Source organism: Mycobacterium angelicum (assembly GCF_002086155.1).
Taxonomy (GTDB): Bacteria; Actinomycetota; Actinomycetes; order Mycobacteriales; family Mycobacteriaceae; genus Mycobacterium; species Mycobacterium angelicum.
This window is the reverse complement of sequence record NZ_MVHE01000031.1, coordinates 1-57,671: the sequence shown is the minus strand read 5'-3', so window position 1 is coordinate 57,671 and position 57,671 is coordinate 1. Positions and strand designations below refer to the sequence as shown.

Sequence of the window (57,671 nt, the reverse complement as noted above, 5' to 3'; positions counted from 1 at the left end):
CGCCCCCCGCCAACTCCACCAACAGCCGACTGCGCGAGGCCACCACCAACGCCGCGTCGCGCAGGGACAACACTCCGGCCACACATGCGGCGGCTATCTCGCCCTGCGAATGCCCCACCACCGCATCGGCTTTCACCCCCACCGATTCCCACAACCGCGCCAACGAGACCATCACCGCCCACAACACCGGCTGCACCACGTCCACCCGATCCAACCCGGGCGCCCCCGTGGTGCCCCGAATCACCTCTAGCAGCGACCATTGCACAAACTCAGCCAGCGCCTCGTCGCACAACCGCATCTGCTCAGCGAAAACCGCTGAGGTATCAAGTAGTTCGGCGCCCATGCCCAGCCATTGACTGCCCTGGCCCGGAAAGACCAGCACCGTCTTGCCCACCGGGCGGGCGCGGCCGGTCACCACGTTCGAACCCGGCGATCCGGCTGCCAGCCCGGCCAGGCCCGCCAGCAATTCGGTCCGGCCCGCGCCCACTACCACCGCGCGGTGCTCGAAGGCAGAGCGCCCCGCCAGCGACAGCCCCACATCCACCGGCGACAAATCCTCGTCGGCCCGCAAGAAATCGGCCAGCCGCTGCGCCTGCCCGGCCAGCGCCTGCGCCGACTTGGCCGAAACCACCCAGGGCACCGCCGGCATGGCAGGGCTCCGAACCTCTGGCAAGTCAATCAGCGGGGTCCCCTGCTCGACGACCACGTGCACATTCGTGCCGCCCATCCCGAACGACGACACCCCGGCCCGGCGCGGCCGACCGTCCGGTACCGGCCACGAAGCCAGCGCGTCGTTCACCCGCAGGCCGTAGCCGTCGAGGTCGATGCCGGGGTTGGCGCTGGCGTAGTTCAGGCTGGCCGGCAGCTCGCCGTTTTCGACGGCCAGGATCGTCTTGAGCAGGCCCACGATGCCCGCGGCTCCGCCGAGGTGGCCGATGTTGGTCTTGACCGAGCCGACGGCCAGCGGGCGATCGCGCCCAACGAAGAAGCGGCCCAACGCGGTTGCCTCGATGGGGTCGCCGATCGGCGTGCCGGTTCCGTGCAGTTCGACGTAGTCGACGTCCGTTACGTCGAGGCCCGATCGGCAGTAGGCGCGCCGCAATACGTTCAGCTGGCCGGCGACCGAGGGGACGGTCAGTCCGGCCTCGCCCCGGCCGTCATTGCCGACTGCGCTGCCCCGGATGACGGCGTGGACGTGATTTCGGTCGGCGATGGCCGCGGACAACGGCTTGAGCAAGAGCATTGCGCCGCCGTCGCCGCGCACGTACCCGTCGGCGCGCTCGTCGAACGTGTAGGTGCGTCCGGAGTGCGAAAGCCCGCCGAATTGCGCTTCGAGGGCGGCTGTTTCGGCGGCCAGGTTGAGCTGCACCCCGCCGGCTACGGCTAACGACGACTCACCGGTGCGCAGGCTTTCGCATGCGAGGTGGACCGCGACCAACGACGACGATTGACCGCAGTCGATGCTGAGGCTGGGGCCGAGCATGCCGAAGGTGAACGAGATCCGGTTGGCGATCAGCCCCCGGCTCACGCCGGTGAACGAATGGTGGTCCACCTCGTCGGTGTTGCGCAGCGTCAGCACCGCGTAGTCGTCGTTCATCGCGCCGATGAAGACGCCGACCTGATCGCCGTCCACCTGTTCCGGCGCCAGCGCGGCGGTTTCGAGAAGTTCCCAGGTGAGCTCCAGGGCGAGGCGCTGCCGAGGATCCATCGAACGGGCCTCGCGCGGTGAGAGGTTGAAGAAGCCGGCATCGAAATCGGCCACACTGTCGACGAATTCGGCACGCAGCGCAGCCGACTCGGGGCTCGTCACATCCAGTCCGTCGCGCAGCAGGTGCCAGAACTCGCGCGGGTTTGCCGCACCGGGAAGCCGGCACGCCAAACCGACTACTGCAATGTCGCTCACTCGTTGAGCCATGCGCCTGTCCGCCGTTCGCAGTTAACGTAGATAGTCGGCGAGCTGATCGCCGAAGAGTTTCACCGATTCCGTGTTCAGCATCTCTTCGTGGGTGCATTCGACGGAGTGCTCGGTGACGTTGCCGGCGACGTATGCCTGCCAGGTCGGCTGCAGCATCGAGCCGTCGGGCCGCTTCTCCGAGAAGATGAGCATGTCGCCGTCGAAGACGTCCGGAATGTGCTGGGACTGCAGGCGAATGCTGGTATTGAGGTTCTTGACCAAGATCTTCACGATGTTCTTGGGCGGGAGCGGGAAGTCCGGCGCGCCGTACTCCTCGAACAACGCCTCGACCTGTTCGTAGGTGAGCGGCTCGCCCTGCTCGTCGCAGGGAATGCGATTCATTTCCAGGAAACGGCCCAGGACATAGCTTTCGGCCACCGGATCGGACTCGGCGATCGCCTTTTCCGGGCCGTCCGCGTCGAAGGTGAGAATCGGGTCCAGCACCACCAGGCGCCGGACTTCGCGTCCTCGCCGGCGCAACTCGATGGCGAGTTGGTGCGCGACGATTGCCCCGAACGACCAGCCGATGAGATTGTAGGGGCCTTCGGCGTCGAGTTCCTGGATCGTGTCGGCGTAGTACTGCGCCATCTCCCGCACGGATGTCGGGGCGGATTCCCCTTCGGGTGGCAATTGGAAGCCGATGATCGAGCTGTCCACATACGCCGACAGGTTGCGGTAGGGCCAGCTCAGCCCGCCGCCCGGCGGCAGGCAGAACAGCGGAAGCCCGTCACCCTGCTTGAGCACCTCGATGGGAATGACCGCAACCGAACTGTCGGCCGAACCCAGCCGTTGGCTCAGGCTCGCGACCGTCGGCGCCTCGAACATGATGCGCACCGAGAGGTCGGCACTCAATCCCTTGTTAATCGCTGCGATCGCGCGGATCGCCAGCAGGGAATCGCCGCCCAGGTCGAAGAACGAGTCGTCGGCGCCAACCCGGTCGAGCCCGAGCACCTGCGCGTAGATACCGGCGATGACTTCCTCGACGGCGTTGGCGGGTGCGCGGTAATTGTCGTCGTCGCCGTATTGCGGGACCGGTAGCGCGCGGATGTCCAGTTTTCCGTTGAGGGTCAAGGGCAGTTCGTCCAGTGCGACGACGGCGGCGGGCACCATGTATTGCGGCAGCCGGTCGGCCAGCAGGCTGCGTAGCTTGGTGACGTCCGCGGTGCCGGTGATGTAGCCGACCAGGCGCTTGTCGCCCGGGCGGTCCTCGCGGGCGACGACCGCCGCCTGCTCGACACCGTCCAGTTGTGACAGCGCTGCGGCCACTTCACCGGGCTCGATGCGGTAGCCGCGGATCTTCACCTGCCCGTCGGCGCGACCCACGTACACCAGCTGCTCATCGGCGCCCCAGCGGACCAGGTCGCCGGTGCGGTACATGCGCGCACCCGGCTCACCGAATGGGCATGCCACGAACCGTGATCCGGTCAGCGCCCCGCGTCGCCAGTAACCACAGCCCACTCCGGCGCCGGCGACGTAGAGCTCGCCGACCACACCCGGGGGTACTGGACGCAGCCAGCCGTCGAGCACGAACAGCGCCGCACCCGATACCGGCGCACCGATCGGAGCCACCCCGGAACCGGCCACCAGCGGGGCGCTCATCGACGTGTACCACGTCTCGGTCGGCCCGTAGGCGTTGATCATCACCCGTCCGGGCGCCCACTGGTCCACCAGCTCGGGCGGGCAGGCCTCACCGGCGACCACCAATGCCGTCGACTCCAGCCCTGTGGGCGACAAACCCATTGCGGCCGAAGGGGTTTGCGACAACACGTCGACACGCTCCCGGACCAGCAGGTCGTGCAACTCGACCGGGGAACGGGTGATGGCCTCGGGAACCACGACCAGTCTGCCGCCGCGCAACAGCGCGTTGCAGATCTCCCATACCGAAACGTCGAAGCCGTACGAGTGCCACTGGCTGACCGTCTGGCCGGTCGTGGGCGCGAAAGAGGCTGGCGCAGTGAATAGTTGGGTGATGTTGCGATGGCTGATTCCGACACCTTTGGGGACGCCGGTAGTGCCCGACGTGTACAGGATGTAAGCCAGATTGTCAGCGGCCGGGTATGGCAGTCCGGTGCTGGGCCGGCCTCCGACGGCCGGATCGTCGACGTCGATCACCGCCAGGTTGTGCCCGGCTAGCTGTCCGGCCAGGGCGGCGGTGGTCAGTGCAGCCACCGGTGCGGCGTCATCGACGAGGAAGGCGATTCGGGTGTCGGGGTGGTTGGGGTCGATGGGCAGGTAGGCGGCCCCGGTCTTGAGGACGGCGGTAATGGCCACGATGGCTTGCGCGGAACGTTCCAGCAGCAGGGCCACCACCGTGCCGGGCCGCGCACCGTGGGAGACCAACACATGCGCCAATCGGTTTGCGGCCTCGTCGAGTTCGCGGTAGGTCCAGGACTGGCCCGCATAGGTCAGCGCCGGCGCATCCGGGGTGCGCAGCACCTGGGCGCCGAATAGTTCCGGTATCGACACCGCCGCGACGGGCGCACTGAGCACCGCGCGATGACCCATCTCGTCCAGCCTCGCCCGCTCGGCGTCATCGAGCAGATCCACCGCCGACAACCGCTGGCTGGGGTCGGCAGTCAGCAGCAACAGCATGTGCTCTAACCGCGCGAGCAGCTTTTCAATGCTGGACGCGTCGAACACGTCGGTACGGAACTCCACCGCACCGCCGATGCCGGCAGCCTCGCCGGTTTCGGTGAACTGCTCGACCAACGAGAACACCAAATCCATGCGCGCACTGTGGGTGTGGACGGGCTCGGGAGTCACCTCGACGCCGTTCAGCGTGCGCCCCGCCAGGTTCCCGTGCTGGCGGGCGAAGTTCTGCCAGGCCAGCAGCACCTGAATCAACGGATGATGGGTCAGCGACCGCACCGGATTGAGTTTGTCCACCAACACTTCGAACGGCACATCCTGATGCTCGAAGGCCGCCAGGCTTTGCGTCCGCACCTGGGCGAGCAAGTCCGCGAAACTCAGTTCACCGTCGACTTGAACCCGCAGCACCAGCGTGTTGACGAAGAACCCGACCAGGGCATCCAGGGCCGGATCGTCACGGCCGGCCGCGGCGAACCCGACCGCCACGTCACTGGTGGCGCACAGCTTCGACAACAACGCCGTCAGCGCGGCCTGTACCACCATGAAGCTGGTCGCGTCGTGCTCGCGGGCAACCCGCGCGATCTGGGCCTGCAACTGGGCCGGCCAGTCCACCTCGACACTGGCGCCGCGGTGGTCGGCCACCCGCGGGTACGGCCGATCCGTCGGCAGCTCCAGGCGCTCCGGCATACCCGCCAACGCCTTTACCCAATAGGCGATTTGAGCCCCGGCACCACTGTCGCTATCGGCAAGCTCTCCCAGGTTCGCCCGCTGCCACAGCGCGTAATCCACGTACTGCACCGCAAGCGGCGCCCAACCCGGCTCGCCACCGGCGCAACGACTGGCATAGGCCACACCCAGATCGCCCATCAGCGGCGCCAGCGACCACCCGTCAGCGGCAATATGGTGGACCACCAAGGCCAACAGATGCTCGTCGTCGGCAACCCGGAAAAGCTTCGCGCGCAACGGAATGTCGGCCGACAAATCGAATTCGTATCGCGCCAGATCCGCCATGGCCTCGTCGAGCGCAGCTTCCGGCCATGCCGCCGCATCGACGATCTGCCACCCGAAATCGAGCCCCTCGGCGGGCAACACCACCTGGGAGGCAATTCCGTCGGCAGACACGATCACGGTGCGCAAGCTCTCATGACGGCTCACGACATCCGAGATGGCTGCCCCCAGCGCATCGGCATCGAGCCCGCCACGCAGCCGCAACACCCAGGCCATGTTGTAGATCGGCGAAGGACCTTCCAGCTGGTCCAGGAACCACAGCCGGCTCTGCGCATACGACAACGGAATCGCCGCCGGACGCGGCCCGGCCACCAGCGGCACCCGCGCGCCCGTTCCGCCGCCCACGGATTCGGCCAGCCCGGCCACCGTCGGCGATTCGAACAGCACCCGCACCGACAGGTCGGAATCCAGTGCCTTGTTCACCGCCGCGATCAACCGCATCGCCGACAGCGAGTCGCCGCCGAGATCGAAGAACGATTCGTCGATGCCCACCCGGTCCAGGCCCAGCATCTGAGCGTAGACGGCGGCCACCGCCTCCTCGACGGCGTTGGTGGGTGCCTTGTACCGATCCACCGCGCCGAACTCGGGTGCCGGCAACGCCCGCACGTCCAGCTTGCCGTTGATCGTCAGCGGCAACTTGTCGACTCGGACCACGGCCGCGGGCACCATGTACACCGGCAACCGCTCGGCCAGCACCCCGCGAACCTCCGCGGCGTCCACGTCGCCCACCACATAACCGACCAGGAGCTTGTCTTCGCCACTGTCGCGACGCGCGATCACCGCCGCCTGCTGCACCCCGGCCACGGCCGCCAGTGCGGCCTGCACCTCACCGAGTTCGATGCGGTACCCGCGGATCTTGACCTGCTCGTCCGCGCGGCCCATGTACACCAGCTGCCCGTCGGCATTCCATCGCACCAGATCTCCACTGCGGTACATGCGTCCGCCGGGCACCTCGAACGGGCATGCCACAAACCGCGATGACGTCAATCCCGGCCGCCGCCAATAGCCGCAGCCCACCCCGCGACCGGCCACGTACAACTCGCCGACCACGCCCACCGGCACCGGACGCAACCACGCGTCCAACACGAAGAAGGCCGCACCCGACAACGGCACCCCGATCGGGCTGACACCGCTGTGGGTGTCCGGCTCGAGGATCTCCCGGAACGATGCGTGCACCGTCGTCTCGGTGATGCCGTACATGTTGATCAGCTGTGGGCGCGTGGGGTGGTTTTGCAGCCACGGTTGGAGACGTTGCGGCTCAAGGGCTTCCCCGCCCCACACCACCGCGTCGAGCTCCAGTTGACGACCCAGCTCTGGTTGTGCGGCGTCGGCGGCGATCAGGTTGTAGAACGCCGACGGGGTTTGGGTCAGTACGTTCACCTTTTCGGCGACCAGCAGCGCAAGTAGGTCCGCCGACGACCGCGTTGTCGCCTCGGGGATCACCACCAGTCGCCCGCCGTGCAGGAACGCGCCCCAGATTTCGAACACCGAGACGTCGAAGCCATACGAATGGCAATGCGGCCAAACGGTTCCCGGCCACGCCGGGATCATGTCCCAATCCCGGCAGTCGAACAGGTCGGTGACGTTCTGGTGGCTGATCGCCACGCCCTTGGGGACGCCGGTGGTGCCCGAGGTGTACAGGATGTAGGCGATGTTGTCAGCGGCCGGATACGGCAGGCTGGTGCTGGGCTGGGCGTCGATGGCCGGATCGTCGACATCGATGACCGTCAGGTTGCGGCCCTGCAGGCGCCCGGCCAGCGCGGCGGTGCTCAGCACGGCCACCGGCGCGGCATCGCCGACCACGAACGCGATGCGGCTGTCGGGGTGGTTGGGGTCGATCGGCAGGTAAGCCGCTCCGGTCTTGAGCACCGCCAGGATCGCGGCGACCGACTGGTAGGTGCGGTCCAGCAGCAGCGCCACCACGTCGCCCGAGCGCACCCCGGCAGCAACCAGCTTGTGCGCCAACCGGTTTGTCGCCTCGTCGAGTTCGCGGTAGGTCCACGACCGGCCCTCGTACACTATCGCCGTCGCCTCGGGCGTGCGTGCGGCGTGACCGGCGAACAGCGCCGGAAGCGACGCCGACGGCACCACCGGCTGACGCAACATCTCCCGGTTGCCCCAGCGGTGCAGCTCGGCGTGCTCGAGCGCGCCTAGGACATCGGTCGAGCACAGCGGGCGCTCGGGGTTGGCCGTCATGGCCGCCAGCACCCGGACGAACCGCTCGGCCATCCGCTGCACGATCACAGAGTCGAACACGTCGGTGCGGAACTCGACGCGCAGCCCCACTTCCCGGCCCGGCACGGCCTGCACCGTGAGCGGGTAGTGGGTGCGTTCGCGGCTGGCGCCCTCGGCGATCGACAGATCGCCGACGGACAGCGTCGCCACATCGTCGATGGGATAGTTCTCGTAGACGAACAGCGAGTCGAACAACGCTTCCTGACCGGTGATGCGCTGAATCTCGCTGAGCGCCAGATGCTGATGCTCCACGGTCTCGCTGTGAGCGCCGCTGAGTTGGTCCAGCAGGTCAACAGTGTTGGTGAACAGTTCGATTCGAGCCCTAACCGGGACGGTGTTGATCAGCAGCCCGACCATGGATTCGGCGCTCTCGATCTCGGCCGGGCGGCTGGCCGCCGTGGTGCCGAATGCGACATCGTGGTGTCCGGTCAATGACATCAGCACCTGCGCCCAGCCCGCTTGCAGCACGGTGTTCACCGTGGTGCGGCAGGAGCGGGCGAGCGCGGTCACCGCGTCGGTGGTGTCGGCGGGTATGCGGAACCATTCGACGCCGCGGTTGCCCAGGCCCAACCGATCCGGCGGGCCCACCAGTGTGGGGGCGTCGAAGCCGGCGAACACCGCGGCCCACGCCGCGCGGGCCGCGTCGAGGTCGCGGTCGGCCAGCCAGGAGACGAACTTTCGGTAGGGAACGGGCTTGGGCAGCGATTCGCCCGCATAGCCGGCGAAGATCTCGTGCATCAGAACCGGCACCGACCAGCCGTCCAGCACGATGTGGTGGTTGGTGAGCACAAACCGGTGTTGTTGCGGCCCGGTACGGATCAAGGCGGCCCGCAGCGGTAGCTCGCCGGCGATGTCGCACACCGCCGCACGCTCGGCGGCACTGAGCTCCTGAACCTGCCTGGCCTGTTCGGCGGCATCGATGCCGTCGGCCAACTCCACGTATCGCCAAGGCATTTCGGGATCGCGCAGGATGACCTGCAGGGGTTGATCGGCCTGTTGCCAGAAGAAGCGGGCCGCCAGGTGTGGATGCCGGCTCAGCACCTGTTGCATGGCGCCGCGCAGCCGGTCCGCATCGAGCGGTCCACTGATGGTGAGGTCGAGCTGTACCGCATACGGGTCGTCCTGATCGGCGTCGCTGTGTCCGGCGCTGGCGGCGTGGAAGAGCAGCCCCTGCTGCAGCGGCGTCAACGGCAACACATCGACGATCGGGTACTGCCGTTCGATCTCGTCGAGCTGCCGCTGGCTCACCCGGGCCGGCACCACATCGGACGGCGTCAAACCACCGCCGCCCCGGCCGACGTGCGCGCAGATGCCCCGCAGTGCCTCGAACCACAGCCGGCTCACCCGCTCGATCTGGTCCCGATCGAGTTTGCCTGCGGCCCAGGTCCATTCGGCGTGCAGTTGTGGCCCGTCGCCGGTGTCGATGGCGACGGCATTGAGGTCCACCGTGTGCATCAGCGGCATCGGCGAACCGGCGTTGCTGTTGTCGGCGAACGAGGAATGCCACGGGCCGATACGCCAGGTGTCGTCGGTGGCCGGTGTCTGAGTCGTCTGGACGCCCATGCGCCCCAGGTAGTTGAACCCGATCGCCGGATCGCCACAGGTGAGGCCGACCTCGTCGTTGAGGTAGCGCAGCAACCCGTAGGTCAGTCCATCGGGAAGGGCCCGCAGCTGCTCTTTGGCGTCCTTGACCGTCGCTCCCAGTGCTGCGTCGCCGGCGGCGACCTGCTGCCAGGAAAGTGCACCCGCGGACAGCGCCACCGGGTACTTGGTGGTGAACCACCCCACGGTGTGCGACAGGTCGATGCCGGGCACCAGTTCCTCGTTGCGCCCGTGGCCCTCCACGTCGATGCCGATCGGCATCGCACCGGTACCCAGGAATTCCGCCCACGCCAGCCGGAAGGCGATCAGCAGGATGTCCTGCACCCCAGCGTGAAACGCCGAGGGCACCTCGCCCAGCAGCATGCGGGTGGTGTCGACGTCCAGGTCTGTCGACATGTAGGAGGCGGTCGCGAAGGTATCCGCTGCCGGGTCCACCGCCGGCAGTGCAGCCGGCGCCGATGCCGCCTGCTTCCAGGCGCCGGCCTGGCCGATGACCGCGTCGTGCCGGGCGTGCTCGGCGAGCACCGAAGCCCAGCGCCGGAACGAGGTACCCCGGGTGGAGAACTTCACCCGCTGGCCGGCGCGGTGCTGGTTCCAGGCGCTGTTGAGGTCGTCCAGCAGAATCCGCCAGGAGACCGCGTCGACGGCCAGGTGATGGATGACGAGTACCAGCTGAGCCGAAGGCGCCGACCACAGCGCACTGAGCAACACTCCGGCGCGGGGATCCAGCCGGGCCCGGGCTTGGGCCAGCGCCTCCTCGGTCAACTCGGCCACGGAGTGCACGCAGTCGGCAACGTCGACTGAACCGGGTTCGGACACCCACAGCGACCAACCACCGGCGCCGTCGTCGGTAACGCGCATGCGCAGGGTGGCATGCCGATCCACCAGCGCCTGCAGCAACACCACCACGTCGTGCGCACCGACCCCCGCGGGCGCCTGCAACAGCGTTGCCTGATTGAACTGTTCCACCGGTCCGCCGAGGCTTTCGAGGCTTTCCAGCCAGCGGATGACCGGTGTCGCCGGAACCTGGTACGCGCCGTCGTCATCGTCGTCCACCTCGATGCCATCGCGGGCATCGGCGGTGGTGGCCACCCGGGCGACCCCGGCCACGGTTTGTTCGGTGAACAGGTCGCGCGGGCGGCACACCACGCCGGCAGCGCGGGCCCGCGCCACGACCTGAATCGCCGAAATGCTGTCGCCGCCAAGGTCGAAGAACGACTCGTCGACACCGACCCGGTCGAGTCCCAGGACCTCTGCGTAGATGCCGGCCAGGACCTCTTCGACGGCGTTGGCGGGGGCACGGTACTTGTCGGCGTCGCCGTATTGCGGCGCGGGCAGGGCGCGCACGTCCAGTTTTCCGTTGAGCGTCAACGGCAATTCGTCGAGTGCGACGACGGCCGCGGGCACCATGTACTTGGGCAGCCGCTCGGCCAGCAGGGTGCGGATCTCGTTGACGTCCGCGGCGCCGGTGATGTAGCCCACCAGGCGCTTGTCTCCGGGGCGGTCCTCACGGGCGATGACGACCGCCCGGTCGACGCCGTCGAGCTGGGACAGCACCGCGGCCACCTCACCGAGTTCGATGCGGTACCCACGGATCTTCACCTGCTCGTCGGTGCGTCCCAGATAGACCAGTTGACCGTCGGCACCCCAGCGCACCAGGTCCCCGGTGCGGTACATCCGGGCTCCCGGCGTGCCGAATTGGCAAGCGACGAAACGTGCTGCGGTCAGGGCCGAGCGTCGCCAATAGCCGCAGCCCACCCCGGCGCCGGCGACGTACAGTTCGCCGACCACACCGGGCGGCACCGGACGCAACCACGGGTCCAGCACGAACAAACCTGCCCCCGGCACCGGCGCGCCGATCGGTGTGGCCCCCGAGCCTGCCACCAGCGGCTTGCTCATCGTCACGTAGATCGTGGTTTCCGTTGGGCCGTAGGCATTGATCAACACCCGCCCGGGCGCGTAGCGGTCGGCCAGCTCAGTCGGGCAGGCCTCACCGGCGACCAGCAGGGTCGTGGACTCCAGTCCCTCGGGCGCCAGACTGCCCGCGGCCGAGGGCGTGTGGCAGAGCACGTCGACGTTTTCGGCGACCAGCAGGGCATGCAGGTCCTCCGGCGAGCGGGAGACCGCGTCGGGCACCACCACCAGCCGCGCACCGTTCAGCAGTGCGCCCCACACTTCCCACACCGAGACGTCGAACCCGTACGAATGCCACTGGGTTACCGTCTGCCCGGCGGTGGGAGTGAAAGCGGTTGGCACACCGACTAATTCGGTGAGGTTTCGGTGGGTGATGGCTACGCCCTTGGGGACGCCGGTGGTTCCCGAGGTGTAGATGAGGTAGGCGATGTTGTCGGCGGCCGGGAACGGCAGCCCGCCGCCGGGTGTGGCGGCGCTGAGCGCGTCATCGATATCGACGACGGTCAGGGCGTGCCCATCCAAGCGGCCGGCCAGCTTGCTGGTGCTCACCGCCACTACCGGTGCGGCGTCACCGACCATGAAGTCGATTCGGCTGTCGGGGTGATTGGGGTCGATGGGCAGGTAGGCAGCCCCGGTCTTGAGGACGGCGGTGACCGCGATGATGGCCTGCGCCGAGCGGTCCAGCAGTAGGGCCACCACCGTGCCCGGCCGTGCGCCGTGGCTGACCAACACATGAGCCAATCGGTTTGCGGCCTCGTCGAGTTCGCGGTAGGTCCACGACTGGTCGGCGTAGACCAGTGCCGGCGCGTCCGGGGTGCGCTGCACCTGGGCGTCGAACAGTTCCGGTATCGACTTGGACGCGCCGGGCGCGCTCAGTGCCGCGCGGTGGCCCATCTCGTCCAGCTGCGCCCGCTCGGCGTCGTCGACCAGATCCACCGCCGACAGCCGTTGCTGCGGGTCGGCGGTCAACACCACCAGCATCCGCTCGAGGCGCTGGATCAGCTTCTCGATACTGGCCGCATCGAAGACGTCGGTACGAAACTCCACGCCACCGCCGATGCCGGCCGGCTCGCCGGTTTCGGTGAACCGCTCGGCCAAGGAGACCACCAAATCCATTCGCGCACTGTCGGTGTGCACGGGTTCGGGAATCACCTCTAGGTCACCGAGCGCCGAACGCGCCAGGTCGTCCTGCTGCCGAGCGAAGTTCTGCCAGGCCAGCATCACCTGGATCAGCGGATGATGAGTCAGCGAGCGCACCGGATTGAGCTTGTCCACCAACACCTCGAACGGCACATCCTGGTGCTCGAACGCCGCCAAACTGCGCTTGCGAACCTGAGCCAGCAACTCGGCGAAACTCGCATCGCCGTCGACGTCGACGCGCAGCACCAGCGTGTTGACGAAGAAGCCGACCAGGGCGTCCAGCGCCGGATCGCCACGGCCCGCGGCGGCAAAGCCCACCGCCACGTCACTGGTGGCGCACAGCTTGGACAACAGCGCCGTCAGCGCGGCCTGTACCACCATGAAACTGGTCGCGTCGTGCTCGCGGGCAATCCGGGCCACCTGCGCCTGCAACTGCGCCGGCCAGTCCACCTCGACACTGCCACCGCGGTGATCGGCCACCCGCGGGTAGGGCCGGTCCGTCGGCAACTCCAGCCGCTCTGGCATCCCCGCCAAAGCCTTGACCCAGTAGTCCAATTGAGCCGCGGCGCCACTGTCGCTGTCCGACAACTCCCCCAGCGTCGCCCGCTGCCACAGCGTGTAATCCACATACTGCACCGCCAGCGGCGCCCAGTCCGGCGCCCGGCCCGCACACCGGTCGGCATAGGCCGCGCCCAGGTCATTCATCAGCGGCGCCAGCGACCACCCGTCCGCGGCGATGTGATGCACGGTCAACGCCAACACATGCTCGTCGCCGGCCACCCGGAAAAGCCTTGCCTGCAAAGGAATCTGGGTGGCCAGATCGAACTCGTAACGCACCGCGGCCTCGACCGCCGCCCGCAGTTGGTCGGCCGGCCAGCCGGTCGCATCGATGACGTCCCACCCGAAGTCGACCCGCTGCGCCGGCAGCACCAGCTGCGAGGCAACCCCGTCGGTAGCCACGAACACGGTGCGCAGGGTCTCGTGCCGGCCCACCACATCGGCGACGGCGGCGCCCAGCGCATCCTCGTCGAGCTGACCGCGCAACCGCGCCACCCATGCCAGGTTGTAGATCGGCGACGGGCCTTCCAGCTGGTCCAGGAACCACAGTCGGCTCTGCGCGAACGACAGTGGGATCACCGCCGGCCGGGGCCCGGCCACCAACGGCACCCGGCTACCCGAACCGCGGTCCACACACCGTGCCAACGCCGCTACCGTCGGCGACTCGAACAACACCCGCACCGACAAATCAGCATCCAGCGACTTGTTCACCGCCGCGATCAACCGCATCGCCGACAGCGAATCCCCACCCAGATCAAAGAACGAATCGTCGACGCCCACCCGGTCCAGCCCCAGCACCTGCCCGAAGGTGCCCGCTACGGCCTCCTCAACCAGACCAGCCGGAGCCCGATAGCGATCCGCATCGCCGAACTCGGGAGCCGGCAACGCGCGAACGTCCAGCTTGCCGTTGATCGTCAGCGGCAACGCGTCGATTGCGACCACCGCCGCGGGCACCATATACGCCGGCAGCCGCTCGGCCAGCACCGCGCGAATGCCCGACATGTCCACGTCGCCAACGACGTAACCCACCAAACGCTTGTCCCCGGGCCGGTCCTCGCGAGCGATGACCACGGCCTGCTGCACCCCGGTCACGGCCGCCAGGGCTGCCTGCACCTCACCCAGCTCAATCCGGTAGCCGCGGACCTTGACCTGCTCGTCGGCGCGCCCGGCGTACACCAGCTGCCCGTCGGCCCCCCACCGCACCAAATCGCCGGTCCGGTACATGCGCTCGCCAACGCCGCCGAACGGGCACGCCACAAACCGCGATGCCGTCAGTCCCGGCCGGCGCCAGTAACCACATCCCACCCCGCGACCGGCGACATAAAGCTCTCCGACCACACCGGCCGGTACCGGACGCAACGACGGGTCCAGCACGAACAGTGCCGCCCCCAGCACCGGCGACCCGATCGGCGGCGTCCCCGATCCGGCGGCCAGCGGCGCGCTCATCGTGGCGTAGATCGTGGTCTCGGTCGGGCCGTAGGCGTTGACCATCAGCCGGCCGGGGGCCCAGCGATCGACCACCTCGGCGGGGCACGGCTCGGCGGCGATCACCAATGCCGCCGCTTCCAGCCCCTGCGTCGCCAATCCCCTTACCGCAGAGGGTGTTTGGCTGAGCACATTGACCCCTTCGGCGACCAGCAGCGCATGCAGGTCGTCCGACGAGCGGGTGACGGCCTCGGGAATCACCACGAGGCGCCCGCCGTGCAACAGGGCACCCCAGATCTCCCAGGACGAGTAGTCGAAGGCATACGAATGGCATTGGCTCCAGACATGTTCCGGCGCCGGGACCAGCCGGCCGTCCAGCGCGCCGAACAGTTGGACGATGTTGCGGTGAGTGACCGCAACGCCTTTCGGGACACCGGTGGTTCCCGAGGTGTAGATGATGTGCGCGACGTTGTCGGGGCCCGGATGGGGCAGCGCGTGAGCGGGATAGCTGGTGGCAACGGCCGGATCGTCGATGTCGATGACGCGTAGTCGATGGCCGTCGAAGCGGCCGGCCAGCTCGGCGCTGGTGATCGCGGCTACCGGTGCGGCGTCACCGATCATGAAGTCCACCCGCGCCTGCGGCAGCGCGGTGTCGATGGGCAGATAGGCCGCGCCGGTTTTGAGCACCGCCAGAATCGCGGTGATGGCGTTTGCACTGCGCGGCAGCAGCATTGCCACGACATCCCCGGGGCGCACACCGCTGCCGATCAACAGATGCGCCAGCCGGTTGGCCGCATCGTCCAGCTCGCGATAGGTCCACTGGTCACCGTCGAAGCGCACCGCGACCTGCTGTGGAGTGCGCGCCACGTGCGCGGCGATCCGCTCCGGGATCGACGCCCCCGCGAATGGCGCGCTGAGCACCGCGCGGTTGCCGATCTCGTCGAGGCGGGCGTGTTCGGCCTCGTCGAGCAGATCGATCGAGGACAACCGCTGCTGCGGGTCGGCGGCCAGCTGCCCCAGCGCCCGCTGCAGCCGGTTGATCAGTGTTTGGATGCTGGCCGCGTCGAACACGTCGGTGCGAAATTCCACCGCACCGCCGATCCCCGCGGTTTCGCCACCTTCGGTGAATTGTTCGCCGAGGGAGAAGACCAGGTCCATGCGCGCACTGTGGGTGTGCACCGGGACCGGGGTCACCTCGAGGCCGTCCAATGTCGAGCGGCCGGCCGGATCGCCGGTGCGAGCGAAGTTCTGCCAGGTGGACATCACCTGGATCAGGGGGTGGTGGGTCAGCGAACGAGTCGGGTTGAGCCGGTCCACCAGAACCTCGAACGGGACGTCCTGATGCTCGAAGGCGGCCAGGCTTTGGGCGCGCACCTGAGCCAGCAATTCGGCGAAGGTCGGGTCACCGGCCACCTCGACGCGCAATACCAACGTGTTGACGAAGAAGCCCACCAGCTCGTCCAGCGCGGGGTCATCACGGCCGGCCGCGGCGAATCCCACCGCAACATCGTTGGCAGCGCACAACTTCGACAGCAGTGCCGTCAGAGCCGTCTGGAACACCATGAAGCTGGTCGCGTTGTGTTGACGCGCCACCCGGGCCACCTGCTGCTGCAGCTGCGCCGGCCACTGCACCACCACCGCATCGCCGCGATGGTCGGCAACCCGCGGATAGGGCCGATCGGTGGGCAACTCCAGCCGCTCGGACATTCCGCCCAAAGTCTGTACCCAGTAGGCCAATTGGGCCGCGGCACCGCTCTCGCTGTCGGTGATCTCGCCCAGGTTCTCGCGCTGCCACAGGGTGTAGTCGATGTACTGCACGGCCAACTCGGCCCAATCCGGCGCCTGATTGGCGCGCCGGCTGGCATAGGCCTCTCCGAGGTGCGCCGTCAGCGGAGCCAGCGACCACCCGTCGGCGGCGATGTGGTGGGCCACCAGCGCCAGTTCGTGCTCCTGCTCGGCCACCCGGAAAAGCTTTGCCTGCAAGGGAATCTCGGTGGCCAGGTCGAAGCCGTAGCGGGCATGCTCCTCGATGGCCTCCTGCAGCCGGCCGGACGACCAGGCCGTCGCGTCGACGATCTGCCAGCCGAAGTCGGCCCGCTCGGCCGGCAACACGACCTGCTGGGCAACCCCGTCGGAGGCCACGAAGATCGTGCGCAGGGATTCGTGGCGGGCCACCACGTCGGCCAGCGCCTGGCCCAGCGCCGCACTGTCGAGTTCGCCACGGAAACGCAGCACCCAGGACATGTTGTAGATCGGTGAGGGCCCTTCGAGCTGGTGCAGGAACCACAACCTGCTCTGCGTGAAGGACAACGGAATCACCGCGGGCCGCGGCCGCCCCACCAACGGCGTGCGCCCGCCCGACATTCCGCCCACCCGGGCCGCCAATCGGGCCACCGTCGGCGACTCGAACAACACCCGGACCGCAAGGTCGGCATCCAGCGATTTGTTGACCGCCGAGACCACCCGCATGGCCGACAGCGAATCCCCGCCCAGATCGAAGAACGAGTCGTCGATGCCGACCCGTTCCAGTCCCAGCACCTGGGCGTAGATGCCGGCCAGGATTTCCTCGACGGCATTGGCCGGCGCCCGGTACCGGTCGGACTCGCCGAATTGCGGAGCGGGCAGGGCCCGGACATCGAGCTTCCCATTGAGGGTCAACGGCAGTTCGTCCAACGCCACGACGGCCGCGGGCACCATGTACTGCGGCAGCCGGTCGGCCAGTGCGGCCCGGATCCCGATCACGTCAACGGTTCCGGTGACATATCCCACCAGGCGCTTGTCGCCGGGGCGGTCCTGCCGGGCGATCACCGCGGCCTGCTCCACGCCGTCCAATCCGGCCAGCGCGGCTTGCACCTCACCCAATTCGATGCGGTGCCCGCGGATCTTCACCTGCTCGTCGGCACGCCCCAGGTAGACCAGCTGGCCATCGGCGCCCCAGCGCACCAAGTCCCCGGTGCGGTACATCCGGGTCCCGCGCGTACCGAATGGGCATGCGACGAAACGAGTTCCGGTCAGTCCGGCCCGCCGCCAATACCCATACCCCACGCCGGCACCCGCGACGTACAACTCCCCGACCACACCGGCCGGAACCGGACGCAACCATGCGTCCAGGACGAACAACGCCGCTCGCGGCACCGGGGAACCGATCGGCGCGATTCCCGACCCGGCCACCAACGGCGTACTCATCGCGACATACATCGTGGTCTCGGTCGGGCCGTACTGGTTGACCAACACCCGCCCGGGCGCCCACCGGTCGACCACTTCGCCGGTGCACGCTTCGCCGCCGAGCACCAGCGTGGTCGAGTCCAGGCCCTCGGTCGACAGCGCCGACACCGCGGACGGCGTCTGGGTGAGCACGCCGACCTGCTCGGTTACCAGCAGGTCGTGAAACTCCGCCGGCGAGCGGGTTATCGCGTCGGGCACCACGACCAGACGTCCGCCGTGCAACAACGCGCCCATGATCTCGAACAGCGACAGGTCGAAACCGTAAGAGCTGCACTGGGTTACCGTCTGGCCGGCACTGGGCGCGAACGAGGTCTCCGAGGTGAACAGCTGGGTGATGTTGTGGTGGCAGATCGCCACGCCCTTGGGAGTGCCGGTGGTGCCCGAGGTGTACAGAATGTAGGCGATGTTCTCCGGGCGGGGCTGCGGCAATGCGTGCGCGGGATAGCAGTTTCCGACGGCGGGATCGTCGATATCGATGACTGTCATCTGGTGGCCGGCCAGCCGGCCGGCCAGTGGCGCATTGCTGATCGCGGCCGCCGGCGCGGCGTCGCCGAGCATGAAGTCGATGCGGGCATCGGGATGGTTGGGGTCGAGCGGCAGGTATGCCGCACCGCTCTTGAGCACCGCCACGATCGCCATGATCGCCTGCGCTGAGCGCTCCAACAGCAGTGCGACCACGTCGCCGGGGCCCACGCCGGCACCAACCAGATTGTGCGCCAATCGGTTTGTCGCCTCGTCGAGTTCGCGGTAGGTCCACGTCTGGCCGGCATGGGTCAGCGCCGGCGCCTCCGGAGTGCGCTGCACCTGGGCGGCGAACAACGCCGGAATGGACACGGCCGATCCGGGCTGCGACAGCGCCGCGCGATTGCCGATCCTGTCCAGATAGGCCTGCTCGGCAGCGACGGAACCGGGTTGGCCGTCGAAGAGGACGCTCACCTCGCGCAGCGGGCGGTCCCACATTTCCACCAACCGTTGCATGGTGGAAAACAGGCGGCTGCCCAGCGTGTCGGCGGTGAACCCGACCGCGTCGGCCGGCGCCTCTATCGTCAGCTTCAACCGGTCACCGATGTGCTCGACGATGATGCCGACGGGAAAGTGCGCGCGGCTCAACGCACTTGGCGAGTGGAAGGTCACCGTACCGTTGGACAGTTGCCTGCCGCCGAACAGACCGGCAGACGGAAAGTTCTCGAACGCGATGACGCTGTCGAACAACTCCCCCACCCCGGCCAGCGCCCGGATCTGCGAGTGAGTCAGATAGGCGTGCCCGCGCAGCCGTGCCGCGTCGCGCTGGATGGAGGCACACTGTTGGGCCACAGTCGTTTTCGGGTCGAGCCGCACCCGGAGCGGGACGGTGTTCACGAATAGACCGACCATCGATTCGACACCGGCGAGTTCGGCGGGACGAGTGGATACGGTGACCCCGAACACCACATCGCGCCGGTCGGTCAGTACCGACAGCAGCAGCGCCCACGCCACCTGTGTCAACGTGTTCAAGGTGACGCCGCGGCTGCGGGCGGCGTCGACCAGGCGAGTGGTGGTCTGCTGGTCCAGGCTGACCACTACCCGATCCGGTTTCCCGCCGGACTGCGCATGGTCGTCCGCCGGACCCGCTGACACCAACGTCGGCCCATCCAGGCCGACGAGGTGCTCACGCCACTGCTGTTCGCCTTTCGCGACGTCGTAGCCGGCGAGCCAGCCGATGAAATCGCGCCACGGCCGCGGTGGTGGCGGCAGCGAGTCAACGGCACCGCCGCTCTGGTACAGACTTAGTAGCTCTTCGAGGAATACCGCGATCGACCATCCGCCGATCACGATGTGGTGTGCGACGATGTTGAATCGCCAACGCGCGTCGGGCAATTCGATCAGCAGGAACCGCACCGGCGGGCCCTTTTCGAGATCGAAGCCGCGCTCCTGCTCGGCCGCCTCGCACGCTGCTGCCGTTTCGGGGGTGGCGACGACGTGCTGCCACGCCAGGTCCACCTCCGACGGCACCACCTGCACCGGGTGCGCCAGCGTGCGGCCGACGAAACGAGCCCGCAGGTTGGGGTGGCGCTTGAGCATCGTCAGTGCGCAATTGCGCAGCAACTCGGTGTCCAGCGACCCGGAGACGTCGATGCCGATCGAGATCGTGTACGGGTCTTCGGATGGCCGTTGGCTGGCCTGGGCCAACGCGAACAGTCCCTGCTGGAGCGGGCTGAGGACCATCACATCCTGGATGCCGACGACCTCGTTGCTGGTTTCGGTCATGCGACGGCGGCCTTGTCGATTCTGGCGAGGACATCCGGCAGTGCGAGCAGGTCGGCCGCCGACAGGCCCGACATGCTCATCGCTTGAAACCGGCCGTCCCCGGCGACGCTGCCGGCCTGCTCAGCCTCATTTCTGCTCTCGGCGGCCAGTTCGTCCAGAGCCGCCGCGAGCTCACCCAGCGTGGGATGCTCGAAGATCAGTTGCGGATTCAGTGGCAGGTTCGCCGCGTGCATGCGGTGGGCGAGCTGCATCGCCGAAACGCTGTCCCCACCCAGAGCCACGAACCGTTCGTCGCGCCCGACATCGGTGATACCGAGGATCTGCTCGATCGCCGCCGCCAGCGTCCGCTCGGTGGCGGTACGCAGCGGCTCAGGAGATTCGCTGCGATGCACCTTCGGGGTGGTCGCGATGGTGATGTTGGGCGTGGCAACGACGCTCGCCGGGGCGGCGGCGCTCGCCGGAGCGGCAGGCACTAACGCCCGACGCTGGAATGCGTAGGTAGGCAATTCGATTCGCCGCGCGCCCGCGTCGGCGTATCCGGCTGACCAGTCGATCGGCGTGCCGTGGACGAACATCGTCGCCAGTCCGCTGACAAACGAGGAGGTCTCCTCCAGCGTCTGCCACAGCAGCGGGGTGACGTTGCTCGCTTCGGCGTCGATGCGTGCGGTGAGGTCAGCACCCGGGCCGACCTCCACGAAATTGCCCACACCGCCCTGGGATTGGGCCCACTGCACCGCTTCGGCAAAGCCGGCGGGCTGCTGCAACTGGTCGATCCAATATTGCGGCGTAATCAACTGATCGGCTGCCACGAGACCGCCGGTCACCGCCGATACCACCCCGATGTTCGGGGTTTGGTAGTTCAGCCGGCGGCAGACCGCGGCGAATTCCGGAATCAACGGTTCCAGGTTCGCCGCATGCAACGGGTGGCTGAGGCCCATCCGCCTGGTCTGCATCCCGTTGACCTCGAGCTTCTCGGCGAGCCTGGTCAACGAGGCGTGGTCACCCGAAATGGTCAGTGAGGTAGGCGAATTGATCGCGGCCACCGAGCAGCCGGGGAATTCCCGCAGGAACGGGCGCACATCGCCTTCGCCCGCCTCGACGGCCAGCATTTCCTCGTCGACGGGTACCGATTGCAGCAGGCGGCCGCGCTCGGCCACGAGTTCGCATGCATCAGCCAGCGACCACACTCCCGCCACGTACGCCGCGGTCACCTCGCCGAGGGAATGACCCATGACGAAGTCGGGCCGAAGGCCCCACGATTCGGCGAGGCGGAACAGCGCAACCTCGAAAGCGAACAGCGCGGGCTGGGCGTAGGCGGGCTGGTTCAGCAGTTCGGCGGCCTCCGAGCCGGCTTCGGCGAAGACGACGTCCTGCAATGAGGTGCCCAGCAGTTCGTCGAAGATGGAGCACACCTCGTCGAAAACCTTGGCGTACTGCGGAAAACTCGCGTAGAGCTGTTGACCCATGCCCACCGACTGGGCCCCCTCGCCGGGGAACATCGCCGCGGTCTTGGTCGAGCTCTCCGCAACGCCGTGCACCACCTCGGCCGACGTGCCGCCAGTGGCCAACGACCGCAGCCCCTCGAGCAGTTCCTCGTTGTCACGACCGACGATGACGGCCCGGTGCGTGAACTGAGTGCGGGTGGTAGCCAGCGAAAGGCCGATGTCGGCCGCGTCGAAGCCGGGGTTCTCGCCGAGGTGCGCGACCAGCCGGGCGGCCTGCTTCGGCAGTGCCGCTTCGGATTTCGCGCTGAGTATCCAGGAGAAGACGGGCAGTTCGTCGCGAGAGACTTCGGGCGTCTGGCCCACCGTGGCAACCTGGCGCGGAGCCTCTTCCACGATCACGTGCGCGTTGACGCCGCTGATGCCGAAGGCCGACACCCCGGCCCGGCGTGCGTCATCGCGCTGTGGCCACGGCTGCGCCTCGGTGACCAGCGCAACGCCACCCGAGGACCAATCCACGAACGGGGTCGGCTCGCCGGAGTGCAAGGTCTGCGGTATGACGCCGTGGCGCATCGACTGCACCATCTTGATGACGCCACCCACCCCGGCTGCGGCCAGCGTGTGGTTGATGTTGGTTTTCAGCGAACCCAGCCACAGCGGCCGGCCCTCCGGCCGGTCCCGGCCGTAGGTCTCGATCAGCGCTTCGACCTCGGTCAAATCGCCCAACGGCGTTCCCGTGCTGTGCGCCTCGACCACATCCACCTGGCTGGCGTCCAAACCGGCGTTGGCCAGCGCGCGGCGGATCACCCGCTGCTGCGCCAACCGGTTCGGGGCACCGGCCCTGTTCGAGGAGCCGTCGTGATTGACCGCCGAACCCCGAATCACCGCCAGCACCGGGTGCTGGTTCTGCTGTGCGTCCGACAGCCGCTCCAGCAGCAGCATGCCCACGCCTTCGCCCCAACCCGAACCATCCGCCGACGCGGCAAACGACTTGCACCGCCCGTCGGCGGCCGAACCCACGCCGCCGCGCAGCCCCGAAAGGCGCTGGGGTGTCATCACAGTGACGCCACCGGCCAGGGCCAGCGGGCACTCACCGGACCGCAACGATTGCACCGCTTGGTGAATCGCCGTCAAGGACGACGAGCATGCGGTGTCCATCGTGATGGCCGGACCATTGAAGCCTAAGAAGTAGGAGACCCGCCCCGCCGCCATGCTCGAGGTCTTACCGCTGAAAGCGAAGGGCAGGGAGCTGTCCGGCTCGTCGTTGGCCTCGCTGTAGGCGCCCACGAATGACGCCATGCCCAGGAAGACACCGGTTTCGTCGGCCGGTGCGGCCGCCGGGTCGATGCCCGCGCGTTCGAATGCCTCCCAGGAAGCCTCGAGCGCCAGCCGCTGCTGCGGGTCAATCACCGCCGCCTCGCGCGTGCTGATGCCGAAGAAGTCCGCGTCGAAAGCGGTTACCTCGTCGATGTATCCGGCGATGTCAGAGTCGGCGCCGTCGGTGTTTTCCAGGTCCCAGCCGCGGTCGGCCGGCGGACCCGATACCAGGTCGCACCCCTGCGACACCGCACGCCACAAATCCGCCGGAGAACTCACGCCACCCGGGTAGCGGCACGCCATGCCCACAATCGCGATCGGCTCGCTGGCCTTCTCCTCGACCTCTCGCAAGCGCCGGCGGGTTTTCTCCAGCTCCAGCACGGCTTGCTTGAGGTAGGTGTGGAGTTCTTCATGACTTGCCATTTTTTGACAGCCTTTCATGAGAAATAATTCTGACCGCGATCAGCAATTAAGTTGTGCGTGCTAATAACCGATGAGACTGGTTACGCACGGCTTTGGGCGTGGGGGGAAACCGCGCTTCTAAAGAAGTTTTCGATCTGTTGAACTCAGTTCGATGGGTGACTGCTAAACGGGTTAGAGATCAGCAGTCCGGCATAGTCTGCGAAGCGTGGACGATCGTGGCTTCGGTACTCACCAAAAACTCCCTTAGATAAGCATCTGGCGACTCGTTATCTGTCTTGACGCGTGCAAAGTTAGTGCACGGAGTCGACAGTGACTATGGGCAAGTCGCCCTGTTCCGGCGGGCGGCGGTGCAGCAAAACGCACAACGTCCGTGCAGGCCGCCGTTAAAGCCACCAACCTGCAGGTATGTCCCTCGCGAAGCGCCTGAGACATGGCGTCAGAACCGCCGTCTCGGGGGCGCTACCGGGCCGTTGGCCCAATGTGCACAATGCCGGGTTGGCCGCCCTTCCGATGGCCAATGTGTCCGTTGGCACCCGCAATATGCCGTAGCTATTGTTGCTGCGCGACCTGTGAATTGACGTTATGACCGGATCGTTCGATCCCCCAACGGGAGCTGTTCGACGTCGGGTCGGAACCGGTCGACCATCTTGCAAGGAAAGGTTGGACACCCATGAGCCTCAATCCATTCGACGACGAGAACGGAACCTTCGTCGTCCTGGTGAACGACGAAGAGCAGCACAGCCTCTGGCCGACCTTCGCCGACGTGCCGGAGGGCTGGCGAGTCACCTTCGGCGAGGCGGGCCGCGCCGCCTGCCTGGAGTACATCGACCAGAACTGGGCCGACATTCGGCCCAAGAGCCTGCGTGACAAATTGGCGCAGGGCCGCGCTATCGACGCCTGAATATTTATCGGAAATTTATCCGCGCGAATCGCCGGGCCGCAGGGATCAACCACCGCGGCCCGGCTTTTCGCAATTGTGGAGAATTAACGCGTTAAGCGTCGGCTCCGGCGGGCACATCCACAGTCGATGGCGCACCGAGCGACTCCGCGGCCCGCTTCGGCAAGAAGACGGCGGGAATGAACGACAATGCCGTCAGAACGAACACGACGACGAAGACGACCGTATAGGCATGGGTCAGGTCGTGCAGCACGCTGCCGGCGAAGTCCGGGCTCAGGGCCCGGTGCGGTACGGCGGCGGGGTCGACCGGCGCACCCGACTTGGCGGCATTGTCCCGCAGGGTCGCCAATTTCTGTGCGGCGGTGATGTTTTCGCTGCGAATGAATTGATTGGTCAGGATCACCGACATCAGCGCATACGCCACGGAGCCCGCCACGTGCTGGTTGACGTTGACCAGCGTCGAACCACGCGCTATCTGATGCGGAGCCAGGGTTTGCACCGCGACCCCGGCGACCAGCATCTGCGTGCAACCCATACCCAGGCCGACGATCGCCAGGCCGGTGAACAGAACCGGCAGGTAGGCGGCATGATTGGCGACCCCGAAGGCAAAAAGGCCGGTACCCAGACAAACCAGCGCGATGCCCGCCATCACCACCTTGCCCGGCCCGTGTCTGTCCAGTAACACCCCCGCCAGCGGCAGCGTCAGCATGCCCCCGACGCCGATGGGGATCACGGCCAGCCCGGCCTGCAGCGGCGTGTGGTGCAACAGTTGCTGAAAGTAGCTCGGACACAACAGGCCGGCTCCGGCAATCGCGATGGCGAACAAGAACATGACCACGTTGGCCAGGGTGACCACCCGGTTGGCGAACAGCCGCACATCGATCAGCGGATGGTCGGTGCGATAGAGGGCGTGAAAGACGAAGCCGGTGATCAACAGCAGACCGAGGGTCACCGGCACCCAGACGTGCGGATCGGCGGGTGTGCCGTGGGCGGGAAGAGAGGACAGCCCGTACAACAGCGTCGCCAGTCCGGGCGACAGCAGCAGTACGCCGATCAGGTCGAAGGATTCCGACGGCGCCGGTTCGTCTTTCGGAAACACCGCCGCGGCAAGGGCTATCGTGATCAAGCCGATCGGCAGGTTGATCAAGAAGATCCACTTCCAGCCGAAGGCGTAGATGAGCCAGCCGCCCAGAATCGGCCCACCGATCGGGCCCAGCAGCATCGGCGTGCCCGCTACCGCCATCAACCGGCCCAGCCGTTTGGGGCCGGCCTCGCGCGCCAAAATGGTCATGACAATCGGCATCACCAGACCGCCGCCGAACCCCTGTAGCACCCGAAACACGATGAGCGCCGCGATGTTCGAGGCCATCGTGCACAGCAGTGAACCCAGCGTGAAGGCCAGCACCGAAGAGATGAAGAGCCGTTTGGCGCCGAATCGGTCGGCCGCCCACCCGGCCAGCGGGGTGACTGTCGCCAAGGCCAGTACGTAGCCGGTCATCGTCCACGCGACCACGGCCTCGTTGGACTGGAATACGTTGATGAACGTTCGTTGTGCGACGAAAACCACCGTGCTGTCCAGCGTTACCGTCAGTGACGCCAGCACGCACACGCCGGCGATCCAGAGCAAACGGGCATCCAGCGCGTCGGGATAGCCGGGTGCCGACGAGTACGGGGGCTGCGGACCATCCACGCGGCGCAGCACCGACATCGCTAGACCCCGGCCCCGGACAACTCGGGCTCGACGAGGGGATCTCCTTCTGCGGGGGGTGGCGGCGCACTGCGGCGGTTGCGGTCGGGCCGGGTGCGCACCTTCATCGGCCACCAGAACCAGCGTCCGAGCAGTGCGGCGATGGCCGGTGTCATGAACGACCGGACAACGAGCGTGTCGAACAACAGACCCAGGGCGATCGTGGTGCCCACCTGGCCGATGATGCGCAGGTCGCTGATGCCCATGCTCGCCATCGTCGCGGCGAAGACCAGGCCGGCCGTCGTGCAGACTTTGCCGGTACCGCCCATCGCACGGATGATGCCCGTCTTCAGGCCGGCGCCTATCTCGTCTTTCAATCGGGAGACCAGTAGCAGGTTGTAGTCCGATCCCACTGCCAGCAGCACGATCACCGACATCGCCAGCACCAGCCAGTGCAGATCGATGCGCAAGATGTGTTGCCAGAACAGAACTGACAGGCCGAAGGATGCGCCCAGCGACATCGCGACGGTACCGACGATGACCAATGCGGCGATCAACCCACGCGTGATGAGCAACATGATGATGAAGATCAGGCCGAGCGCGGAAATCGCCGCGATCAGCAGGTCGTACTTGTCGCCGTCGGAGATGTCTTTGTAGGTTGCCGCGGTGCCGGCGACGTAGATCTTGGCGTCTTCCAGTGGGGTTCCCTTGAGCGCTTCCTCGGCCGCCGTCTTGATCGCGCCGATACTGGCCAGACCGTCGGGTGAGGCGGGTTCGCCGCGGTGGGAAATGATGAACCGGGCCGCCTTGCCGTCCTCGGACATGAAGACTTTCATGCCGCGCTTGAAGTCCGCGTTGTTGAACGTCTCCGGCGGCAAGTAGAACGAGTCGTCGTTTCTGGCGGCGTCGAAAGCCTTGCCCATGGCGGTGGCGTTGTCGCTCATTTCGTCCATCTGGTCATAGATTCCGGCCATGGTGCTGTGCATGGTCAGGATCATGGTGCGCATGTTTTCCATGGTTTCGATCATCGGCGGCAGCTGCGCAGCCATTTCCGGCATGATCCGGTCCATGTTCTGCAGATCGCTGACCATGGTGCCCAGTTGCTCACTGAGCTGGTCCACGCCGTCCAGCGCATCGAAGATCGACCGCAACGACCAGCAGATCGGGATGTCGAAACAGTGCTTCTCCCAATAGAAGTAGCTGCGAATCGGCCGCCAGAAGTCTTCGAAATCGGCGATGTGGTCGCGCAGCTCGTCGGTGATCTGCTTCATCTCGACGGTGTCGCCGACCATTTTGTGGGTGATGCTGGTCATCTGCACCATGAGTTCATGTGTGCGTTTCATCAGCGCGATCGACTTGGCCATGTCGTCGGCCTGGGTCAGCATGTCGTTCATCCGGTCGCGCTGGTACTTCATGGTCTGCACCTGCCCGGCGTTTTGCATGCTCATCTGGAACGGAATCGATGAGTGCTCAATGGGTTTGCCGTTGGGCCGGGTGATGGCCTGCACGCGAGAGATGCCCGGGACGTGGAAGATTCCCTTGGCCAGCTTGTCCAGCACCAGAAAATCCGCCGAATTGCGCATGTCGTGATCCGACTCGATCATCAGAATGTCGGGCTTCATCCGGGCGGCCGAGAAGTGCCGTTCGGCCGCGGCGTATCCGACGTTGGCGGGAATGGATTTCGGCATGAATCCGCGGTCGTCGTAGCTGACCTTGTACCCGGGCAGGGCAAGTAGGCCCACCAGCGCTATAGCCAACGCGGCGGCCAGGATTGGCCCCGGCCAGCGGACCGTTGCGGTACCGATGCGTCGCCATCCCTGCGTCTTGATCTTGCGCTTGGGATCAAAGAATCCGAAGTGGCTGCCGACGGTGAGTATCGCCGGACCCAGCGTGAGCGCAACGGCGACCGCGACGAGAATTCCGACCGCCGATGGGGCGCCCATGGATTGGAAGTACGGCAGCCGGGTGAAGCTCAGGCAGCCCATGGCCCCGGCCACGGTCAGACCGGAGCCCAGGATGACGTGCGCGACCCCCTTGTACGTCGTGTAGTAGGCCGTCTCCCGATCTTGGCCGGCCTGACGCGCTTCCTGATACCTGCCGACGAAAAATATGCCGTAGTCCGTTCCGGCCGCGATCGCGATCGTGGTGAGCAGGTTGACCGAGAAGGTCGAAAGCTGAATCAGCTGCACGTTCCCCAGGAACGCGACTACCCCTTTGGCCGCCGTCAATTCCATGAAAACCGTTATCAGCAATAGGATTACCGTGACGATCGACCGGTAGACCAGAAGCAGCATGGTGACGATCACGACCACGGTCAGCAGGAGGATCCGGGTGAGCGATTTGTCGCCGGTGGTGCTCATATCGGAGACCAGCGCCGAGGGGCCGGTGACGTAGACCTTCAATCCGGGTGGTGGCGCCGGCGCGCGGGCCAGGATGTCGCGCACCGCCTGGATCGATTCGTTGCCCAGCGACTCGCCCTGTGTTCCCGATAGGTTCAATGACACGTATGTGGCTTTGCCGTCGGCACTTTGGGCGCCTTCGGCGGTCAGCGGGTCTCCCCAGAAGTCGCTGACGTGCTGGACATGCTTGGTGTCGGCCTTCAGGTCCCGAACCAGGCTGTCGTAGTAACGATGAGCGGCATCGCCGAGCGATTGTTCGCTCTCCAAGACGATCATCGCCACGTTGTCGGAGTCGGATTCCTTGAATACCTTGCCGATTCGCTTCGCGGCTATCAGCGAGGGCGCCTCGGGGGGACTCGGTGCCACCGAGTGGTCCTGACCGACTTTTTCCAGTGGTGGAACAGCTACGGTGAGGACCACGACGATGCCCACCCAGGCCAGGATGATGGGTATCGAAAGCTTGCGGATAACCCGCGCGATGACGGGCTGGCGGCTGGTGCCGTCGGTGATCTGGTGGTTGCTCACGCGGATTTCACCACGCAGAAGGTGTAGGCGTTGACCTCGTTGGAGATTCGTTCGGCTTTCACGACGCCGTCCACGGTGATCCGGCAGCCGATTTGGTCGCTATTGCCCTGGGCGACAAGGTTTCCCATGACTGCGGGCAGGGTCGTGGAGATGTCGAGCGTCCAGGGCAGGTGCGCCGCGTCGACCCGTTTGGGGTCGGAGTTGACGTCGAAATAGCTTATGTCGGCGACGGTTCCGGCCGGCCCGAAGACTTCGTAAACGATCCTCTTGGGGTTGAACGGCTTAGTGTCGTCGGTCTTGCCGTCGGAGTATTGCTCACGTTTTTGTGATCCGAAGAATCCGTGGATGCGTGCCACGCTGAATCCGCCTACGACGACGACCGCCAGAACCACCAGTGGTATCCAGATTTTCATCAGGAACTTGCAGAGGGTCGAAATCACTTTCACTCCGTCGGGAAATCCAACGCGGACAGGAAGACGGCGCCGTGCAGGTACTGGGATGGGAGCCCCGTCTGCGACATTGCTTTTCGCCTGCGGTTGCGGCGTGCCGTTCACCAGGTTCTTGTCGGCGCCATTGTCGGCGCCATTAGCGCCCGGCGGCTGCGGCGCGCGAAACTGCGCGTAGCTCTCATACGGATCGGAGCCATGAGTGGGATCTATCAGCTGGCGCAGCATGTGTTTCCCCGCCGCTGCCAGTTGGGATTGCTGGTCTCATGGGTGATCCCAAGGATCTGCTCCACGCGAATTCTCCTGTATTGCCGCAGGATAAGAATGGCTTCATCGAGATGTCTACCAGCACCGATGCACACGGCGGCACGTCAACAATGCCCACAATCAGGCTGGCGCGAAGGTCAACCTGCACATGGTCCCCGTGCATAAAGGCGTGTATTCGATTAGGGGGTACAGCGAGCAGTGTCCGCCCGATCGGAGAACAGCACAGGTTCGACATGGCAACAGCACACGCAAATGCAGACGAAGGCAATCGGCTGACGATTCAGCGACTGCTCGATGAACCGCTGATGTCCGGCGCCCGCGTGGTGGCCGGCGCAGAACGGCTCGACCACGAGTTGACCTGGATGCTGCCGCTGACCGAAGTGCCCCCTTGGCCGGATCCACTCGATGCCGTCGCGTTGTATGCCCGCCCGGAAGCGTTGCAGGCCAACGGCACCATGCTCACGGCGATAGCCGCCCGCGGCGCCACCGTGCTGGTGGTCGACGGCCCGATAGACCTGCCGCGTACTGCGCTGCCGGGTGGACTGGTGGTCATCGAGATGGCGTTGCCGGTCGGTTTCGGTGCGCTCAACCGCCTGCTCGCCGAGCGGACGCTGAGCCAGGAACTGCAGGTGATGCGGTATTCGAGCCATGTCCACGCGTCGCTGGCCGGGCTGTTTCACCGCGGTGCGGGGCTGCAGATCCTCATTCGTGAGGTTTCGAATCTCACCCGAAACCCGGCGGTGGCACTCAACCCCCGCGGTCAGGTGGTCGCCCAGAACGGGCTGGCCGGCAATGCCCTTGAGACATTGTCTGATTCGGTGCGCCGCATGCTGGCCACCGGTGTGCCCGCGGCACGACGGTCCGGCCCGCACGAGACGCGGGTGGATCCTGTTGCCGGCCCCGGCGGCACCACGTGGACCTGTATTTCCAGCGCAATCCAGCACGGCAAGGCATTCCATGGCTGGGTGGTGATCCTCGTCGCCTCCGACGCGCTGAGTCACGCGGATCAGGCGCGTCATCGCATCGTCACCGAACAAGCAACGGCAATCCTGGGCTCGGAGATGCTGCGCCAGCACAGCGTCGAAGAGGCCGAAGAGCGCGCCCGGGGTGACTTCATCCAGGCCCTGGTGCACGGCAGCTTCTCCAGCGAACACGAAATGCGTGCTCGCGCCGATCACCATGAGATCGACATCGGTTCGCCCTTCGGGGTTTTCGTCGCGCACGGCGAACTACCGCACTCGGTGGACAATCCGGTGGCCGGCATGGTCCGGCTGGCCCGCTATGCCGCCGGCGTCTCGTTGGATTCGGCGGTCCGGGCCGACGCCACCGCCATCGGTGATGTCCTGGTAGTGCTGCGCACCCTGCGCGGCGGCGACGACGCGGCTTTGCGGCGAGAGATGGCCGACTTCGCGCAAAGGATGTACGACGAACTCGAAACGCGTTGCGGCACAGCCGTAGCGGTCTCATACGGCCGTCCGGCGCACGGCGCCGGCAAGGTCTGCGACAGCTATCGCGAGGCCCGCATCGCGCTGGGTATCGCGCGCCGGCTCGGCCGCACCAGCGCCACCTCCTATCAGGAACTCCGCAGCTTCACTGTGCTGGCCGAAATCGTCGACAGCGAAAACAGCAGACGACTGGTTCGCGAGTTCGTCGAGCCGCTGCGGTCCGGCCCCAATCTGCTGGGGACGCTGACCGATTATCTGGCCCATGGCGGCAACGTCAACGCGACAGCGCGCGCACTCAACGTCCACCGCAACACCATGCTGGCCAAACTGGACCGGATCTCCCGCACTATCGGTGTGGACGTCCGAGAACCCGAGAACCAGTTCACCGCATGGCTTGCCATCAGGCTCAATCTGCTGGCCGAGGTCGAGGCAGTCGCCGACCGAGAGTCCCGATTCCGCTGACGGCGCCGTGCTGTAAAGGCAAGCGTACCAGCAGATTTCGGTCCGACCCGGTTCAGTGAGTTGGCCCGCCCGCGGGTGTACCAGCGCCGGGAACGGGCACTGCAACGCCTACGTCGACGCGTGCGGTGACCCGCATGTGCAGTCCCTTCGGGTGGTTGACGGTGGCCATCGTCCGTCGTACAGACGAGCCCGGAAGCGTGCGCAACTGCCAGCGGGAGACGATGGTGGCCAGCGCCAGGATGCTTTCGATTTTCCCGAACAACTCACCGATGCATCTGCGCGAGCCGCTGCCGAAGGCGATCATGGTGCCGTCTTTGGCGGAGCGTTTGCGGTCTGGCGACCAGCGGTCGGGATCGAATCGTGCCGGATCGGGGTAGACGTCGGGTCGATGGTGGATGATCCAGGGGCTGAGCACGACGGCGGTCCCGGCGGGCAGCTGGTAGCCGCCGAGCTCGGTGTCGGTCGTGACGCATCGGGTGAATATCCATGAGACCGGCTGGATGCGCAGGGTTTCCATGATGACGCGCTCGGTCAGCTCGAGTTGAGGTAAGTGGTCGAAACTCGCTGGTCCCCCCGCCAGTACTGCGTCGACTTCGGCGTGCAGGCGTGCTTCGATCTCGGGGTGCTCGGCCAGCAGGTGCAAGGCCCACGCCAGCGTGCTCGCGCCGGTGTCGTATGCAGCCACCAGGTACGTGATGATCTCATTGCCGATTTCAGCGGGACTCTTGTCGCCGTCGAGCAACATCGAGAGAAAGCCGGTTCTGTCCTCGGCGCGACAGGCAGCGCCCATGTTGCGGGCGATTCGGTGAATCTCTGCCAACGCGTTGCGATAGCGGCGGTTGGCCGGCGTGGGCAGCTTGCGCCAGGCCGCTGGCAGCATCGATTGCCCATACACTCCCTCATTCACCGTCGAGGTGGCATCGATGAACCGGTCGACGTCGTCTGGCGACATCGAGTTGCCGAACAGCGCATCCACGCCGATCGCCGCAGAAAGGCCCCTCATCTCCGGCCACACGTCTAAAACCTGGTTGTCCTGCCAGGACGCGGTGAACGCGTCGATGCGATCGGTCATCACACGGGCGTAGCCCGGCATCTGGTTGCGGTGAAACGACGGCTGGGCCTTCCGCCTGAGGGGTCGATGCAGGTCGTGCGGGGCACTCACCACGGTGGTCCCCAGGATCTCCCTGCTACGTGCGTAAAGCGGGCCCACTTTGTCGAAAGTTCGGTCGTCGACCATTACCTGATGGGTCAGTTCGGGCGTGCACACCACCACCGCCTCGCTGGGGCCCAGGCGAACCCGGACCAGGTCTCCGTGGTCGGTCAATCCGTTCAGAAAGCGCCACGGGTCGCGCATCGCCGAAAGGGCGTGGCCGAACACCGGCAACGCACCCGGGGCCGAGGGAATCGATTGAAGGTCATTCATTTTCCAAACCTTTGCTATCGGGCTTATCTCAGCGCGCCGTGGACACCGCCGCCTGCCTGCTCATCGAGAGGACGGCGAACTATGTATCGATCGCCCTATTCGGAGCGCCCGAACGATATGCATCCCAATGGGTTTCCTCGCATCAAACACTGGCTTGAAAATCTTGGTGAATTCGGCGGTGCGGGAGTAACGCTAGTAAGCGCACGGTTCGGGGACCATGGGCACAGTATCTAGAGAAGTCTTCAGCGATCCGGGCAATTTGCACAGGCGTGATGCAGCCGGCCCGCGGTGCACAGATGCCCAGCTCAGCGGGCCGGCGCCGGTAGGTGCGGACCGCGCCGCCCACTAGCGTCGATTGGTGTCGACCCGCTGCGCCCGGCTTCGCCGCGCTTGCGATCGCCACTAGCGTCGATTCGTGTCGACCCGCTGCGCCCGGCTTCGCCGCGCTTGCGATCGCCACCGGGTCAGCGCCGTGGCCACCGCGCCGAAAATGCCCACTTGTGCATCGTGACCCGTATACATATCCAACTCTGGTTACCGTGACCATTTCGCCCTACTTGTGGCACAGGTAGACATCTCCGCAAGAGAGACCATCCAGCCAGCTGAAGCCGAATGTCAGTTCGCCAGATGCGATCCGGTCTTGTCACAGCGAGGTGGGAAGTGTTGATATGACGACATTCAGTGAAGTATCCAGCGCCGCCGTCGATCTCGTTCGTCCCTACGACGCGAGCCCGGCGCGCACCTACCGGCCGCGCAAGTTTCCGCTCAGCGATGGCCTGCCACTCGAGGTCGTCGAATCCGGGCCCAGTGTCACCGGACGTTTGGCGGCGGTGACGTCGCGAATGACCATCAGGCCCATTCTTTCGGTGGGCACCTACGTGCTGCGCCTGCCCTATCCGTGGGGCCTGATCGACTCCGCGTGCCGCATCCTGCCCCAGACCCCGGGCGCCGTTCGGAGCACGGTTCAGTTGCCGAACGCCACCGCAAAGTTCGTCCGCGCCCCCGGTGTGCTGCCGGGTGACGGCGACCGGCGGGTGGTGCTGTACCTGCACGGCGGCGCCTTCTTGATGTGCGGTGCCAACTCGCATGGCAAGACCGCCACGGCGCTGTCCACCTTCGCCGACGCCCCGGTGCTGGTGGTCAACTATCGGTTGCTGCCCAAACACTCGATAGAGATGGCCGTCGACGACTGCCATGACGCCTACCAATGGCTGCGGGCCGGCGGATACGAGCCGGACCAGATCGTGTTGGCCGGCGATTCCGCGGGTGGTTACCTGGCGCTGGCGCTGGCGCAGCGGTTGCAGCGCCAGGGTGAGAAGCCGGCTGCCCTGGTGGCGATGTCCCCGCTACTTCAGCTGGCGAAACGGCCCGCCAAGCCCAGCATCAAGGCTGACGCGATGTTTACCGCTAAGGCCGTCGATGCGCTCGTCGCACTCGCCGCCACCGCTGCCGCCAATCACCGCGGCAACCGCCGGAACGAACCCCTCTACGAGCCGTTGGACAACATCACACCCGGGCTGCCGCAGACGCTCATCCACGTTTCGGGCTCCGAAGTTCTGCTGCACGACGCCCAGCTGGCCGCTGACCGCCTGGCCGCGGCCGGGGTGCCGGTAGAACTGCGGGTCTGGCCCGGTCAGATCCACGACTTCCAGGTCGTCGCACCGATGGTGCCCGAGGCGTCGCGTTCGTTGCGCCAAATCGGTGAATACATTCGCGAGGCGACCGGCTAACCATAGGAGGACCGACATGTTCAACCTGAATCCGCATTTACGCACTGGCGCAGCACTTTTCGCGTTCTTGACCGTCCTGGGCATCGGCGCTGCGTCGCTGCCCAAGACGGCCTCGGCCGATTCCACCGAAGACTTCCCCATCCCCCGCCGGATGATCGCCACCACCTGTGACGCCGAGCAGATATTGGCCGCCACCCGCGATACCAGCCCGATCTACTACCAGCGGTACATGATCGACTACAACAACCACCCCAACGTGCAGCAGGCCACCCAGGACAAGGCCCATTGGTTCTTCTCGCTGTCGCCGGCCGACCGCAGGGATTACTCCGAGCACTTCTACAACGGCGACCCGCTGTGGTTCGCCTGGCCCAACCACATGAAGATCTTCTTCAACAACAAAGGTGTCGTCGCCAAGTCCACCGAGGTCTGCGAGGGCTACCCGCGCGCCGACATGTCGGTGTGGAATTGGGCGTAATCGGTTGGCGCCGTTGACTTCTGCCGATCACCCGAACCGGCGCTCAGCCGCGCGGCCGCCGTCGCCGCCATAAAGCAAGCCAGCGCAGTCCATCCCGCGGATCCGGTCAGCCCGTTCTTGGCCAGCAGAACCAGCACGACGCCGGCAACGCACAACCACCCACCGGAGAGTGCCGACCGGATGCCGGTGGCCCGCACCGGAGCGTCCCACCAGGGCAGTGCGCGATGTTCCAGCGGGGAAAGCAGCCGGAACGCCGCGATCATGACGATCGCGAACACCAGGGCGCGCAACGCCAGCAGCCCCCAGAACCCGGACGCGTGCACGTCATATGCGTCCAGGCCGACACCGTGCAACGCGAACGCCGCGACGGCGATCGCCGGAATGTGCCAGAGGTAGAGCGTCATGGCTCCGCCGTTTCCCACCGCGATCACTCGCCACACCCGGGGCCGCGCCGCCCACCGCCGGATCGCTGCGGCGGCGGCCACGAACGCGCATGACATCCAGGTGCAGTGCAGCGCGAGCAGCAGGGTCGGCGGCGACACGTTGGACATCCGCTCGGCGCCCGTCACGACCAGGGAGACCTCATAGGTGCTGCCGGCTGCCAGCATCAGCTGAGCAGCGAAAGCGGCTGCGGCGATTCCCAGCGCCGCCTGCGGGCGGATCAGCCGGCGGGCATAGGCGACCCCGATGACCATCGGGATCAGCCAAACGATCACGAAGTTGGCCACCCCCGACTCCGGATTCCCGACGGCGATCCGAATCCCGTCCACCGCACCGGCGGCGAACAACAGCGCTGCGATCACCAGCGCCACCGCACGACCCGTACGCAGTCGGGTCAACAACGGTACGAAGGCGAGCACCACCAGGTAGACCCCCAGGAACCACAACAGCGCGACGCACTCGCGTCCCAGTCCGGCAGCGGACTCGGCACCCAGGACGCGGCCAACCAACAGGAGCGCTACCGCCCATACCGCCAGATACCAGAACACCGGCCGGCACAGTCGCTGCGCCCGGCGCAGCAGCCACGAACCCCAGGGCGTGCCGGGGTGAAAGCCATAGGCGCCGGCGGCGCCGCCGGCCAGAAAGAACAGCGGCATGACCTGAACGAGCCAGGTGAGCGGGGTCAACACGGGCAGCTCGCCAAGCAGGTTGCCGATTCGCACGCCGCCGGAGTCGATGGTGGCCAGCAACAGCGCGCAGTGCCCGAACATCACCACGATCAGCGCGGCAAGCCGCGCGACGTCGACGGCGCGGTCGCGCAAGGGGGAAGTCTGGCGGGCGATCTGGGACGCATCAAAAGTGGTGCGGGGCATGCGTTCGAGCATGCGGGGCCGCGGGCGCAAAGCGAATGAGTAGGACTACCCGTTATTCGAGCCGAATCCCCGCTCAAAGCTCGGGATGGATCGGTGCGCGGAAGGCCTTGGCGCCGCCCAGCACCGTGCGAATGGAATGCTCCAGCGAATTGTCGGCGATGAAGAGCAACTCGTCGCCGGCCTCGAGCACGTCACCGGGCTGGGGAATGATGACGCTGTCACCGCGCAGCACGGTGACCAACGCGCTGTTGGGCGGCAGGTCAAGATCGCCCACTCGCTCCCCCACCAGCGGATTGTCTTGTGGCAGAGTCAGTTTCGTCAACGCCGCGCTGCCGCCTCGCAGTCCCATCAAACGCACCAGGTGACCGACGTCGATGGCGCCCTCGATTCCGGCCACCATCGCCCCCGGGGTCGAGACCGCCACGTCGACGCCCCATTCCTGGGTGAACAGCCACTCGTTGCGCAGGTCGTTGATCCTGGCCACCACCCTGGGCACCCCGAATTCGGTCTTGGCCAGCAGACCCACCACGAGGTTGGCCTTGTCGTCGCCGGTCGCGGCGATCAGCACGTCGCAGGTCTGCGCACCTGCCTCCTGCAACGCCGTCAGCTCGCAGGCATCGGCATAGAGCCAGTCCGCGGCGGGCACCGTGTGCGGTTCGAAATTGCTTCGTTGCCGTTCGATCAACAAGATCTTGTGGCCGCTGTCAAGCAATTCGTGCGCGACCGAACGGCCGACGTTGCCCGCACCGGCGATCGCGATGCGCATCTTCCGCTTGGCCACCCAGACATCTTGTCGTATCCGGACACGCTATGAGTACTCACCGCGCGGCGAGCACTGTGCCACGTCTGCTTTCCGGGTCCTGATTTACTGGCAACACACCAAGCCGGCACCCGCCGTAGATCTGAAACGGGAACCACGTGAGCCTGCACCACTTGTATCTGTCGCTGTTGATCGGCGGCTTCGTGCTGCTGGCCAGCATCGTCGGTACCCGGGTGGCGACGGGTGTCGGTTTTCCCAGCCTGCTGTTCTTCCTGCTGGTCGGCATCGTGGTCGGCGAGGACGGGCTGGGCCTGCAGTTCGACGACGTGGAACTGGCCAGGGACATCGGCACCGCGGCGCTGGCGGTGATTCTCGTCGAAGGCGGTTTGACCACCCGGTTCTCCGACATCCGAAAAGTGTTGGCGCCCGCGGGCACGCTGGCCACCCTCGGTCTGGTCATCAGCACCGCGGTCAGCGCGGTGGGCGCGCACCTGCTGTTGCGTATCGACTGGCAGCTCGCGCTCCTGCTGGGAGCCATCGTCTCGTCCACGGACGCCGCGGCGGTGTTCTCGGTCCTGCGCGTGCTTCCGCTGCCCCGGCGGGTTGCCGGACTGCTTGAGGCCGAGTCCGGCTTCAACGACGCCCCCGCGGTGATCCTGGTGATCATGTTCAGCGTGGTGCCGTTCGCCCTCGATCCCGTGGGCGCGCTGCTCGACGTGGCGTACGAGCTGGTCATCGGGTCCGCGATCGGGTTATCGGTCGGATTGCTGGGCTCGGTCGCACTGCGCCGCATCGCCCTGCCCGCGTCCGGCCTCTACCCGATCGCGAACTTCGGATTGGGGCTGGTCGCGTTCGGCGCCGCGGGCAGCGTGCATGCCAGCGGATTCATCGCCGCCTATCTCACCGGCGCGGCCTTGGCCAACTCCGGTCTGCCGCACCGATCGGCCACCCGGTCGTTCGCCGAAGGTGTGGGCTGGCTGGCGCAGATCGGGCTTTTCGTGCTGCTCGGCCTGCTGGTGGATCCGACCGATCTGGCCGGTGACGTGCTCGCGGCGATCGTGATCGGTCTCGTGCTGCTGCTGGTTGCCCGCCCGCTTTCGGTCGTCGGATCGCTGGTGTGGTTCCGCGCGCCGTGGCGCGATCAGGTCTTCATGTCCTGGGCGGGCCTGCGCGGTGCGGTCCCCATCGTGCTGGCGACCTTTCCCGTCGTCGCGGGCGTTCCGAACAGTTATCGACTGCTCAACATCGTGTTCGTCTTGGTGGTGGTGTTCACCCTGGTGCAAGGGCCCAGCCTGCGCCCCATCGCGCATCGGCTCGGGCTGATCTCCCGCGAAGCCACCCGGGAGATCCAGGTCGAAGCCGCTCCGCTGGACATGCTCGACGCGGAGCTGCTGACCATGACCGTGCAACCGACATCGCGGCTGCACAACGTCACCATTCTGGAACTGCGGTTGCCCGACCCGGCGGTAATCACGCTGATCATTCGCGACGGGCATACCTTCGTTCCCATACCCGACACCCGCATCGAGACCGGCGACGAACTGCTGATCGTCACCACCAGCAAGACCCGGGCCGCGGCCGAATCCAGGCTTCGCGCGGTGAGCCGCCGCGGCAAGCTGGCGTACTGGTTCGACGAATACGGCGACATCGAGTAACGCCGCCCTGCCTTACTCGCCGGATCCGGAGTCTGCAGCTCCCGGCGCCGGTTCGACGGTAGCGATCTTGCTGAGACCGCTGATGGTGAGAACCCGGATCAGGAAGGGGTGGACGATGACATGCAGCCGGTCCACCTGGTCGGCATGGTCGAATAACGCGTTGATGCCGGCGCTGTCCAGATATTTGACCGCGGTCAGATCGACGGTGACCGTCTCGGGGGTGCCGGCGCTGGCCTCGGCGAGCGCCCGGGTGAATCGGGCGATGTTGCTGAGGTCGATCTCGCCGGTCGCGATCAGCCGCGGCGTTCCGTCGGCGCCACTCTCGGTGTGCAACGTGAGCGGTGTGGCCATTAGGTGATCCTCGTGAACATGTGAACCGTGGTGCCGGTGTCGCCGGACTGAATGGTGAAGTCGTCCATCACGCCACGGATCAGGGTCAGGCCTCGGCCCCGGCTGACGGTGGTGTCGGTACGCGGCGCCTTCCAGGTCCCGTTGTCGGCCACTGTCACCCGCAGCCGGTCGACGAGCGCGGTTGCCTGCAGCGACACCAGACCCGCTGGGCCCATCGGCTGGTCTCGGTGACCGTGTTCGATTGCGTTGGCGACGGCTTCTCCGGCGGCGATGAGCACGTCCTGGATTTGGTCAGGCTCGACCCCTGCCTGATTCAGCCAGCCGCGCAGGGCGACTCGGCTCGGGGCCAGCTGGTTGGCGTCGGCGGCGAACGTCATCTCCAGCGGCGCGGGCTGCCGGTACAGCAGCATGGCGACGTCGTCGGGATAGCCGCCGCCGGGCTCGAGCCGGTACATCAGCTGGTCGGCCAGCTCGTCGAGGTCCTGCGCCCGGCCGTCCTGGACCACGTCCGCGGCGCAGGCCATCCCGTCGTCGATCGAGTGGCCGCGGCGTTCCACCAGGCCGTCGGTGTAGAGCAGCAACGTCGCGCGGGGCGGCATCGTGGCGCGTGCTTCGGGCCGGGGCGAGTCCGGCCGCAACGCCAGCGGAAATCCGTGCCCACCCTCCAGTAGGACGGCGGTGCCGTCGGCGTGCACCAGGATGGGCGGCGGATGACCGGCGCTGGTGTACACGAGTTCACCGGTGGCGACGGTGAGCACCGCGCAGAATGCGGTGGTGCATCGGGCGCCGGGCAGGCGGGCGGCAAAGCGGTCCAGGGCGGCCAGTGCTGCGCTTGGACTGGACTGCTCGAGCAGCAGTGCCCGGCAGGCGGAGCGAAGCTGACCCATGACGGCAGCGGCGGCCAGGCCGTGTCCCACGCAGTCGCCGACGATCAACGCGACGCGCCCGTCCTCCAGGTCGACGACGTCGTACCAGTCGCCGCCCACCTGCAACGGTCGGCTCGCCGGGTGATATCGCACCGCGATTCCCGCGGGCAGGTTCGCCGGGCCGAGCATCGCGTGCTGCAGCGTCACGGCGGTTTCGCGTTGCTCGTCCAGTCGGTAGACGCGATGCAGGCCCTGGCCCAGGCGCCCGCCCAACACCGTGAGCAACGTGTGATCCTCGCGGGTGAACGGTCGTTGCTCGGACAGCTCGACCCACAGCACCATGACACCGCGCGGGTGCTGCAACGCGATGCCGGCCGCGCCGGCTTCTCCGGCGGCGGTGGTCAGCAGGTCGGCATCGCGCAACGATTCGATCTGCGCTCGCCGGCGCGGCGACAACGTGGCCCACTTGGCCGGCTCACCGGCGCAAACCACGTCCGGTGTGGCCGAGTCCCCGGTCGTGGCGGCGGGGAACATCACCGCCAGAACGCGCCGCGCCCGCCAAACCCGGAGCAGCTCGACAACGGCTCCGCGCAATGCATCGTCGAGCGAATCGGATTGTGCCAGTTGCTGATTGAGCGCAGCCAGCGCGGTCTGGCGTTGCACCAGGTAGTACTCGGCGGTGACGTCGCGGAAGGTGCCGACCATGACCCGGCGGCCGGAGCCGGGATCGGCGGCCTGATTGACGCTGACGGCAACCCACAGGCGATGTCCGTTGCGATGCGTGACGGGGACGGTATAGACGCCGCGACGTTGGCCACCGAATGTCTCGGCGGCGTGGCGGTGGGCCTCGGGATCGACCTCGGCATCGGGCCACCACGGGTGATCGGGCTCGTAGGGCAGGCCCTCGGGTCCGTAGCCGAGGATGTCGGCGAAGGCGGTGTTGATCTCGTTGATCGCGCCGTGCTCGTCGCAGACGAAGAAGGCTTCCTGCAGCGAATCCACCAGCGCGGTGCGCCAGCGGCCGTGCCGGTTGCGCAGCCGGGCCAGCTCTATATTGGCGCGCGCCCGGGCCAGCAGTTCTGCGGCGGCGAACGGCTTGACCAGGTAGTCGTCGGCACCGGCCAGCAAGCCTTCGATCGAGGCCTCCTGTCCGGCTCGCGCGGACAGCAACAGGATGGGCATGGCGGCGGTGAGCGGGTCGCCGCGCAGTGCCGTGAGCAGTTCCAGCCCGTCCAGCCCGGGCATCATGACGTCGCTGATAACCAGGTCGGGAACCTGGGATTTGACGGCCTCGAGCGCCTGGCGCCCGTCGCTGACGGCGCTGACCTCGAAACCGGAGGTCTGCAGCAGGTTGGTCAAATAGTCGCGCATGTCGGCGTTGTCGTCGGCGATCAGCACGCGCACCCGCTCGCCCGAGCTTTCGGCTGGCGTGACGGCGGTCATCGTCGCCGTGGTGCCGGTGTCGGACGCCGCGACCGTGCGATCGGCGGTGCGCGGCAGCCAGCGCAGGGCTTCCTGCACGTACGGCTGGGCGATCGCCTGCGAGATCGCGCGGGCGCCGGGCGCCGGGGCGAGTTGCTCGGCGCTCAGATGGGCTACCCCGAACGGCAGCCGGACGGTGAACGTTGAGCCCTCGCCCTGCGCACTGTCCGCGGAAATTGTCCCGCCATGCAACCCGATGAGCTCCTTGACCAGGGCCAATCCGATGCCACTGCCCTCGGTGGAGCGTGCGCGCGAAGTTTCGACGCGGTGAAAACGCTCGAAGAGCCGTGGGATTTCGTCGGCGGGTATCCCGACCCCGGTGTCGCTGACCGTGATGAGGGCAGCCGTGTCGTCGCGAGTCACCCGAACTCTGATTGAGCCGTCGAAGGTGTACTTCAATGCGTTGGAGAGCAGGTTGAGCACTACCTTTTCCCACATCTCGCGGTCCAGATACACCTGCTCGTCGAGCGGCGGGCAGTCCACCGTGAAGGTCAGGCCCGCACGTTCGATGGCCGACCGGAAGATGCTCGCCAGATCGGCGGTGAGCGACGCCAAGTCGACGGCCTCGAATCGCGCCCGCATGCGGCCCGCCTGGATGCGCGAGAAGTCCAGCAGCGTGTTGACCAGCTTGGCCAGTCGCAAGCCGTTGCGGTGGATGAGCTCCAGCTCTTCGCGGGTCTGCGCGTCAAACCCGCTAGTGCGGGCGCGCAATTCGTCGATCGGCCCCAGGATCAGGGTGAGCGGGGTGCGCAACTCGTGGCTGATGTTGGAGAAGAAGGTAGTCTTGGCCCGGTCCAGCTCGGCCAGTTCCTCGGCGCGCTGCTGCTGGGCTCGGAAGCTGCGCGCACTGCCCACGCCCGCGGCGATATGCCCGGCCACCAGCTCGACGAAGCCGCGATAGCCGTCATCGAGCGGGCGGTAGCGGTTCAGCGCGGCCACCAGGAAACCCAGTGGCGCGCCGCCCTGCTGCAACAGCGGCACCACCAGCGCCCCAGCGGGCGGCTCGGGCCAGGCGCCGGTGGGCAATTGTATTGCGCCGCAGTCGAATTCGATCACTACGGTTTTGCCGTCGGCTGCCTTCTCGACTGGCCAGACCGAATCACCGCCGCTGCGGGGCAGGACCGCCGGCGCCGCCGGATGCCCCGGCTCGATGCCGCTGGTCCCGGCCAGCTGTGCGTCGCCGTCTCCGGTGAACAGGTAGGTCAGCGTGAAGGGTAGGTCGTAAGGATTGTTGGCCAGTTGGCCGGCGGCGAAGTCCAGCATCTGTCGTTCGGTGCGCGCGACACTCGGGTCCGAGCCCAGGTCGCGCAGCGTCGTCATCCGGCGCTGGCCGATGATTCGCTCGGTGTCCTCACTGACCACGCAGAGCATGCCGACCACGCGGGCGTCCTCGTCGCGCAGCGGGCTGTAGGAAAAGGTGTGATAGGTCTCCTCGGGGTAGCCCGACCGCTCGAGAATGAGCATCAGCGCCTCGTCCCAGGTGGCCTCCCCGGTGGACAGGACGCTGTGGATCCGCGGGCCGATGTCATCCCAGATCTCGGTCCACACCTCGCTGGCCGGGCGACCCAGCGCCCACGGGTATTTGCGGCCCAGGGTGTCGCGGCGATAGGCGGCATTGCAGAAGAACGTCAGGTCCGGCCCCCAGGCGATCCACATCGAAAACCGTGACGCGAGAAGGATGTTCACGGCCGTGCGCAGGCTCTGCGGCCAACCGTCCACGGGCCCCAGCGGGGTGGCCGTCCAGTCGACCGCGGTCAGATCGCGCCCGATCTCCTGGTCTCCACGAAAGACCACAGACATTCCCCCTCAAAAAACGACTCCAGGGTCAGACGTTCTTTCAAGACAACCACCTACTGAGTTCACGTCGCAGGGTTTCGCCGCAGAACTCGCAACCACGCCGGGGCGCGGATTCATCGAGCCGGCAAATTTGCAGGCCGTTACTCGCACTTTCGCTGCAAATTCGCAGGCTCGGCTATGCACGCCGAGGCCGTTGGTCGACCATCCGGCCCGTTAGTGGCCCTCGTCGCAGTCGGCGTCGGCGTCGGCGTCGGCCACCGTCAACGGCAGGGCGAGGTCTTCCAGGGCGCGCTGTTCGGCCGCGACGCCGAGCCACAGTTCGATCAGGCCCGCGACGGCCATCACCGCCGCCCCGATGAGGAACGACCAGACCACCTGACCGCGCTGCCCGGAACCGATCAACTCACCGAACAGGAGCGGGCCGGTGATGCCGCCGATAGCCGTGCCGATGGCGTAGAAGAATGCGATCGCCAGCGCCCTGGTCTCCATGGGAAAGATTTCACTGACGGTCAAATAGGCCGCGCTGGCTCCCGCCGAGGCCAGGAAGAACGCCACCGCAAGTACGGCGATGAACGTCCACGGACCGCCGGTCTGGGTGACGAACACAACCGCGAGGACAACGGCAACTGCAGCCGAACCGAGATAGGTCAGGGTGATCATCGGTTTGCGGCCGACCGTGTCGAACAAGTGTCCCAGCAGCAGCGGCCCGGCGAAGTTACTCACCGCCCACAGGATGAAGAACAGCGGCACCTTCCCGGATTCGACTCCGTAGAACCCGCTCAGCAACGTGCCGAGGTTGAACGTCACGCCGTTGTAGAGAAACGCCTGCCCGATGAAAAGCGCCAGCCCCAGAACCGCGCGCCGCGGGTAGAGGGTGAATGCCACCCGGGCGATCTCCCATAGCGAAATCGTTTGGCGCTGACGGATTTTGAGCGGGCGTCCGGCCGGTTCGGGTAGCGGTTGGCCGGTTTCCCGCTCGATGTCTTTTTCTATCTGGCCGACGATCTGCTCGGCCTCTTCGTCACGGCCGTGAATGAACAACCAGCGCGGGCTTTCCGGAACGTTGCGCCGCACCAGCAGGACGAAGATGCCGAAGATGGCGCCGATGCCGAACGCGAGGCGCCATCCAATGTCGGCGGGGAACTTCGAGGTGTCCAGTAACACGAGCGCACCGGCCGCCCCGGCGGCCGAGCCCAGCCAGTACGTCCCGTTGATCACCAGGTCCACCCGGCCGCGCACCCGGGCGGGAATCAGCTCGTCGATCGCGGAATTAATGGCGGCGTATTCGCCGCCGATGCCCGATCCGGTCACGAAGCGGGCGATGAAGAAATACCAAGGCGCGAAGGCGAATGCGGTCGCAACGGTCGCGATCAGATACACCGCCAGGGTCAGGATGAACAGGTTGCGCCGCCCGAAGCGATCCGTCAGGTGACCGAAGAACAAGGCGCCCAGGCAGGCTCCGGCGATGTAGAACGCCGCCGCCACCCCGATCTGGGCGGGCGTCAGCTCGATCCCGCTGCCTTTCTCGGTGAGCCGGGAGGAAACGTTGCCCACCATCGTGACCTCGAGGCCGTCCAGGATCCACACCCCGCCGAGGCCGATGACGACCCGCCAGTGAAACCGTGACCAGGGCAGCCGATCAAGTCGTGCGGGTACCCGCGTCGTGATGGTTCCGGTCTGCGGGCTCGCGCTCATGTCTGGCTCCGATCTGAGTTGACAAGGAGTTCCCCACCCCACGTACCGCAAGCCACAAAGATTACTTCTCGAATTCGAGGTGGTGCCGGATCTCCTCGGCCGACACCAGCGCGCCCAACGCCGCGGTCAGCGACAGCGTGTTCATCAGTACCACTCAAGGGCCAGATCAGCGAGCGCGGAACCGTTGACCAGAGGACGGACCGGCGACGCCAACATAACACCGACAACGTTCAATTCAGGGCCCACCGGGCAGCTACCGATCCCAACATCAGTACGCCGGCGGGAATGTCGCGCCTCGGCCACGCCAACGTCGATTTGTCCGACACCCCATAGGGTGGGGCCCGGCGCTTGCCGGATCTGCTCGAAAATCTTGCGGAATTCTTGCGTCGCTCGGTAGCCACTTTCAGCGGATAATGACAACGTCGTCTTTAGCGTCCTGAGCACCATTAGGAGCGCAAAATGGCCCAAGCTGTCCGGCCCTATAGAGTCCTTCAACTGGCGCTCGTCGTCTTCGGCGCTGTGATGATTTTGCTTTATCCCCTGGCAACGGTCTGGCCGTCCGGCTGGGCATGGCATCCTGGCGCGCCGTATCAGTCGCAATACTTCATGATGATCGTCGGCCTTTATGTCACCCTGGGCGTATTTCTCATAAATGCCGCGCGCAAGCCTGAGAACCATCTCAGCCTGATCTGGTTCGCCGTCTGGTCCAGCGTCGTGCATGCGGCGATTATGGCGGTCCAGTCATTCGGGGGCGGCCATCATATGGGGCATCTCTGGGGCGACGTCCCGGCGCTGCTTTTGGCGGCGATCGTGTTAGCGGCACTGGTTCTGACTTCTGGCCTCAAGACCCGGAATGCGGACGACAGCAAACGAAAATCGATTGCTGCATAATTCGAGAATGGTGTCGGCGTCCCGTTCGGGTCGGGTAACGTCGTCTTTCTGCCAGCAGATTGGGTGATGCAACGGCGCAAGCGGAGCAAGGGGTGGCCACATCTGGCACGGATGAGCTCTTCGGTCCATATCGGCTCGTAGAGTTAATCGGCCGCGGCGGCATGGGCGAGGTTCATCGCGCCTTCGATACCGCGCGCGAGCGATTCGTCGCGCTGAAACTATTGCCACCCGAGTTGGCCGCCGACGAGTTATATGAGGAGCGGTTTCGGCGCGAGGCGCAGCTCGCGGCGAAGCTCAATAACCCGCACATTGTGCCGATCCACAATTTCGGCGAGATTGACGGACGCCTCTACATCGACATGCGCCTCGTTGAGGGCATCGACCTGGGACGGGCGATGGACAACGGACCGCTGGCGCCCGATCGTGCCGCCGACATCATCAGTCAAGTCGCCGACGCGCTCGACGCCGCCCACAAGACCGGGCTGGTACATCGCGACGTCAAACCGGGCAATGTCCTGCTTAGTGGTAACGACCCAATATTTGCCTATCTCACCGATTTCGGCATCGCCGTGACGCAACGCGACACCGCAATCACCGGCACCGGAATGGTGATCGGAACTTGGGATTACCTCGCCCCGGAGCGATTCAGCAGCGGCGGCCCGGTTGACCACCGTTCCGACATCTACTCGCTGGGTTGCGTGCTCTACGAAACTCTCGTCGGGGAGAAGCCGTTCCCGGCAGACAGCCTCGAGGCGACGATCACCGGCCACTTGATGACGCCGCCGCCGCGGCCGTCGGCAAAACGGCCCAATATTCCGCCTATGTTCGACGAGGTGATCGCACACGCCCTGGCAAAGGATCCGGCGCAGCGATATGCCTCCGCCGGAGAACTGGGCGCCGCCGCGCGCAAAGCCGCCGAATATTCGGTGCGATGGGGTGATGCGCCCACCGTTTCGGTATCGCTTCCTGCGCTCAGGCCGGTACCGCCGACGTCGTTTCAACCCCCGCGCACGACGCCGGGGAGTTTCGACCCGCAGACAACCACTTATGGCCAGCTGCCGCTGGGCGGTTATTCCGCTGACAACACCTACATTCGGCCGGGAATCAGCCCAGATCGGGCCGGCGCCGAAAAGACGGAGTTCGAGGAGCTGGGGCTGCACTCGCCGCGGCTGGGTCAGATACGGCTGCGCGCGGATTATCAGCTGCACCCGGGCTGGCTGCCCCACCACGCCCCAATTCCCTTCCTCGGCAACCAAAAACACGTCGACATGCTGCGACAACGTTTGCTGCATTCGCCGGGCGGAGCCATCCTGCTGACCGGATTCAACGGCGTCGGCAAGACCACCATCGTGCGGCGCGCGCTGGCGGAGCTTCGAACCGAAATCGATGCCGGCGGATCCGACACATTGTCGGTGATCGACCTCTGGGAGACGGTCGCCCGGCCGATGGAGCCACTCGAACTGATGGTGCGGCTGCTGCGCAACCTCAGGGACACGCTGGCGCGCAAGCAGCTGCTGATGCGGCTGCCGGCCGGCACTGCGGAGGCGCTGACGACCGCCTACCACCGCACCTCGATGACGCTGAAGTCAACGCACTCCAACGCGATCGAGGGATCGCTGAACCTGCCGGGTGAGATGTTTGGGCTCCCGGGACCCACTCTCGGCGGCAAACGCACCAAAACTGCGGGGCAGGAACGATCTTTCCTTCCTTACAGCCTCGGTGACGCCGAACAGGACTTCCTGCGGATCGTGAGCGATCTGTCGGCGGGGACCGAGCCACAGTCCGACCCGCGAATCCTGCGCAGACTCTTCGCTCGTCCCACCAGACCCTGGCGCTGCCGCATCATCGTCGTCTTCGACGAACTCGACAAGCTCACCGCCGACCCCGAGGCCAGCGGATGCTTCGAAAAGCTGCTACGTCAACTCAAGAACGTCCTGGCCTCAAACGACGCGCACTTCATCTTCCTGGCCGGCGCTGAGACGTTCGAAGCGGCTCGCGCGGCCCGTTCCCGCGTTAATAGCGACTGGGCCAACGTCTTTGGGCAAAACCCCGCCTATGTCGGATGCCTCCAACCGGGCGCTTCCCAAGAACTACTGCAGGAAGTGGTGGTCGACGGCGCCACCGGCAAGAGCGCACAGCTTCTTGCCGCCTACCTCGAATACCAATCGCGCGGCCTGCCGCGCCACCTGCTCGACGGGCTCGCTCAGCTGGTCCAGTGGAACCCGGTGCCGCACATAGTGATTGATCGGTCGGTCGCCGATCTGATCGCGTTCTACGCCGCGCTGCAGGATCGGCTCGGGCCGATCTGGGCAGACGCCCGGCCGCTTGGGCCGTTGACCAAACAGATCGACATCGACCGCATGCGTATTGCCGTCTACCAGGTGATGGACTGGGTGTTGGGGCGTGCCGGAGCGAGTTTCACGACGGCCGATTACCTTGCCGATCCGGCTAATTCGCGTGCGGGGGCCGATGTCATCTCCGGCGACGAAGCCGATCGGCTGTTCCGGGAACTGGCGGCCTGCGGAATGCTCGAATCCAGCAACCCGGCGTCGCCGCAGCACACCATGCTCGGCGCAGCGCAGCCGACAGAGGTCGTGTATCAACTCGCGCGGGCGATCGCTGAGGCGGCCCACAGCGTGACGGGCGCTCCCGAAGAACTCGGCCGGGTAGGCGGCGGCCGCTACATCTTGCGGGAGGAACTCGGGCGCGGCGCTCTGGGCCGGTCGTATCGGGCGCGCGACCGCTATACCAACCACGACGTCGCGATCAAGTTGCTCGACCTGCCCGAGCTACGGCACAACGAGGTCGCGCGCAAACGTTTTGAACGCGAAGTCGAGTTGTACCGAGGGCTGGACCATCCGCTGCTGGCGGCGATGTCTGACGCGATAGACGACGAGGGCCAGCTCGGTCTGGTCACCGAATTCATCCGCGGCCGAGCGCTGAGCGCAATCCTGTGTCAAGGACAGATCACCGCGCCGGCCGCCGTTCGAACGGGACATGCGCTGGCCGACCTGCTGGCCTACCTGGACGGCAAGGACGTGTTCCGGCTCGACCTCAAGCCGTCCAACATCGTCGTTCAGAACGACGGAAGACCCGTCGTGGTCGAACTGGGTCTGGCCCGCCGCGCCCAGGACCAACAAAGCCGGTTGACAGCAGTGGACGGCTTTGTCGGCACGCCCATATACCTGGCGCCGGAGCAACTGCGCAGCGAAGAAAGCGATATTCGGGCCGACATCTACACCCTCGGGCTGTTGATTCACGAGATGTTGACCGGAAAACCCGTGCGCCGGGGCGACTCGATCGCCGCCATCATCGGCGTCGCGATGAAGCCCGTCGACGTCCACGGGTTGCCGTGCTCGCCAGAATTCCAGCACGTGCTCGCCAAGATGCTGGACCTCGATCCAGACGCGCGCTACCCCAAACCCGCGATAGTCGCCAGCCTGCTGCGGGGGCTGCCGGAGTTCGCGCCACGACGGCAATCGTCCTGACACGTCGGCCTGCCATAGGCTGGGTGTTACACCCTGCGCTCCGTCAAGAGGTTCCGAGAGGTAACGACATGCCCGCACCGTCAGCCGAGGTCTTCGACCGCTTGCGCCAGCTGGCCGCAATCACCGACATCGAAGCACGACCGACCAAGACGATCGATGAGGTGTTCACCGGCAAGCCGCTGACCACAATCCCGGTCGGGACCGCCGCTGACGTCGAAGCGGCCTTCGCCGCGGCAAGAAAGGCGCAGGTCGAGTGGGCGCAGCGCCCGGTCGCCGAACGGATCGACGTCATCCGCCGGTACCGCGATCTGGTCATCGAGAACCGTGAATTCCTGATGGACCTGCTGCAGGCCGAGGCGGGCAAGGCCCGGTGGGCCGCCCAAGAGGAAATCGTGGACCTGATGGCGAACGCGAACTACTACGTGCGCGTGGCCGCCGACCTGCTCAAGCCGCGCAAGGTGCAGGCGCTGCTGCCGGCGATCGGCAAGACCACCGTCGGCTACCAGCCCAAGGGCGTGGTCGGAGTGATCTCGCCGTGGAACTACCCCATGACGCTGACGGCGTCAGACTCGGTGCCGGCACTGCTGGCGGGTAACGCGGTGGTGCTCAAGCCGGACAGCCAAACCCCGTATTGCGCGCTCGCATGTGCCGAGCTGTTGTACCGGGCCGGGCTACCGCGAGCGCTCTACGCGGTCGTTCCCGGTCCAGGTTCGGTGGTCGGCACCGCGATCACCGACAACTGTGACTATTTGATGTTCACCGGCTCCTCGGCCACCGGCAGCCAGCTCGCCGAACACGCGGGCCGTCGGCTCATCGGTTTCTCGGCCGAACTCGGCGGCAAGAACGCGATGATCGTGGCGCGGGGAGCCAACCTCGACAAGGTCGCCAAGGCGGCCACGCGGGCATGCTTCTCCAATGCGGGCCAGCTGTGCATCTCCATCGAGCGGATCTATGTCGAAAAGGACATCGCCGACGACTTCACCCGCAAGTTCGGTGAGGCGGTGCACAAGATGAAGCTCGGCACCTCCTACGACTTCTCCGTCGACATGGGCAGTTTGATCTCCGAGGGTCAGCTCAAGACGGTCTCGGGTCATGTCGACGATGCAACGGCCAAGGGCGCCAAGGTGATCGCCGGCGGTAAGGCGCGCCCCGATATCGGTCCGCTGTTCTATGAGCCGACGGTGCTGACTGAGGTCACCCCGGAGATGGAATGCGCGGCCAACGAAACCTTTGGCCCGCTCGTCTCGATTTACCCGGTCGCTGACGTGGATGAGGCCGTGGAGAAGGCCAACGACACCGAGTATGGGCTCAACGCCAGCGTGTGGGCCCGCACCCCCGCCGAAGGCCAGCAGATCGCCGCCCGGTTGCGGTCCGGGACGGTGAACGTCGACGAGGGTTACGCGTTCGCCTGGGGCAGCCTAAGCGCGCCGATGGGCGGGATGGGAGTGTCCGGCGTCGGCCGCCGGCACGGTCCGGAAGGGCTGCTGAAGTACACCGAGTCGCAGACGATCGCGACGGCCCGGGTGTTCAATCTCGATCCGCCCTTTGGGATTCCGGCGACGCTGTGGCAGAAGTCGCTGTTGCCCATCGTGCGCACCGTGATGAAGCTGCCCGGTCGCACGTAACCGCTTGTCGCGGCCAGGAGTACCGTTCGAGCGTGCATGTCGACGCGATGGCGGTCGCCCAACCCCTGGCCAAGATCGGCGACGTGGCCAGGCAAACCCAGGCCGCCGGGTTCAGTGGTCTGCTGTTCACCGAAACCGGTCGTACCGCCTATCTCAACGCCGCGGTGGCATCACAGGCCGCCCCCGGGCTCGAGCTTTCGACCGGTATTGCGGTTGCCTTTCCGCGCAGCCCCTTCGTCACCGCCGCGACGGCGTGGGAACTGCAGGAGGCCACCGACGGGAAGTTCCGGCTCGGGCTCGGGACTCAGGTGCGCCGGCACGTCGAGCGGCGCTACGGCGTCGACTTCGAACGTCCCGGTCCGCGCCTGCGCGATTACGTACTGGCGGTGAAGGCGTGTTTCACGGCGTTCCGGTCCGGGACACTCGATCATCACGGCGAGTTCTATGAGCTGGATTTCATTACCCCGCAATGGAATCCGGGGCCTATCGATGCTCCCGATCCCAAAGTCGACATCGCCGCGGTGAATCCGTGGATGCTGCGGATGGCGGGCGAGGTGGCCGACGGAGTTCACGCCCATCCCCTGGCCGAGCCCAGTTATCTTGCGCGCCACGTCAAGCCCAACATCGCCGCGGGAGCCGCGAAGTCGGGACGCACAGCATCGGACATCGCCGTGATCGTGCCGGCCATGACGATCGTCGGCGACAGTGACGAAGAGCGCCAGCACGAACGCGAATTGGTGCGGGCCAGCCTCAGCTTCTACGGGAGTACACCCAACTACGCGTTCATCTGGGACGAGGCCGGGTTCGAGGGGACGACGGCCCGAATCCGGGAGAAGCAGAAGGCCGGTGACTTCACGGGGATGGCGGCCCAGATCAGCGACGAGCACATCGCGGCCTTCGCCACCGAGTCGACATGGGACGGCTTGGCCGATGCGCTAATCGACAAGTACGCGGGCATGGCGACTCGCATCGTGCTGTACAACGCCCTCGGCGATCCCGCGCGTTTCGAACGGTATGGCGAAGTGGCACAACGTATATCGGCGCGCCAAACCGGCTAACAGTGATGCAGGTAGACCGGGTCGATGGCCCGGGGACTGGTGCCGGTGGTGAATAGCAAGAGGCAAAACAACAGACCAATGCCACCGAGCGCCGTCGCTGCCACACCGATAGCCAGGTAAGCGCCGCGGATTCGGGGTTTGAGCAGACTGACCAAGCCCGTCACACCCGCGCCGGCGCTCAACAAACCACCCAGGACCAAGCACAGGCTTCCGGCACCATCCAGGTCGCGATCGACGACACAGCCGCTTTCCCAGGCATGGCTGGCCGCAATCAGCCCGACGGCGACGGCCGCGGCCGCGCAGGCCAGCAGTGCCAAAACCAGCGCCACCACAGCCGTCCGGTTACGCGGCTTCCCCACCGCTGCCGCTGGAGGCGGGACAGGCTGATAACGGGGCGCGGAGTGCCCATATCCGGGGTGCGCCATCTACGAATACTGCCGCAGCCTGCCGTCGCACCGCAATGAACGCGAGGGCTGCGCTCATCGACTTTCGTAGTCCCAGTCCAGCTGCCATATGCGCAGTGTCCGGTCCTGCGAACAGGTGGCGGCAATGCGCGCGTCGGCGCTCAGTGCCACCGAATCCACCGGCAGGGCCGGCCACCAGATCCCACATGCGCACCCGCCATCGTTGGACCCGTTGCGGCCGTTCGCCCCTCGGCGCGACGGCAACGGCCAGCACGCAATGGCCGGTCGTGGTGTCCTACACCTGTGGTGGGTTGCTGCCGGCGATCACGAAGCGGCCACCGGGGTCGATTCCCATGCCCAGGGACGACCGGTGTGACAGCACGTGGTCGACCGCGACGTGGGTGACCGCAGCACAAACTCCTCAGGACCACTTCAGGTTAAGGTCCGACAATGGCTCACGTGCTGATCGGCGATAACAACTGGAACATGCCGACCGACGCCATCCACAATGCGAACGTGATAGCGCTCAGCGCTGACGGCCGGTTGGCCCTCACTGGCCATAACGATGCGACGCTGTGGCTCTGGGATGTTCCGACAGCGAGCTGCTTGCGCATCATCACCGGTCAATGCGGGCCGGTGGGCAGGGTCGCTATCGGCGGGAACGGCGCGCTTGCGGTGTCGTCCGGCGCTGATGACTCGAGGGTTGCCTGCAGACCCTGACCGGGCTCGACGCCTATGTACGATGGCTCGCGCTCAGCGCCGACGCCAGCGTCGCGGCAACACTGCAATTCCCGGCGATCCACCCGACAGCACTGCGCATCTGGCCCCTTACCCTGGTCCCGTGAGCAACCCACAAGTACCCGGGGGCGTGGTACATACTCTGCCCACGGACCTACGCACCGCCTTGATCGGCAATTCAACCGCGCTGGCCGCCTGGAAAGACATCACCCCGTTGGCGCGCAACGAGTTCATCTGCTGGGTCGAGGACGCCAAGCAGGACAAGACCCGGGAGCGCCGCATCCGCCGGACGCAAGAGGAGCTGGAAGAAGGCAAGCGGCGGCCGTGCTGCTGGCCCGGGTGCAAGCACCGCGAGCGCACTGGGCGCTAGCCGCCGGCCAGGTTGAACCGGCCGGCGAATCCGCGCAGCGGCAGATCGGCGCTGGTGATAAGGCCCGGCCGCGCCTGCACCACCGACGCGATGGCGCTCAGCGCCGGCATGCCGGTCACGGTCATTCCGATGGAGGCGAAATTGTCCGGGTTGGAAAGGTCCACGCCCGGCTTCGGGAAAATCATGTGCTTGTTGTAGACGCACGGGTCGCCCTTGATCTTGGTGATGTAGCAGCCCTTGATGTTCCAGTTCGGCTCGGTGTGCGGAGTCATCTGCCATTCCAGGTGCGTCTCGACTCGCGGCACGCCGTCGACCATGCCCTGGTACTTGATGTAGTTGCCGCCCAGTGAACCTTGGGGCAGGGTGTACCAGCCCAGGTCGACGTCCTTGGTGCAGGCGCCCAGTTCGTAGCTGAACTTGACCTCGTCGAGTGCAAGGTCGAAGCAGTCGGCCATCATCAGCACGCTGTCGGCGAAGACGCGGGTGTACTTCTCCAGCTTGGACGGGATCTCCGGATCGTCGACGGGTTGCCCGTAGCCCACTTCGATCCAGGTGTCCCGGGAGTGGTGGCACGACACATCGACCGACTCGATGGTGGTGATGTTCTCGATGTCGGCGACGTCGGCCGAACACACCACACCCAGAATCTGGTTGAGTCCCGGGTTCATTCCCGTGCCGTAGAAGGTGGCGCCGCCCTTTTCGCATGCCTCCGAAAGCAATTGGGTGACAGGTTTGCCCGACGGGTGCGGGTGGTTTCTGTCGCGGTGCCATCCGGTGATCCAGTCGGCGGTGGTGACGATATTGATCCCTGCCTCAAGCACTTTCACATAGAGATCCTCGTCGGGAAACACGCCGTGAAACGTCAGTACATCCGGTTTGGCCGCGATGATCTCGTCGATCGTTCCGGTGGCCGTCACCCCGTTCGCGGCCGCGCCGGCGAGCTCACCGGAGTCCCTGCCGATCTTCTCCGGTGAATAACAGTGCACGCCAACGAGTTCCAGGTCGGCCCGGGTGGCGATCCGCTTGATCATCTCCGAACCGACATTGCCCGTGGCTACCTGGAAGACGCGAATCGGTCGCGCGGGTGCGGTCATCGAGGGTCAGCCTTTCTGAGCTGCTGCGTACACTTCGGCGGCACTGCCGCCGATGCCGTCGGGATAGAACTGCTTGGCCCACTGACGAATTGCGGTGAAGCCCTGATATTCCTCGGTGGCCAGTGCGGGTGGATCCGAATAGCGTTGGTGCCGCCAGATTTCGACGTCCTGCTCGAACTGCCGGATCACTTCCCGGCCGAATTCCTGCGCTTTGGCCGCGGCCCGGGCTTGGTCCCGGTGCGGCGTGCGGCCGATGTAAACCATGAACCGCACATCGGAGGTCGATTCGTCGACCGGGGTGATCGCGGAGATGGTGCGGTTGTCGACCATGCCCCAGCTCTTGGTGACCGCGATTCCCAGCCCGCCGTTGATGGCCTCCACCCCGCTGTTGACGTCCTCGATCTGCTGGCCGTCATCGCCCTGGAAAGTGATGGTGAAGTCGACGAAGGACACCGGCTGCCCGAAGTCGTGGCGAGTGAACTTCGGCACGATCGGGGTGTTGTGCACGTATTTGAAATGCGCGAAATCCACGCCGTTCTCCAGCACGTACTGCGGATGCAGTTCGAGACTTTCGCGGTACAGCCGCTGCTGCGGGTAGTAGTCGTCGGCGCTGCTGTCGTCGCCGAAGGCGGCGAACACGTCCGGCGCGTCGAAGTAGGGCTCACGTCGTTCGACGTCGTGCCAGATGTAGACGGAGTCGTTGCGCTCGACGACCGGGTAGGTGCTGATGCGCCGGCCGCGGTTGGGACGCTCCTGGTACGGGATGCAGACGTTGCGGCCCTGTTGGCTCCATTGCCACCCGTGAAACGGGCACTGCAGGACGTCGCCGACGACCTTTCCGCCGTAACCCAGATGGGCGCCCAGGTGTTCGCAGTAGGCGTTCATGACCGTGAGTGCGCCGGATTCGGCGCGCCAGCTAACCATGTCCTCGCCGAAGTACTTCATCGTGTGGACGTCGCCGACGCCGATCTCGTCGGACCACGCGACCTGAAACCACCCGGTCGGTTTCATCGACAGCGGCGGCTTGGCCATCTAGGCGCCCCTCCTCACCCTCATCACAATCAGAGTACCCTCTATGAAAAGGTTGGCAATAGCGGATAAGGTCGTCACATGACTCACCCGGGCGCCGGAACCATGGGCCGGCGCCCCAACCGGCGCGGCAACGCCACTCGGGAAAGCATGCTCGAGGCCGCGTTGCGGTCGTTGGCCTCCGGCGAGCCGGGGTCGGTATCGGCCAACCGCATCGCCAAAGATATCGGCGCCACCTGGGGTGCGGTGCAATACCAGTTCGGCGACACCGACGGGTTCTGGGCCGCGGTGCTACGTCGCACCGCCGAGCGACGCGCCGCGACGTTTTCGACACTGTCCACACCGGTGCAGTCGGACGCGCCGCTGCGGGAGCGCGTGGGCACCATCGTGGAAACCCTGTATCGCGGCCTGGCATCGGCGGATTCGCGTGCCATCGAAAACCTGCGAGCAGCCCTCCCCCGAGACCCCGCCGAGCTCGAACGCCTCTACCCGCGCACTGCCGCCGAGCTGTTCTCCTGGGGCAAGAGCTGGCTGGAAACCTGCCAGAACGCCTTCGCCGGCCTCGACGTCGACCCCGACCGTGTCCGCGAAGTGGCCGCCCTGATTCCGGGCGCGATGCGCGGGCTGGTGTCGGAACGCCAACTGGGCTCCTACGTTGACCTCGACATCGCGCGACGGGGTCTGACCAACGCGCTGGCGCTGTATCTGGAGGGCGGACGGCCGCGTTAGGCAACAAACCGATAACGAAGACTGCCCCATGCGTCGCACCGGCCACTAAAGTGCTGTTGGTGGGCGGAAAGTTGCTAGCCAACGGCAGGGGTCGCTGGTTGGCGCTGGCGGCATCGCTCGTCGTTTCGGCCGGCATGGTTTACGCCCAAACCACGCCAAAGCCGCCGTGCTGCACTGCGACGGCGGCGGTAACCCAGCCAAGCGCAGCGCCCGCCCCGGCGGCCGCCACGCACACCGCGAGCCCAGCCGAAGCGGCATCATTGGCATCGTTGGCCGCCAGCGCGCCCATTGCCGCCCAGCAGTTCCAGTTCGCCCTGCCCACCGGCAAGGGATCCGAGCAGGGGTTGCAGGTCAAGACCATCTGGGCAGAGCGGGCCATCAGCATGTTGTTTCCGCAGATCACCCAGATCTATGGGTACCGGCAGGATCCGCTGAAGTGGCACCCCAACGGCCTGGCGATCGACGTGATGATCCCCAACCACGAGTCACCCGAAGGCATCGAGCTCGGCAACCAGATCGCCGGCTACGCCCTGGCGAATGCGAAACGCTGGGGGATTCTGCATGTGATCTGGCGGCAGAAAATCTATCCCGGCATCGGCTCCGGAAGCTGGACTGCGGACATGGGCAACGAAACCGCCAACCACTACGACCACGTTCATATCGCCACCGACGGCGGCGGGTACCCGAGTGGACAAGAGACTTACTACATCGCGTCGATGACCCCGACGCCGCCCGACTAAGTCACCGCGAGCGTGCGCGTCTGGACGCGACACGCCGGCTGGTTGCGCACATTTGCGCACACTCGCGCCACTGATTGCGGCCTCTGACTTGCTACTTCTTCACGCAGATCCGCGTTAGGCTCCTCGATGTCCGAATCACATCGCACATCAGGAGCCACTATGAAGGTCGAGGCGGAGGGCCATGAAGAAGAGGACACCCGTCGGCTGCGTGAGTTCAGCGCTTTCGACAAGTTTTCCGACGCACAGCTAGCGCGTCTGGTCCGGGCCGCACACCACACTTCACATTCCGTACCGTGGCCGCTGATCCGCGAGAAGACTCCCTCGGACGCTTGCTACATCCTGCTCAGCGGCGAGGTGGGCGTGTACGTCGGCCAGGATCGCGTTGCCGTCCTGGGCCCGGGTGAGGTAATCGGCGAATCCGCCTTGCGCCGTGGGAAACTCCGTTCAGCGACGGTGACGACGATCGGGCCGGCCGAAGTGCTGCGTATCGAGCGCGATGCGCTCGACCGTTTGCTCGACGAATTGCCCGCGCTGCGGGAGATCATGGAGGCCAACGCCGCCCAACACGTGGCGGCGCCCCAGCCGCCCAAGCCCAAACCCGAACGCTCCAAGCTAAACGCCTCGGTCCCAACGGATTTGGCCGAGCGGTTCGAGCAGGCCGCAGAAGCCGCAGGTGTAGCCGTCGCGGCCGCACTCGAAGAGGCCCTCACCCAATGGCTCGAACGGAACCCCAAACCCTAACCCCCCCAC

The 57,671-nt window shown here is 66.1% G+C and carries 28 protein-coding genes and 2 pseudogenes (1 of these 30 running past the window's edge); 15 read left to right on the top strand and 15 right to left on the bottom strand.

Annotated elements, in window-relative coordinates:
• From BST12_RS17800 to BST12_RS17790, 3 genes and pseudogenes are all read right to left on the bottom strand, one after another.
• Positions 1-1,915 (bottom strand): annotated as a pseudogene (locus tag BST12_RS17800) (type I polyketide synthase) (its annotated part extends 920 nt beyond the left edge of the window); the annotation flags it as partial.
• Between the two features lie 84 nt (positions 1,916-1,999).
• A pseudogene (locus tag BST12_RS17795) lies at positions 2,000-19,897 on the bottom strand (non-ribosomal peptide synthetase); the annotation flags it as partial.
• A complete protein-coding gene (locus BST12_RS17790; protein ID WP_083114458.1) occupies positions 19,894-23,079 on the bottom strand; it encodes a type I polyketide synthase in 3,186 nt (1,061 codons plus the stop codon). The gene BST12_RS17790 and the pseudogene BST12_RS17795, both read right to left, overlap by 4 nt.
• A gap of 670 nt (positions 23,080-23,749) precedes the next feature.
• Between BST12_RS17790 and BST12_RS17785 the strand changes: the two genes are divergently transcribed.
• The gene (locus tag BST12_RS17785) at positions 23,750-23,980 is read left to right on the top strand and encodes an MbtH family protein (protein ID WP_083114451.1); all 231 of its coding nucleotides are present in this window, start codon (positions 23,750-23,752) and stop codon (positions 23,978-23,980) included.
• A gap of 91 nt (positions 23,981-24,071) precedes the next feature.
• On the opposite strand, the gene BST12_RS17780 is transcribed toward BST12_RS17785, so the two are convergent.
• The 3 genes from BST12_RS17780 to BST12_RS17770 are packed head-to-tail and all read right to left on the bottom strand — an operon-like array spanning position 24,072 to position 29,001.
• A complete protein-coding gene (locus BST12_RS17780) occupies positions 24,072-25,685 on the bottom strand; it encodes a DHA2 family efflux MFS transporter permease subunit (protein ID WP_083114450.1) in 1,614 nt (537 codons plus the stop codon).
• A gap of 2 nt (positions 25,686-25,687) precedes the next feature.
• A complete protein-coding gene (locus BST12_RS17775) occupies positions 25,688-28,588 on the bottom strand; it encodes an MMPL/RND family transporter (RefSeq protein WP_245850398.1) in 2,901 nt (966 codons plus the stop codon).
• A complete protein-coding gene (locus BST12_RS17770; protein WP_083114457.1) occupies positions 28,585-29,001 on the bottom strand; it encodes an MmpS family transport accessory protein in 417 nt (138 codons plus the stop codon). The genes BST12_RS17775 and BST12_RS17770 overlap by 4 nt, the downstream gene beginning before the upstream one ends.
• A 533-nt stretch (positions 29,002-29,534) precedes the next feature.
• On the opposite strand from BST12_RS17770, the gene BST12_RS17765 reads away from it, so the two are divergent.
• Positions 29,535-31,208: a helix-turn-helix domain-containing protein gene (locus BST12_RS17765; protein WP_083114449.1), complete on the top strand. Its 1,674-nt coding sequence runs from the start codon at positions 29,535-29,537 to the stop codon at positions 31,206-31,208.
• Between the two features lie 52 nt (positions 31,209-31,260).
• Here BST12_RS17765 and BST12_RS17760 read toward each other — a convergent pair whose 3' ends face one another.
• Positions 31,261-32,631 (bottom strand): cytochrome P450, encoded by a 1,371-nt coding sequence (locus BST12_RS17760; RefSeq protein ID WP_083114448.1) that lies wholly within the window; start codon positions 32,629-32,631, stop codon positions 31,261-31,263.
• A 668-nt stretch (positions 32,632-33,299) separates the two neighbouring features.
• Between BST12_RS17760 and BST12_RS17750 the strand changes: the two genes are divergently transcribed.
• Positions 33,300-34,361, top strand: coding sequence for an alpha/beta hydrolase (locus BST12_RS17750; RefSeq protein WP_083114446.1), 1,062 nt, complete (start codon positions 33,300-33,302; stop codon positions 34,359-34,361).
• A gap of 16 nt (positions 34,362-34,377) precedes the next feature.
• The gene (locus tag BST12_RS17745) at positions 34,378-34,836 is read left to right on the top strand and encodes a DUF5078 domain-containing protein (protein ID WP_083114445.1); all 459 of its coding nucleotides are present in this window, start codon (positions 34,378-34,380) and stop codon (positions 34,834-34,836) included.
• On the opposite strand, the gene BST12_RS17740 is transcribed toward BST12_RS17745, so the two are convergent.
• Positions 34,797-36,149 carry an acyltransferase family protein gene (locus BST12_RS17740; RefSeq protein WP_245850397.1) on the bottom strand — a complete coding sequence of 451 codons (1,353 nt, stop codon included), beginning with the start codon at positions 36,147-36,149 and terminating at the stop codon, positions 34,797-34,799. The genes BST12_RS17745 and BST12_RS17740 overlap by 40 nt on opposite strands.
• A 73-nt stretch (positions 36,150-36,222) precedes the next feature.
• The gene (locus tag BST12_RS17735) at positions 36,223-36,915 is read right to left on the bottom strand and encodes a potassium channel family protein (protein WP_083114455.1); all 693 of its coding nucleotides are present in this window, start codon (positions 36,913-36,915) and stop codon (positions 36,223-36,225) included.
• Positions 36,916-37,067: 152 nt separating this feature from the next.
• On the opposite strand from BST12_RS17735, the gene BST12_RS17730 reads away from it, so the two are divergent.
• Entirely contained in the window at positions 37,068-38,564 is a 1,497-nt protein-coding gene (locus BST12_RS17730) for a potassium/proton antiporter (protein WP_083114443.1), read from the top strand.
• Positions 38,565-38,576: 12 nt separating this feature from the next.
• Here BST12_RS17730 and BST12_RS17725 read toward each other — a convergent pair whose 3' ends face one another.
• From BST12_RS17725 to BST12_RS17715, 3 genes are all read right to left on the bottom strand, one after another.
• Positions 38,577-38,915: an STAS domain-containing protein gene (locus BST12_RS17725; protein WP_083114442.1), complete on the bottom strand. Its 339-nt coding sequence runs from the start codon at positions 38,913-38,915 to the stop codon at positions 38,577-38,579.
• A complete protein-coding gene (locus BST12_RS17720; RefSeq protein WP_083114441.1) occupies positions 38,915-43,063 on the bottom strand; it encodes a SpoIIE family protein phosphatase in 4,149 nt (1,382 codons plus the stop codon). The genes BST12_RS17725 and BST12_RS17720 overlap by 1 nt, the downstream gene beginning before the upstream one ends.
• A 210-nt stretch (positions 43,064-43,273) precedes the next feature.
• Positions 43,274-44,755 (bottom strand): MFS transporter, encoded by a 1,482-nt coding sequence (locus BST12_RS17715; protein ID WP_083114440.1) that lies wholly within the window; start codon positions 44,753-44,755, stop codon positions 43,274-43,276.
• 459 nt (positions 44,756-45,214) lie between these two features.
• On the opposite strand from BST12_RS17715, the gene BST12_RS17705 reads away from it, so the two are divergent.
• The 4 genes from BST12_RS17705 (at position 45,215) to BST12_RS17690 (ending at position 51,817) form a co-directional block, all read left to right on the top strand.
• Positions 45,215-45,646, top strand: a complete 432-nt coding sequence (locus tag BST12_RS17705; protein WP_083114438.1) for a DUF6632 domain-containing protein — start codon at positions 45,215-45,217, stop codon at positions 45,644-45,646.
• Between the two features lie 92 nt (positions 45,647-45,738).
• Positions 45,739-49,134 carry a serine/threonine-protein kinase gene (locus BST12_RS17700; protein WP_264061680.1) on the top strand — a complete coding sequence of 1,132 codons (3,396 nt, stop codon included), beginning with the start codon at positions 45,739-45,741 and terminating at the stop codon, positions 49,132-49,134.
• Between the two features lie 68 nt (positions 49,135-49,202).
• Complete coding sequence (locus BST12_RS17695) at positions 49,203-50,759, top strand: succinic semialdehyde dehydrogenase (RefSeq protein WP_083114436.1); 1,557 nt, start codon at positions 49,203-49,205, stop codon at positions 50,757-50,759.
• A gap of 32 nt (positions 50,760-50,791) precedes the next feature.
• Positions 50,792-51,817: a TIGR03617 family F420-dependent LLM class oxidoreductase gene (locus BST12_RS17690; protein ID WP_083114435.1), complete on the top strand. Its 1,026-nt coding sequence runs from the start codon at positions 50,792-50,794 to the stop codon at positions 51,815-51,817.
• Here the strand turns inward: BST12_RS17690 and BST12_RS17685 are convergent.
• Positions 51,814-52,176, bottom strand: a complete 363-nt coding sequence (locus tag BST12_RS17685; protein ID WP_139801744.1) for a hypothetical protein — start codon at positions 52,174-52,176, stop codon at positions 51,814-51,816. The two genes, BST12_RS17690 and BST12_RS17685, sit on opposite strands and share 4 nt — an antisense overlap.
• Positions 52,177-52,366: 190 nt before the next feature.
• Between BST12_RS17685 and BST12_RS17680 the strand changes: the two genes are divergently transcribed.
• The 3 genes from BST12_RS17680 to BST12_RS17670 all read left to right on the top strand — a co-directional run bounded on the left by BST12_RS17680 (position 52,367) and on the right by BST12_RS17670 (position 53,329).
• Positions 52,367-52,597: a hypothetical protein gene (locus tag BST12_RS17680; RefSeq protein WP_139801743.1), complete on the top strand. Its 231-nt coding sequence runs from the start codon at positions 52,367-52,369 to the stop codon at positions 52,595-52,597.
• A gap of 74 nt (positions 52,598-52,671) precedes the next feature.
• Entirely contained in the window at positions 52,672-52,941 is a 270-nt protein-coding gene (locus tag BST12_RS17675; protein WP_083114432.1) for a WD40 repeat domain-containing protein, read from the top strand.
• A gap of 121 nt (positions 52,942-53,062) precedes the next feature.
• A complete protein-coding gene (locus BST12_RS17670; RefSeq protein ID WP_083114431.1) occupies positions 53,063-53,329 on the top strand; it encodes a YdeI/OmpD-associated family protein in 267 nt (88 codons plus the stop codon).
• On the opposite strand, the gene BST12_RS17665 is transcribed toward BST12_RS17670, so the two are convergent.
• Both BST12_RS17665 and BST12_RS17660 read right to left on the bottom strand, forming a co-directional pair.
• Complete coding sequence (locus tag BST12_RS17665; RefSeq protein ID WP_083114430.1) at positions 53,326-54,423, bottom strand: NAD(P)H-dependent amine dehydrogenase family protein; 1,098 nt, start codon at positions 54,421-54,423, stop codon at positions 53,326-53,328. The two genes, BST12_RS17670 and BST12_RS17665, sit on opposite strands and share 4 nt — an antisense overlap.
• A 6-nt stretch (positions 54,424-54,429) precedes the next feature.
• Positions 54,430-55,455, bottom strand: coding sequence for a Rieske 2Fe-2S domain-containing protein (locus BST12_RS17660; protein WP_083114429.1), 1,026 nt, complete (start codon positions 55,453-55,455; stop codon positions 54,430-54,432).
• Positions 55,456-55,533: 78 nt separating this feature from the next.
• On the opposite strand from BST12_RS17660, the gene BST12_RS17655 reads away from it, so the two are divergent.
• The 3 genes from BST12_RS17655 to BST12_RS17645 all read left to right on the top strand — a co-directional run bounded on the left by BST12_RS17655 (position 55,534) and on the right by BST12_RS17645 (position 57,662).
• Positions 55,534-56,181: a TetR/AcrR family transcriptional regulator gene (locus tag BST12_RS17655; protein WP_083114428.1), complete on the top strand. Its 648-nt coding sequence runs from the start codon at positions 55,534-55,536 to the stop codon at positions 56,179-56,181.
• A 59-nt stretch (positions 56,182-56,240) separates the two neighbouring features.
• Positions 56,241-56,921: a VldE C-terminal domain-containing protein gene (locus BST12_RS17650; RefSeq protein WP_083114454.1), complete on the top strand. Its 681-nt coding sequence runs from the start codon at positions 56,241-56,243 to the stop codon at positions 56,919-56,921.
• Between the two features lie 159 nt (positions 56,922-57,080).
• Positions 57,081-57,662, top strand: coding sequence for a cyclic nucleotide-binding domain-containing protein (locus BST12_RS17645; protein WP_083114427.1), 582 nt, complete (start codon positions 57,081-57,083; stop codon positions 57,660-57,662).
• Positions 57,663-57,671 lie beyond the last annotated feature (9 nt).

Excerpts from the sequence above, each read along its gene's own strand:
- BST12_RS17735 (WP_083114455.1), bottom strand. The coding sequence starts at position 36,915 with ATGCGCATCGCGATCGCCGGTGCGGGCAACGTCGGCCGTTCGGTCGCG.
- BST12_RS17680 (WP_139801743.1), top strand. The coding sequence starts at position 52,367 with ATGCGCGCGTCGGCGCTCAGTGCCACCGAATCCACCGGCAGGGCCGGC.
- BST12_RS17720 (WP_083114441.1), bottom strand. The coding sequence starts at position 43,063 with ATGTCTGTGGTCTTTCGTGGAGACCAGGAGATCGGGCGCGATCTGACC.
- BST12_RS17655 (WP_083114428.1), top strand. The coding sequence starts at position 55,534 with ATGACTCACCCGGGCGCCGGAACCATGGGCCGGCGCCCCAACCGGCGC.
- BST12_RS17660 (WP_083114429.1), bottom strand. The coding sequence starts at position 55,455 with ATGGCCAAGCCGCCGCTGTCGATGAAACCGACCGGGTGGTTTCAGGTC.
- BST12_RS17705 (WP_083114438.1), top strand. The coding sequence starts at position 45,215 with ATGGCCCAAGCTGTCCGGCCCTATAGAGTCCTTCAACTGGCGCTCGTC.
- BST12_RS17790 (WP_083114458.1), bottom strand. The coding sequence starts at position 23,079 with ATGGCAAGTCATGAAGAACTCCACACCTACCTCAAGCAAGCCGTGCTG.
- BST12_RS17765 (WP_083114449.1), top strand. The coding sequence starts at position 29,535 with ATGGCAACAGCACACGCAAATGCAGACGAAGGCAATCGGCTGACGATT.
- BST12_RS17770 (WP_083114457.1), bottom strand. The coding sequence starts at position 29,001 with ATGAAAATCTGGATACCACTGGTGGTTCTGGCGGTCGTCGTCGTAGGC.
- BST12_RS17645 (WP_083114427.1), top strand. The coding sequence starts at position 57,081 with ATGAAGGTCGAGGCGGAGGGCCATGAAGAAGAGGACACCCGTCGGCTG.
- BST12_RS17745 (WP_083114445.1), top strand. The coding sequence starts at position 34,378 with ATGTTCAACCTGAATCCGCATTTACGCACTGGCGCAGCACTTTTCGCG.
- BST12_RS17780 (WP_083114450.1), bottom strand. The coding sequence starts at position 25,685 with ATGTCGGTGCTGCGCCGCGTGGATGGTCCGCAGCCCCCGTACTCGTCG.
- BST12_RS17740 (WP_245850397.1), bottom strand. The coding sequence starts at position 36,149 with ATGCCCCGCACCACTTTTGATGCGTCCCAGATCGCCCGCCAGACTTCC.
- BST12_RS17725 (WP_083114442.1), bottom strand. The coding sequence starts at position 38,915 with ATGGCCACACCGCTCACGTTGCACACCGAGAGTGGCGCCGACGGAACG.
- BST12_RS17675 (WP_083114432.1), top strand. The coding sequence starts at position 52,672 with ATGGCTCACGTGCTGATCGGCGATAACAACTGGAACATGCCGACCGAC.
- BST12_RS17665 (WP_083114430.1), bottom strand. The coding sequence starts at position 54,423 with ATGACCGCACCCGCGCGACCGATTCGCGTCTTCCAGGTAGCCACGGGC.
- BST12_RS17695 (WP_083114436.1), top strand. The coding sequence starts at position 49,203 with ATGCCCGCACCGTCAGCCGAGGTCTTCGACCGCTTGCGCCAGCTGGCC.
- BST12_RS17750 (WP_083114446.1), top strand. The coding sequence starts at position 33,300 with ATGACGACATTCAGTGAAGTATCCAGCGCCGCCGTCGATCTCGTTCGT.
- BST12_RS17785 (WP_083114451.1), top strand. The coding sequence starts at position 23,750 with ATGAGCCTCAATCCATTCGACGACGAGAACGGAACCTTCGTCGTCCTG.
- BST12_RS17715 (WP_083114440.1), bottom strand. The coding sequence starts at position 44,755 with ATGAGCGCGAGCCCGCAGACCGGAACCATCACGACGCGGGTACCCGCA.
- BST12_RS17760 (WP_083114448.1), bottom strand. The coding sequence starts at position 32,631 with ATGAATGACCTTCAATCGATTCCCTCGGCCCCGGGTGCGTTGCCGGTG.